This is a genomic window from Williamsia herbipolensis (assembly GCF_000964005.1).
GTDB lineage: Bacteria > Actinomycetota > Actinomycetes > Mycobacteriales > Mycobacteriaceae > Williamsia_A > Williamsia_A herbipolensis.
In genome coordinates this window covers 57,672-114,312 of record NZ_JXYP01000029.1, presented here as the reverse complement: position 1 = coordinate 114,312, position 56,641 = coordinate 57,672, and the positions used below count along the sequence as shown (strand labels likewise).

Sequence of the window (56,641 nt, the reverse complement as noted above, 5' to 3'; positions counted from 1 at the left end):
GGTCGCTGACGTCGATGCGCACCGCGCTGGCGTTGCTGTTCCTGCTGGCGCTCGCCGCCGTCCCCGGTGCACTGCTGCCGCAGCGTTCGTTGAACTCGCAGAAGACCCAGGCCTACATCGACGACCACGGGTTGCCGGCCCGGATCCTCGATCGCCTGCAGTTCTTCGAGGTGTTCTCCAGCGTCTGGTTCACCGCGATCTACGTGCTGCTGTTCATCTCGCTGGTCGGTTGCCTCACCCCGCGCCTCATCGAGCACGGCAAGGCCCTGCGTGCGACACCGGTCGCCGCGCCCCGCAACTTCACCCGCCTGCCCCGCCACGACCGCCACGAGGTCGACGGTGCGCCTTCCGAGATCGCCGACCGCGTGATGGGCAACCTGCGCGGCTGGCGACGCATCCGGACCACCCGCAGTGTCACCGGGCCCGACGGCGAGCAGATCGAGATCATCGAGATCTCCGCCGAGAAGGGCTACCTGCGCGAGTTCGGCAATCTGGTGTTCCACTTCGCGCTGCTCGCGCTGTTGGTGTCGATCGCCGCGGGGAAGATGTGGGGCTACGAGGGCACCCGCATCCTCGTCGCCGACGGCCAGCAGGGCCTGTGCAACACCTCGACCGCGGTCTACGACTCGTTCCGCGGCGGCAACCTCGTCGACGGCACCGACCTCGCGCCGTTCTGTGTGCAGGTCGACGACTTCACCGCCAAGTACCTGCCCAGCGGGCAGGCCGACATGTACTCCGCCCGCGTCGACTACCAGGCCGGCTCCGACCTCGAGAACGACCGCACCAAATCGGCGACCCTGAAGGTCAACGACCCCCTGCGTGTCGCCGGCGACCGCGTCTACCTCCTCGGCCACGGCTACGCGCCCACCTTCACCGTCACCTTCCCGGGCGGGGAGAAGCGCACCCAGACCGTGCCGTTCACCCCGAACGAGGCGGTCACGCTGCTGTCGTCGGGTGCCGCGCGCTTCGACACCCCCGCCGGGCTATACCCGAACGCCGATGTCCGCCGCAAGAACCAGATCGCCGTGGAGGGCCTGTTCGCACCGACCGCGCTGCTCACCGGCGCGACCGGTTCGCTGCTGTCGTCGTCGTTCCCCGAGGCGCGTGACCCGCAGGTCGCGATCCGCATCTACAAGGGCGACACCGGCCTCGACACCGGGCGCCCGCAGAACGTCTACTCCCTCGACCAGAACCTCATCAACCAGGGCCGCCTGCTGCAGAAGGCGCAGGTCAACCTCGCGGTCGGGCAGTCGAGCACCATCGACGACGGCACCACCGTCCGCTTCGACGGCTACCAGCAGTGGGTGTCGCTGCAGGTCAGCCACGACCCCGCGCAGCAGTACGTGTTGATCTCGGCGATCGCGATGCTCGTCGGGCTGCTGGTGTCGCTGCTGATCAAGCGACGTCGGGTGTGGGCGCGGATCACCCCCGCGGATTCCTCGCTCCTGGATTCCGCCGCGACCGACAAACGACTTACAGTAGTAGAGATGGCGGGTCTCGCCCGGACCGATCAGGCCGGGTGGGGCGAGGGCTTCGGTGACCTCGTCCGCAGACTCCTCGAGATCGACCCACCCGGCGCACGCTCCACGCGCACCGGCGAAAGGTGACACCTGTGAACATCGACGAGAACCTGTCCCGGTACTCCGACCTGCTCTTCGGCACCACGCTCACGCTGTACGTGCTGGCGATGATCATGTTCCTGGCCGCCCTCGCGTCGTCGCGCACCACCGCCGCCGCTCCGGCCGCGGCCGAGGCCAACGTGCTGGTCAAGGCGGGTGGCGGCAACGACGTCCGCACCCCCGGTCCGGTGACCGACGTGCGGACGCCGGGCAAGATCGGTCCGCAGGTACGCACCCCGTTCGGTGAGCGCGTCGCGAAGATGGCGTTCCCGGTGGTGATCGTCGGCGCGCTGGCCCACATCGCGTCGATCGTGATCCGTGGTCTGGCGACCGACCGCATGCCCTGGGGCAACATGTACGAGTTCATCAGCCTGTCGTGCGCGGCGGGTGTCGTCGCCGGCATCGTGGTGCTGCGCCGCCCCGAGAACCGGCCGCTGCTGTCGTTCGTGCTGGTCCCGGTCGCCCTGCTCATGTTCATCGCGGGCCGGTGGCTCTACACGCAGGCCGCGCCCGTGGTGCCCGCCCTGAAGTCCTACTGGCTCGCCATCCACGTCTCCATCGTGTCGGTCGGGTCCGGGGTGTTCCTCGTCTCCGGTGTGGCCAGCGCGCTGTACCTGATCAAACTGCGCTACCCCGAGGCGGGGAACGGGATCGGTGGGCGCATCCTCGACCGGCTGCCCAGCGCGCAGGCGCTCGACCGGCTCGCCTACAAGACCGTCGTCTTCGCGTTCCCGTTGTTCGGCCTGGGCGTCATCTGCGGCGCCATCTGGGCCGAGTCGGCCTGGGGACGCTTCTGGGGCTGGGACCCCAAGGAGACGGTCTCGTTCATCGCCTGGATCATCTACGCGGCCTACCTGCACGCCCGCGCGACCGCGGGCTGGCGCAACACGTCGGCGGCGTGGATCAACATCGCCGGTTTCGTGGCGATGCTGTTCAACCTCTTCATCATCAACCTGGTGGTGTCGGGACTGCATTCCTACGCGGGGCTGTAAAGCATTTCGCGCTGCTAGCGAAACAGGTGTGGCCCGGTCCATCGGACCGGGCCACACCTGTCTGTGATCGTGCGTGCGAGCGAACGAATTACTCTCCGTCGCGCAGATTCTGCTGACGAACCACCTTGAGCAATTCGATGATGGTGTCGATGGTCGACACCGACAGTTCGCCGTGCCGGAACGCGGCGAGATGGGCGCCGGTCTCGGCGGCCATCGCGACGTATTCGCGCTGCTGCTCGACCCGCTTGAGATCCTCGTCCGGATCGGACAGGAAGTAGGTCACGCTGATCTCGAACGCGCGCGAAATCGCTTCCACCGTGCGGAAAGACGGTGTCTTGGCCTTACCGGTGCGCAGTTGTGAGATGTAGGCGTCGCTCAGGGTGTAACCGAGTCGATTCGCCTTCAGCGCGATCTTTTTCCCCGTGTAGGGAATTCCGTTCTCATCGCGAACGGTATCGAACAGTTCATTGAGACTCTCGGCAAAAGACCGGGCTGTGTGAACGTCGCTCGTCGTGGTCATTCGTGCTCCCCGATCTAGAGAAGATGACCGACCAGATCACCTTCGCAGCAGATTGAACTCACCGTGCGGACAAGAATGTGTCCACCTTGCTTTTATTTCTTCGGTGAACTCTACCTTTAGTGGTCGTTCATCAGGTACTACGAGCCGAACATCGATCAGGAGCCCGTTCCGGGGCGCGGATCGTCGGCGTCGGGGGCCGGGGGAGTGACCGTGTCGTCGCCGGTCGGATCGGTGCCGTTCGTGTCGCGTCGCGGGCTGCGCGGGGTGCGACGATCGTGACCGAGGTCGAGCAGGAAATCGGGGTCGTCGTCCGGGCCGATGGGGCCGCGCCGGGACGACGTCGGTGCGCTAGGCGTCGTCGTGTCCGGCCCGAACGCCTTCCACACCAGATAGGCGACACCTATCGCGACGACCAGGGCAACGACGACGACCACGAGAACCTCCACGAACGTATGGGTAGGTCCACGTTACGGGAGTCCGACGAATCGGGCCGTCGATGCTGGTCGCAGGCCGACCGCGGCCCGGTGTGACGACGAACGCGGGCCGCACCCGGGGGTGAGTCCGGATGCGGCCCGCGGGCTCGACGAGTGGTGCGAGAGAGGTCAGTCGGTCTTGCGGTTGAGCAGGGCCACGACATCGGCCTCGCGGAACCGGCGATGACCACCGGGGGTACGGATGGCGCCCAGCAGGCCGGAGCTGGCCCAGCGGGCCACGGTCTTGGGGTTGACGTTGAACATCGCCGCCACCTGTCCGGGGGTCAGCGTGTGCTGACTGGCCACCCGCGGGGTGATCGGCATCGACGTCGGGAGTGCGCCCCCGGGCATGGCGTTGAATGCTGCAGTCATGTGTCGTTCTCCTCGTGCTGGGCCCCCGACCGTCGACCGAGATCGGCGGTGGTGGGCATCTGATCTGGCTGTGACCGATGAAACTGTTGTTTCGCTGCCCGACAACATGATTACACCGAGAATCCAAGGTGTTCGAACGGTCAGCTGTTGGTAAATCAATGGTAAAAATCGGGCATCGCGGGCGCAGGGCCCTCTCGACGTAGGCTGACAGGGTGAACGAACGTGACTCATCCGCTCCCCAGCCGGCTCCCACGGGTGCCCCCACGGACGCCGCTGCGGTCGGTGCCGGACGCGGTCTCGCGACGGCGTTGATCCTGTACACCGTTGCGCGCCTTGGCCTTGTCATCGTGTTGGCCGCGATCATCTACGGCGTGGGGCACCTCGCGGGGGTCGACGTGCCGATCCTCGTCGCCGCGATCTTCGCCGTCGTGATCGCGCTGCCGCTGGGCATGCTGTTGTTCAAGCGGCTGCGCACCGACGTCAACTCCGCCATCTCCGCGGTCGACGCCGACCGCCGCGCCAAGCGCGACGCGTTGCAGGCGCGGTTGCAGGGATCGCCGCGTCCCGACGGTTCCGGCGACCCCCGATCGTGACGTCGGGGGGCCCGCTGGTCGACCATCGGGCGTCGCGCGAGTGGGTCGACACCGCGATCCGGCTGATCGAGGCCGACGCCACCCGCAGCGCCGACACCCACCTCGTGCGGTTCCCGCTGCCGGAGTGGTCGAGGTTCGTCGGTGCCGACGGCGAGCCCACCGCCATCGACCTGTATCTGAAGGACGAGAGCACCCACATCACGGGTTCGCTCAAGCACCGCCTGGCGCGCTCGCTGTTCCTCTACGCGCTGTGCAACGGCTGGATCACGCAATCGACGCCGGTCATCGAGGCGTCGTCGGGGTCCACCGCGGTCTCCGAGGCCTACTTCGCGGCGCTCATCGGGGTGCCGTTCGTGGCGGTGATGCCGCGCAGCACCTCCACGTCGAAGGTCGCGCTCATCGAGCGTCAGGGCGGTCGGTGCCACTTCGTCGACTCGCCGTCGGAGGTGTACACCGCCGCGGCCGCCCTCGCCGAGGAGCTCGGCGGGCATTTCATCGACCAGTTCACGATGGCCGAACGCGCCACCGACTGGCGCGGCAACAACAACATCGCCGAGTCGATCTACCAGCAGCTGAGCCTCGAGCGTCACCCCATCCCGACATGGGTGGTCGTCGGCGCGGGCACCGGCGGCACCTCGGCGACCATCGGCCGCTACATCCGCTACCGCCGCCACCCCACGTGGCTGTGCGTGGTCGACCCCGAGAACTCGGTGTTCCACCCGGCCTACGCCACCGGCGACGGAGCGGTGACCTCGGCAATCGGGTCGAAGATCGAGGGCATCGGGCGACCGCGGGTGGAGCCGTCGTTCGTGTCGCAGGTGATCGACGCGATGCTGCGGGTCCCCGACGCGGCGTCGGTGGCCACCGCGCGGCTGGTGTCCGATCACCTCGGCCGTCGCGTCGGCGGGTCGACGGGCACCAACGTGTGGGGCGCGTTCGCCGTCATCGCCGACATGCTCGCCGCAGGCACCGGCGGCAGCGTGGTCACACTCCTCTGCGACGGCGGCGACCGGTACGGCGACACCTACTTCGACGACGACTGGGTCGCCGGGTGCGGCTGGTCGCTCGACGAGCCGCGCGCCGTGCTCGACGAGTTCTGGACTCACGGTCGATGGCCGGAATGACCGCGCCCGCGATCGAGGCGACCGACCTCGTGCGGGAGTACCGCATGGGTGAGGAGACCGTCCGCGCCCTCGACGGCCTCACCCTGCGCCTCGACGGCGGTCAGTTCGTGTCGGTGGTGGGGCCCTCGGGTGCGGGCAAGTCGACGCTGCTGCACGTCATCGGGGCCCTCGACGCCCCCGATTCGGGTCGCATCGTGGTCTCGGGCTCCGACATCGGCTCGCTGTCCGACGACGAGCAGTCCGAGTTCCGCAGGCGCACCATCGGTTTCATCTTCCAGTTCTTCAACCTGGTGCCGACGATGTCGGCGTGGGAGAACGTCGCGCTGCCCCGGTTGCTCGACGGGACGTCGCTGCGGAGGTCGAAGGCCGACGCGGTGGCGCTGCTCGACCGCGTGGGGCTCGGCAACCGCGCCGGCCACCGGCCGTCGGAGCTGTCGGGCGGGCAGATGCAGCGCGTCGCGATCGCGCGGTCGCTGATCATGGATCCGCGGATCGTGCTGGCCGACGAACCGACCGGCAACCTCGACTCGCACACCGGTGCGGCGATCCTCGGACTGCTGGCCGAACTCGCCCACGACGACTCGGGGCGACTGGTGTTGATGGTCACCCACGACACGAAAGCCGCCGAGTTCGCCGACACCACCGTCACCGTCCGCGACGGGCGGATAGACGCGTAGATGTCGGGAGGCGGGGGAGCGCGACGTCGGTTCGATCCGGTCGCGACGTGGACACGGGTGCGGGTGCTCAACCTGCGCGAGCTGCGCAGCCACCGTCTGCGGGTGATCACCTCGCTGATGGTGATCACGGTGTCGTCGACGCTGCTCGTCGCCGTGCTCGGTACCTACGGGTCGATCACCGCCTCGGTGCGTGAGCTGTCGGCGACGGTCGCCGGGACCGCCGATCTCGACGTCACCTCCGTCGGCGACCGCGGCCTCGACGAATCGCTCGTCGGTGAGATCCGTGCGCAGGTGCCGCAGGCGTCGACCGTGGCGCCGCTGATCCAGGACACCATCTACCTCGACGCGAAACCCGTCACCGTGCTCGGCGCCGACGTGTCGATCCTCGGTCTCGGCGGTGCCCTGCGTCAGGTGCTCGCCGGGGGATCGGGCGCGGGACAGGCGTTGTCGCCGAACCGCCCCGATGCCTCGACGTCGATCGCGGTCGGCCCGGGCCTCGGGTTCAGTGCGGGGCAGAAGGTGACGATCGACGGCGTCGCGCTGACGGTGGTCGAGGTCATCGACAGCGCGGCGGCGAAACCCATCAACGGTGGCCGGTTCATCGCGGCGTATCTGCCACTCGCGCAACGGCTCACCGACAAGCAGGGCCGCCTCGACTCGATCCTCATCGGCGCCGCGCCCGGCGTCGACAAGGCCGCTCTGCGGGCCTCGATCGAGCGGGTGGTCGCCGGGCGTGCCGCGGTGAACCGTCCCGACTACCGGGCGGGTCAGGTCGAGACGGCGAGCTCGGTGACCCGCGATTCGACGCTGCTCGTCGCCCTCATCTCCCTCGTGATCGCCGCGTTCCTCGTGTTCAACACCATGAACATGGCCGTCGCCTCGCGGCGACAGATGTTGGCGATGGTCCGCGCGATCGGTGGGCGCCGCGGGCAACTCGTGCGCGACCTCATCGGCGAGGCCGCCCTGTTCGGACTGGTCGGAGGCCTGATCGGCATCCCGGTCGGGGTGCTCGCCGGCCGGTGGATCATCGGCCGACTGCCCGAGGTGTCGTCGGAGGCCGTCGGCGCGACGGTCGGCTACCACCTGCCCTGGTATGTCGGGCCGATCGCGGTCATCGCGTGTGTGGCGTCGTGCGTGGCGGCCAGTGTGCTCGCCGCGCGGTCGGTGTTCGCGCTGTCGCCGATCGAGGCGATGGTGCCCGGCGAGGTGCTCGCCCGCGACCGCGGTCCGGGTCCGCTGGTGTGGCTCGCCGGTATCGGCGGTCTGGGGCTCGTCGGGGCGGGGTGGCTCATCGCGCACACCGTCGAGGGGCGACTCGTGTTCGGCGGCGCCGTGCTCACCAGCATCGGGACGCTCCTGTTCTTCTTCGCGGTCACCGGACCGCTGATCCGTGCGGTCACGGCGTTGGCCGCGCGGCTCGGTGGCCCGGGGACGCTCGCCGCGGTCAACACCGAACGCTCCCCGCGCCGTGCCTGGGCGACGCTGATGACGGTCACCGTCGCGGTGTCGGTCGGCGTCGGCACATCGGGGGCGATGAACGATCTCGTCGGATCGGTGTCGGGTGCGCTCGACGGTCTCGCCGATCCCGATCTCTACGTCTCCTCGCAGCCGGTCGAGAAGATCCCCAGCGGACCGATCCTCGACTCGGGCGTCGCCGGACGTGTCGCCGCGGTACCCGGTGTCGCGGCGGTCGTCGGTGGTCAGTGGGCGACGGTGAACGTCGGCGAGGCGCGCATCCTCGTCCAGGGTCTCGCGCCGGGTATCCAGGCCCCGTACGTGAAGAAGACCTCGCCGGAGGTGCTGCGCCGGGTGCTCGCCGGCGAGGGTGTCGTCGTGTCGAAGGTGTTGGCGCGGACGCTGAAACTGGGTGTCGGTGACCGATTCCGACTCGCGACCCCCACCGGGTTCCACGAGCTGCCGATTCTGCAGACCGTCGACTACGTGACCCTCGACTCGGGCACCGCCGCCCTCTCCGATCAGCTTCTGTCGCAATGGTTCCAGCGGCCCGGCAACACCTTCCTGCAGGTGCGGTACGCCCCCGGGGTCGACGGCGCACAGGTGCGTCGCGCGGTGAACGCGGCCGCGCAGGCCGACGCCGACCCGTCGCACCCGGTGTTCGTCTACAGCGGCGCCGAGACCCTCGACGCCACGCGGGCCTCGGTCAAACAGTCGGGCGCGTTCACCGTCGCCATCCAGTGGATCGTGGCGTTGGTCGCCGCGATCGCCCTGCTCAACACGCTGCTGCTGTCGGTGATCGAACGGCGCCGCGAACTCGGGGTGCTGCGTGCGATGGGTGCGTCGCGGCAGTTCGTGTCGCGGATGGTGTTGGCCGAGGCGGCCTCGATCGCCGCGGTCGGGGCAGTGCTGGGCGTCGCGAGCGGCGAGTTGCTCCACATCGTGAGCGATCGGGTGCTCGGCACCACCACCTCGGTCGACATCGGGTACCACCCGCAGGCCTCGACGATCCTCTACGTCGTCGTCGCGTTCGTTCTCTGCACCGCGGGCGCCTTCCTGCCCGCCGCGCGTGCCGCGCGGATGAACATCAGCGAAGCCGTCCTCGACGAGTAGCGGACCGGCCGCCGAAATATTGCCTGTCAATAAATGTTGACAACACCGTGAGTGTCAACTTAACCTGACACCATGCAGAGCGACGACGTGGACACCGAACAGAACGACACCATCACCACGGCCGCGGCGAGCACAGATCCCGCACAGGGACTGGCCGCGGTGCGCGCCCTGCGAACTCTGGCCGACCGCCTCGAAGAGGTGCAGGTGGCCAGTGCCCGCGAGCAGGGATGGAGCTGGCAGGCGATCGCAGAGGTCCTGCAGATCAGCCGCCAGGCCGTGCATCAGAAGCACTCGGCTCGCGAGAGGGACTGAATCAACACCCACCACACGACTGAGAAGAGACACATCATGTTCGAACACTTCACCCGCGAGAACAGGCACATCCTGTCCTTCGCCATGGAGGAGGCCGCCGACCTCGGGCACACCCAACTCGGCAACGATCACCTGATCCTCGGGATGCTGTGCAACGCACGCGCCCCGATCTTCACCCGGCTCACCGCCGAGGGCTTCACGCTCGACGCGGCCCGCGACACCGTCCGCGAGGTGCGCGGCGACGCCGACGACAGCGACGACGCCGACGCGTCACAGGTCGACGAGGACCGCGAGGCCCTCAAGTCCGTCGGCATCGACCTCGACAAGGTCGCCACGGCGATCAAGAACGCCTTCGGCACCGACATCACCGACGGCTGGTCGCAGCGAGGTGCCGACCGCCGCGGACGGGGCGGTCGTGGCGGACCGCGGCGCGGTGGCGAGGACTCCGGTCCCCGTGGGCACCGCGGTCACCGACACGGCCACGGCCATGGCCACCCGCACGACGCATTCGGTCGCCCCGGCTTCCCCGGTGGCGAGTTCCCCGGTCGCGGCGATGTCCCGGGTCGTGGTTTCGGCGGCCCGCTGGGTGATCCCGACAGCGCGGATGGCCCGTGGGAGCGCGGCCGGGGCCGGCGCGGTCCCCGCGGACGGGGCGGCCCGTTCGGTCGGCCGCGGTTCTCGGTCGACGCGCGGGCCGCGATCGCCAACGCCGTGCAGATCGCCCGCGAGTCGGACAGCGACCGGATCACCGCCGAGCACGTGCTGCTCGGCATCCTCAAGACCGACGACAAGCGTTCCCGCGCATTGATCGAGTCGGTCACCACCCCCGAGAAGCTGCGCGACGCGTTGAGCGCCACCGTCTGATCCGTGACCGACCATGCTGCGCCCGCGAGCTTCTCGCGGGCGCAGTGTTGTGTCGTCTGCTCAGGCGAGGAACAACGCGACTGCGGTCGCCAGGGCCCACGCCACCATCGCCATGCCGGCCTGCGCGATCGCAGGGATCAGGGCCGGCCCGAGTGCGCCGCCGCGGACCGGTGCGTTGGCCCGCCACGCCAGCGGTGCGGCGACCAGACCGAGCAGCGCCCACGGCGTCGCGATGACGAGCACGAGGCTGAGCACCGACGGCAGGGCCACCAACGCCAGGTGCGTGGTGCGGGTGCGCGTGTCGCCGAGGCGGACCGCGAGGGTGTTCTTGCCCGACACGGTGTCCGACGGGATGTCGCGCAGATTGTTCGCGACGAGCACGGCGCTCGAGTAGGAACCGACGGCGACCGCGCAGATCACGCCGACCCAGTCGATCCGCTCGGCCTGCACGAACTGTGTGCCCAGCACCGCGACGAGCCCGAAGAACACGAACACCGCGACCTCGCCGAGGCCGGCGTAGCCGTACGGCCTCGTGCCGCCGGTGTAGAACCAGGCGCCCGCGATGCACACGACGCCCACGATGACGAGCCACCACGCACTGCTCAGCGCCAGGACCAGACCGCAGACCGCGGCCAGACCGAACGCGGCGAACGCGGCGTTGCGCACCGCCACCGCGGGGGCGGCCTTCGACCCGACGAGGCGCATCGGTCCGACGCGGTCGTCGTCGGTGCCGCGGATGCCGTCGGAGAAGTCGTTGGCGTAGTTGACCCCGACGATCAGCGACAACGACACCGCGAGCGCCAGCAGCGCCTTCCACCACACCGCGTCGCCGAGCCAGCCCGCCGCGCCGGTGCCCGCCACCACGGGGGCGATCGCATTCGGGAACGTGCGCGGCCGCGCACCGTCGAACCACTGCTTGGGGGTAGCCATGTCGACAATCTTGACCTACCCCCGTGGCGCCACTCGGCGGTGGTTCGATGTGCGGCCGACGCGTGCGGTCCGTTTTGCCCGAACCGCTGTACGGGTGACGAGTCGTCGCAGGTGGTCGCCACTACTGTGGACATCTGGGCGCTACGAGCGGATTGCGCCGAACAGACGGCCGGAGAGGTGAGGTGTCGGTGGACGCGTCGGCGGTGACGATCGGCCTCCTCGGTCCGGTCGCGGTCGCGACCGACGGTGGGATGGTCGAGGTCCCCGGTGTCCGGGCCCGGCGCCTGCTTGTCGCCCTCGCCCTGGCCCGTGGCGGTGTCCGTTCGGCGTCTGCCCTCATCGACCTCGTGTGGGGCGACGACCGCCCCAAGTCGCCGCAGGCCGCCCTGCACACCCAGATCTCCCGTCTTCGACAGGTGTTGCCGTCGGGCATGCTCGCCGGCGCGGCCAACGGCTACCGCCTCGACCTGAACGGCGACGCCCTCGACGTCGACCGGGCCCGAGCACTCGCGGCCGTCGCGACCCCCGATGCGCTGGCCGAGGCCGACGCCCTGTGGCGCGGTGTCCCCGGAGACGACCTCGGCCCCGACACCCCCGGCGGAGATCCGCTCGCCGGCGAGTTGCGCACTCTCGGCGACGATCTGCGTCGCCGCCTCGACGAGGCGCGGGCCGCCGCGGCGTCGGCGATCGGCGACCACGAGACCGCCCGCCGCATCGCCGGGGACCTCTGTGAACGCGACCCTCTCGATGAACCCGCGCACCTGCTCCTCATGCGCGCGTTGGCGGCGTCGGGCCGCACCGCCGACGCCCTCGCCGTGCACGCCCGACTTCGTCGTGCGCTGTCCGCCGAGCTCGGGGTCGACCCCGGCGCCGAGATCGAGGCACTGCATCGCGAGCTGCTCACCCCGGCACCCGCCCCGGTCCTGACGCCACCGTCGACGGTGATCCCGCGGCCGTCGGTCTCCACCCGTGCCGTCGGGCTGCGGTCGGAACCCAACGAGTTGCTCGGCCGCGCAGACGACATCGCCGCCGTCCTCGCCGCGATCGACCGACATCGGGTGGTCACCATCGCCGGACCCGGCGGCGCCGGCAAGACCCGCATGGTGCACGCCGTCGGCCGCCGGATCGCCGAGGCGGGCCGTACGATCTACCTCGTCGAGTTGGCGTCGGTGCGCAACGACGACGACGTCGTGGCGGCCATCGCCGCGTCCCTCGGTGTCGGGGAGTCCGAGCTCACCCCGTCGGGTGCGCCGCGCATCCCCGTCGGCGACCTGGCCGACCGCCTCGCCGACACCCTCGTCGGACGCAACGCCGTTCTCGCACTCGACAACTGCGAGCAGATCATCGACGGCAGCGCGCAGGTCGTGACCGACCTCATCGGTGCTGTCGCCGACCTCACCGTCCTCACCACGTCGCGCGCACCGCTCATGGTGGCGGGCGAGGTCATCCACCGCTTGGCGCCGCTGTCGAGCGACGTCACCGACTCGCCGGCGGTCGAACTGTTCGTCGCGCGAGCACGGGCAGTTCGCTCCGACGTGGCCATCGACCTCGATGTCGTCGCCGAACTGTGCCGCGACCTCGACGGCCTGCCGTTGGCCATCGAACTCGCCGCCGCACGGGTGCGCACCCTGAGCGTCCCGGAGATCGCCCGCCTGCTGTCGCAGCGCCTCGCCCGTGGTCGACTCAGCTTGCTGCGCACCGCAGATCGCACCGCACCCCGACGGCATCGGACGCTGCACGCGGTCATCGAGTGGAGCTGGGATCTCCTCGACGACGATGCGCGGGCGGCCCTGCGGCGCCTGTGCCGCTTCCCGGCCGGGTTCACCGTCGCCGCAGCCGATGTCGTCGTGGCCGGCGGCGCGGGCCTCACCCTGGTCGACGACGTCCTCGAACAGCTGGTCAACCAGTCGTTGCTCACCGTGACCGAGGTCGACGGCCACATCCGCTACCGAATGCTCGAGATGGTGCGCGAGTTCGGTGAGGAACAACTTCTCGCGTCGGGCGAGGCGGACGACGTCGACGCGGCCATGATCCGTTGGGCCATCGGGTGGGCGAAGGACACCCGCGCCCTCTACGACACGGGCGAGCAGGCGGCCGCGATGACGAACGTCGTCGCCGACAACGACAACATCGTGTGGATCCTGCGACGCTGCACCGAGATCGATGCCGCCGACCGGCCCGCCGACGCGGTGGCGGCCGTGGTCGCGGTGTTCCCGGTGATCACATCCGGGTGGGTGGCACGCGGGCTTCACGTCGAGGTCCGCAACTGGGCGCCCCGCATCGTCAGGCTGCTGGGCCGGCCGCCCCGCGACCTCCCCGACGACCAGCGTGAGCTGTGGCAGGTCGCCCTCCTCATGGTGGCCGGCCATCTGATCATGATCGCGCCCGACATGCGGTTGTTGGCTCGGGCGCGCGTCGCCATCCGCGCCATCTTCCACCCTGACGAGGTGATGGCGCTGCCCGCGGACTTCGTGAGCGCGATCCTGTTGTCGCGCACCACCTACAGCGGTCTCCGCATCCTCACCCGCGGCGCCCGGTCACCGGTTCCGCTGGTTCGGGCGATCGCACTGTCGGTGCGCTCGAACGCCCGGGAAAACGTCGGTGACCTCATTGGCGCACTGCGCGATTCGCAGGATGCCCAGGCGCTGGCCGTCTACCGGGGCGATCTCTGGATCACCGCGACCGGCGCGATGGAGATCGGCAACATCCACGGCCAGAGCGCACGGTACGGCGATGCGATCGCGAGCTACACCCGGGCCGTGGAGTTGCTCACCGAACTCGGCTCGGTCGACGAGGTCGTCCAGGTCCGGATCTATCTCGCGTGCAGCTTCATCGGCGCCGGGGAGATCGACCGTGGACGCGAGATCGTGGCCGAACTCTCCGATGGGTGGACGGTGGATCAGCCGGTGCCGGCGGGCAGTGTCGAGGCGGTCGGGACGCTGATGATGGCCAGCGCCGAGGTGGCCCACGCCGAGGGTGATGCCGCAACGGCGGGGGCGATCGCGGTGCGCGTCCTCGACCAGGTTCTCGGCGGCATGGCGGGCGCGACATCGGACCCGACGATGCTTCTCGTCCTCAGCTCCGCGGTGACGATGGCGGCCGTGACCGGGAACGGTGGCGCCGCCCACGAGCGGCTCCCGTTGCTCGGCGACTTCGTGGCCGCACAGTTCGAACCCTCCGGTTACCAGGACATCCCGCAGATCGGCGCCTGCGCCGTCGCGTTCGCCACCGCCTTGACGAGCCACGACGCCGGGTCGGTGACCGCGGCGCGGTTGCACCTGCTCGGCGTCCGTTCGCGCGCCCGCCTCGATTTCCCGATCCTCGACCACGCCGTCACCACGGCCCGGTCCCTGAGCACGGTGGCGGCCGACGTCTGGGAGGAACTCGACACCGAGATCAGCAGGATGTCCCGACGGCACGCCGCCGAGACCATCCTGCAGACCATGCGTGGTGCTCTCGCCTAGGCGTTGCGCATGTACGCCCGGACGGTGAGCGGCGCGAAGACCGCGACGAGGATGGCCGCGCCGAGCAGCGACCACAGCACGTGGATACCGATGTGACCGTTGTTGGTCAGCTCGCGCACCGACGTCACCAGGTTCGACACCGGGTTCACCTTCACGAACGCCTGCAGCCAGCCCGGCATCGTCTCGGGCTGCACGAAGGCGTTCGAGACGAAGGTCAACGGGAACAGGATCATCAGCGAGAAGCCCTGCACCGCAGAGGCCTTCTTCACCAGCATGCCCATCAGCGCCCAGATCCACGACACCGCGAAGCTGCAGATGATGACCAGGACGGTGGCGCCGATCAGACCCAGCGGGTCGGGCCGCCAGCCCATCGCGATGCCGACCACGAACGTGATGACCGTGGCGATGAGGTATCGCACGACGTCGGCGAGCAGCGCGCCGGCCAGGGGCGCGGTCCGCGCTATCGGTAGCGACTTGAAGCGGTCGAACACGCCCTTGTTCATGTCCTCACGGAGCTGGGTGCCGGTCACCACCGAGGTGGTGATCACGGTCTGGACGAGGATGCCCGGGATGATGATCGGAAGGTATTGCGACACACTGCCGGCGAGCGCGCCACCGAAGATGTAGGTGAACATCAACGTGAACACGACGGGCTGGAACACGACGTCGAACAGCTGCTCGGGGTTGTGGCGGATCTTGAGCATTCCGCGGTAGCCCATGGTGAACGACTGGCGGACAGTGTCGGCGAGTCCGACCGAACGCGGGACCGACCTTGTGTCGCGCGATGCGACGGCGGGGCGATCGAGGGCCTGGGTGGTCATGCTGCGTCCTCCTCGGACTCGGTGGCGGAACCGGTTTCGGTGCCGTCGGCGGACTTGCCGGTGATGGTCATGAACACCTCGTCGAGGCTGGGTTTGGCGACGGACAGTTCGCGGATCGCTATGTCGGCCGCCACCAGGGCGGTCATCACGTCCGACACCGCATCGGGTCGGGCCAGGGGAACCGTGACGCGCCCGGCCTCGGGGCTCAGCGACCCCTTCTCGCCGGTGACCCGCTCGACGATCTCCAGCGCCGCGATGCAATCCGACGGCGACGTGGGACGGACCTGCAGGGTGTTGACGCCCACCGAGTCCTTCAGTTCGTCGGCCGTGCCGTCGGCGATCACTACTCCGCGGTCGATCACCGCGATCCGATCGGCGAGCTGATCGGCCTCGTCGAGGTACTGCGTCGTCAGCAACACCGTCGACCCCTGGGACACGAGGCGACGGATCGTCTCCCACATCTGAGCGCGGGTCCTCGGGTCGAGACCGGTGGTGGGCTCGTCGAGGAACAGCAGCGGGGGAGCGGAGATCAGGCTGGCCGCGAGATCGAGCCGCCGCCGCATACCGCCGGAGAACTCGTTGAGCGGCCGGTTCGCGGCCTCTTCGAGCCCGAACTCCTCGAGGAGGTCGGAGGCGATGGTCCGCGTCTGTGCTCGGGACTTGCCGAGCAGCCGCGCGAAGATGATGAGGTTCTCGCGAGCGGACAGGTCCTCGTCGACCGAGGCGTATTGACCGGTGACCCCGACCAGCGAGCGGACCGCCACGGGTTCGGCGACCACGTCGTGGCCGAAGACCTGTGCCGATCCGGCATCGGGACGCAGAAGGGTCGCGAGCATGCGGACGGTGGTGGTCTTGCCTGCGCCGTTGGGGCCCAGTACGCCGTACACCGATCCAGTGGGTACGACCAGGTCGACACCGTCGACCGCGCGGGTGCTTCCGAAATGTTTCACCAACCCGCGGGCCTCGATGGCCGGCGTGTCGGTGGTGCGAGGTGATGTCATGCCACGACTGTCCGCGACCGCTCTGTCGTGACGCTGTCGCGGACTGTCGTGGCCTGTCGCCCGGCCCCGTTTCACACTGTGGAGTTGTCAATGTTCGTACCGCTCCCGCGGGTGAGCGGGGCGTTGGTTCTAGGACGGCGCTACGCCGCGGCCGGTTCCATCGCTGTCAACGTTCTTCTGTTGTAAGCGGGTAACGGGGTTCGCTTCGGGTCGATGGCCGGCGGTGGGATGAGCCATGGGTGTCGGTCGTAACCCATGACGATGTCCCATCCGGCGGTGTGGACGGCGACGTGGCAGCGGCGGCACAGGAGGCATCCGTTGTCGACGACGGTCTTGCCGCCGTCGGCGTAGTGGGTGATGTGGTGGACGTCGGTCCACGACGTCGGCGCTCCGCACTTGATGCAGCACTGGTCTCTGGTGAGGATCACCGTGCGTGCCGCGCCGGTGAAGAGCCGCTTCTCGGCGGCGACGGAGACGGGTGCGCCGTTGAGGTCGACCCCGATCCCCAGGACTTTCGCGTCGCAGGCCAGAAGTCGTGCCGACAGGTCGGAGACCGGTCCGAGCCAGTTCAGGCGCGCGGCCCCCGCGGGGGCCGATCCCTCGAGCGGGATCGTGAGGACCAACTCGGTGGACGCCGGACCTGACAGGGCCTCGGGTGCGAGTCCGCGGGTGCCGGCCTCGAGGAGTTGGGCGAACGCATCGGCACGTCGCCGGCCCGCCGCGCGCGGGTCGGGTGATCCGTCGGGTTCGGGGCGGGGGCGTGACGCCGAGTCGAGGGCGGTGATGAGTCGTTCGCCGGTGACCGCGTCGAGGTCGAACTCGCCGCGTAGCCGGCCGTCGCCGGTCTGCGACCAGCCCAGTTCGTTGAGGGCCGGGTCTTCGGCGGCCGGTACCTCGGGAGGCTCGACGGGTGAGTGTGCGATCGCCGCGGCGCGGGCGTCGTGGACGATCTCCGCGGGATTCTTGCCGGCGATCGCGGCCCCGATCAGCCGCTGCTCCAGGCCCGACACCACATCGGAATCGAGTGCTTCACCGGTGCGGCGGGCGACGTGTTCGATTCCGCGCGCGACCGCATCGAGGTGTTCGGCCGACAGGTCACCGTCGCGGGAGTGGCGAGCGAGCAGAGGTAGGACCTCCGCGGCCCGTCCGAGGCGGATCAATCGTGACGCCACGGCCGGCGCGACACCGTTGGCGACCAACAGTTCTCGCAACGACATCCCGCAGTGTGTCGCGACCCCGACACGCTCGGCCTGCGACGTCAACCGCGCCAACACCCCGTCGACCACCGCCCGGAGAGCGACGGCGCCACGGATGGCGGCGACGATCTCGGCGTCGATATCGGCGACAACTGTTCCCTGTGAACCGACCTCGTCGACCACCAGGTCGGCGAGTTCGATGAATGATCCCCCGGTCATGGGTCAAACGTACATACGTTCGAGCGGGAGCGCAAGGGCGAATTTGACGAATACTGTTGACACGCAATCAGATTGCGCGTGGGCGACGCCCCCGATCATCACGCTACCGCACGGCACCGACACGAATTGGGAGCGAGCGCCGCGTCATCCACATGCTGTGCAGACACCTGCCCGATCGACGGCGACAGGTGCCCGATCGATGCGAATAGCTGCCCGATCGACGCGTGGGTCGGGCACGACGAGCGACCGCCACAGAATCGCCCGAAGCGTCTGTTTCGCAACGTATCCGGTGTTTGCGCGAGTCGCCGAGGTTCCTTCCCTCCGATACATTCGGTGGTTCGCACGCGACCGACCCACTGGATCGGGCCACCTGATCGACAGTGGGACACCAGCCATGCCACCCGAGCGTTCACGCAGATACTCCGGCGCCTCCGCGCGCCGTCGTCACATCGGTGACGCGCCGACCGAGGTCATCGCCCGGGTACCTCCGCGACACCACCGACGCACGGCCCGACGTCCCGCGCCGCAGCGGCGCTTCCGTCGTGGTCTCGGACGTCCTCTCGTCGCTCTGGCCTCGGCCGCGGTGCTGGTCGGATCGGGACTCGCCTGGGGCGAGGCACAACACATCGTCGGCGGGTTCCACACGTCCGATGTGCTCGCCGGGGCGCCGAAGTCGACGGGCAGCGCCGAGAACATCCTGTTGATCGGGCTGGACTCGCGCAAGGACCGCGACGGCAACGACCTGCCGGCGTCGGTGCTGTCCGCGCTGCACGCCGGCGACGGGGAGGAGGGCGGCTACAACACCAACACCCTGATCCTGGTGCACGTGCCCGCCGACGGTCAGCACATCGTGGCGTTCTCGATCCCGCGCGACGACTACGTCGCGGTGCACGGCATCGACGGGTACGACCACGCGAAGATCAAAGAGGCCTACGGCCTGATGAAGGCGCAGGCCGAACAGAAGCTCGCCGACGAGGGCGTCACCGATCAGGCGACCCTGGAGACCGACGGCCGCGACGCGGGTCGGGCCGAGACGCTGCAGACGGTGCGTGAACTGACCGGGGTGCCGATCGACCGGTTCGCCGAGGTCAGCCTCGTCGGCTTCTACGACATCGCCAAGGCACTCGGTGGCGTGAAGGTGTGTCTCAATCACGCGGTGTCCGACAGCTATTCGGGCGCCCACTTCAGCGCCGGGGTGCACACGCTGAACGCGTCGCAGGCGTTGGCCTTCGTCCGGCAGCGACACGGACTCGACAACGGCGACCTCGACCGCACCCACCGCCAGCAGGCGTTCCTGATCTCGGTGGCGCACTCACTGCAGTCGTCGGGCATCTTCGGCGACCTGGACAAACTCAACGCGCTGGTGACGGTGGCGCAGCGCGACATCGTGCTGTCGTCGGGCTGGGACATCGTCGACTACGCGCACCGCATCGGCGACATCTCCGGCCAGAACCTCGCGTTCCGGACGCTGCCGGTCCTCCGGTACGACACCGTCGACAACCAGGACGTCAACATCGTCGACCCGGCCGCGATCCGCAGCCAGGTCCAGACCGCGTTCGGGATCATCCCGCCGCAACCGGCCGCGTCGGCCACCAGGCAGCTCGCATCGACCACCGACTCCTCGGGCAGCGACACCTCGGGCACCGACACCCCGAGCACCGACCCGGCAGACCCGACGTCGCAGGATCCCGCTCCCGATCAGGGCGCGCCCGTCGTCAGCACCGCGTCGGGAGTGCCCTGCGTCAACTGACGCTCAGAGCTCTGTGATGTCGACGATGCCGTCCTGCAGAGCGCGCGCCAGCAGCGACGCCTTCGACGGCGCCGGGCGCCCCACGGCGGCGTACTTCGCGCGGATACGGGTGATGTGGGTGTTGACCGTCGATTCGGAGATGTAGAGCCGCCGGCCGACGCCGACCTTGCTGTCGGCGAGAACCCAGGCACGCAGCACCTCCTTCTCGCGGTCACTCAGCGCCGGAGGGGTCAGGGTTCGCAGAGGCGAAGGATCGAGAACTGCGGTCATGGTGGTGTGTCCGATCAGGGGGGCGTCGACGGTTCCGACGCGATGAGTTGACGGTAATAAGCCGTACCGACATCGAACAGACACAACATCTGGTGTCCCCCGAACGGGGGTCACCATGAGATGGGACACGCAATCAGGCGTCGACGTCGATCGGTGAGCGCACGATCTCGGTGCCGTCGGAACCGAAATCACGTCGGTCGATGTCGCCGCCGTCGCGCCTCACGATCGACGCCATGGCCGAGCGGTGGGGCGGCAGAAGCCGCACGCGGACGTGACCTGATGTCGCCGACTCGAGGACGTCGACGATCACCGCACGCACTCGCACCAGGGCGTCGACCGAGGCCGACCGGAGAGGATCGTCATCGAGGAGGATCACCTCGACCCCTCGGCTGCGGGCCGCACGCGCGGCGTCGGCGACCTCCGGCGTCGCGAGTCCGGGTGCACGCAGACGGTCGCGCAGGTGCGCCTCCAGCAGCTCGCAGGTCTCCCGCTCGGCGGAGGTCAGCTCGTCGCCGGCCGCGATCCGGTCGAGCATCGGTCGCGCCAGCTTGTCGAGTTCGGCGATCTGCGCGTCGCGCTCGGCCGCGGCGGCGGTCTGGGCGGCGAGTTCTGCACTCCGCCGTGCGCCCGACCTCCGGAGATCGAAGATCAGTGTCGCGCTGGGGCGCAACGTCAAACTGAACACCGTCGCCATCGACAACGGCGCGACATCGATCAGGGTGACCTGCGGCCCCACCCCGACACGCATCGGTCCCACGATCGCCGCCACGAGGTAGGCGGCCAGCATGAGCGCCATCCCGGCCCAGGCGAGCGCCGTCCGGCCACGGACACAGAGGAAACAGAGCACCGCGGTGCCCATTGCATGCATCCAGTTGAGGCCGGCCGCCCTCGCCGACGCGTCGAGGGTGGCCAGCGCGACACCGCATCCCACGGCACCTGCACAGGCCATGGGGATGGCGGCGCGTAACGGCAGCGGGTCCTGGCGGGCCACGACGATGCCGGCCGTCGCCGCGCCGAACACCACGAGCGACACGGCGGTGCCGATGAGCGACGAGGCGTCGTCGGGTGTCACCAGAAGGATCGCGGCCGACACGAGCGCCACATAGATCGCCGTGAGGAGTTTCGCTCCCGTGGTGTGCAGGCCGATGAGGGACCCCGCGTCGCGGAGATCGTCGGCAGCCAATCGGGTGGTCGAGGCGACGGTCATGACGGCTGCGTCCACGTGAGGGTGACCCGGGTGCCGCGTCCGAGAGCGGAGTCGATGGTGGCCTCGCCTCCGGCGAGCTGTTCCATGCGGCCCCGGACGCTGACCGCCAGCCCGAGGCGGTGCGGTGGCACCCGGCCGAGATCGAATCCGACTCCGTCGTCGGTGATCTCGACGTTCAGCTGATTCGCCGCGACCGAGACCTGGACGGCGATGACCGCATCGGGACCGGCGTGACGGAGCGCGTTGCGGACGGCCTCGGCCATCGCCGCCGACATCGTGCGCACCACATCCTGGGGGTACGCGGTGAGACCGAGCGGCGGCCGTCGCGTGTCGGTGAACGCGACGGTGTCGTCGATGTCGGTGACAGCGCTCTGCAATTGGGCGATCGCCGCGGAGGCGGGCAGGGCGTACGAGGCGCTCTGTTCCACACCGAGTTCGGCGATCGTGTTCGAGGCGAGTGACCGTAGGGAATCGGTGGTGCCCATCCGGGCGGCGCCGAGCAGTGCCGTCATGACGCCGTCATGGGTGAGTGCGTCGAAGCGGGCGCGTTCGGACTCGCGGGCGCGCGCAGCGGCGGCGCGTGCGGCCAGGTGAAAGGCGTCCGCGCGGGTCTCATCGAGCAGTCGGGCCGTTCGTGCACCGATGATGACCGCGGCGGTGAACGTCATCGAGTAGGCGAAGGCGAAAGCGAGGTCGGGGCCCAGCGGCACGACGAGGTCGGACGGACGCACGACCCGCGACATGAACGTGGCCACGGTGGTGAGGACGAGGAGATACAGCAGGGCCCGTCCCCGCGGCCAGCCGACACCGATCGCGACACCCACCAGGCCCGGGAACTGCGAGAACCACAGGCCCCGCTCGTCGCTGTACATCCCGTTCTTCCACGCCACCGGAACCAGGAGGGCCGCGACGAGATAGGCGATCACGGCCACGATGATGGCGGGGCGCACCAGGTGTCGCGCGTTGACGGCCGCGACGACGCCGACGGCGATGCCGCTGCCGAACACCACGATCGGCGCACCGAACGCCCACCAGCCGGCCATGTAGTCGAACGATTTCGCGATGTTTCCCAGACACAATGCGCCGTATGCGAGGTAACCGGCGCCGACGAAGATCGCGAACTGTCGCGTGATGCGCAGTTCGGCGTCGCCGGGCGTTCGTTCACCGGCGCGCGGCGAGCGCTCGGTCAGTCGCGGGGCCGGCGAGGCATCGGTAGCCATCCGTCCTCCACTGCGCGTTTGTAGAGGTCGGTCTTCGTCGGTGCGGGCCGTCCGGCCGCGGCGTACTTGCTGCGGATGCGGCCGAGGTACTGGCTGACGGTGTCGACCGAGAGTCCGGTCAGCTTCGCCACGCGGGCGTTGGCTTCCCCGGATGCGTACAGCTCCAACACTTCTCGCTGACGAGGGCTCAGGTTGACCTCCACGAACTCCTCGTCGGCGTCGATGGCGGCGGCCCAGTCCATGGTCGCGATGGTCTCGCCGCGCACGGCGGCACGGATGGCCTCGAGGATCTCCACGGCGCGCGGTGATTTGCGCACGACACCCAAAACGCCTGCGGCAGCGGCAGACCGGACGAGGTAGGCCTCTTCGGCCGAGGTGTACACGAGGCACTCGATGCCGTGGGCGCGGAGTTCCTCGACGTTTTTGCGGGGGGAGCTTCCGTCGTCGAGCCGCAGATCGAGCACCACCAGATCGAGGTCGGTGGTGATGGCGAGCAGGTCCTTCACGGTCGCACCGCCGCCGACGAAGGCGAGGTCGGAGGTGGTCTCCATCATCGCCTTGAGCCCGAGGATGGCGATCTCGTGATCATCGATGACTCCGATCCGGGCGGGCCGACCGGCGGTGGCCGATGGGCTCTCGGTCATCGGGTGCCTGTCCCGGACGCTCCTGCCGCCGTGCCTCGAGAGTGACAGCGGGGGTGGTCTATGACAATCGCAAGTTCATAGGGCAGGCGCGTGCGCAGCCGTCTGCGAATGCGCCGCATCATCGAGATCACTGAAGAATTATCGCCCGCTGACCTGCGCGGAGCCGGCTGTACCCGACGACGCAGCCCCAATGTAGTGAGAACGAACTACACGGGCGCCGGGCCTTCTCACGGGAAGTGGCTTCCGGGCTCGGGTCTGATCCAGCATGCGTCTGCGCAGTGCCGGACGGGCTCGGCGATCGGCCTGGCACTGTGGGCGTATGACGATTCTGGATCTGAACCCCGACGAGCTGCTCACCACCACGCGCACCGTGCGCAAGCGACTCGACCTCGATCGCGACGTGCCGATGGAACTGATCCGCGAATGCCTCGAGGTGGCGTTGCAGGCGCCGAGTGGTTCGAACCGGCAGGGCTGGCAGTGGGTGGTGGTCACCGACGCCGAGCAGCGAGCGAAGGTCGGGGAGATCTATCGGCAGGAGACCGAGAAGTACCTGGCGTCGCATGCGTCGGCGGCAAAGCTGTTCGCCGATGACCCGGATCGCTCGCAGGTGCAGCGTCGCGTGGGCACCAGTGTGGAGGTGTTGGGGGAGAACATGGGCCGGGTGCCGGTGCTCCTGATCCCGTGCATCAAGGCGGGCAAGGACCTGCCCGCCGGCAATCAGGCCGGACTGTGGGGATCACTGCTGCCGGCGGTATGGAGCTACGCCCTCGCCGCCCGCGCCCGCGGACTCGGAACGGCCTGGACGACACTGCATCTCAACCGTGAGGCCGAGGTGGCCGAGATCCTCGACATCCCCTCAGGCTTCCACCAGGGAGCCCTTCTGCCCACCGCGTACTACACCGGCGACACCTTCAAGCCCGCCCCGCGCGCCGACCTCGACGAGGTGCTGCACATCGATCGCTGGTGACGGCGGTCAGGAACTACCGAACGCGGGGGTCTGCGTCGCCGACGGCAGTGTGAACTCGTCGGCGTAGTACTTGCTGAGGCCTGGCGTGGTCTCGCCGTCGGGTCCGATGATGCTGCAGAAGGTGAACACCGTGTACTGCCCCGGGGGCAGAGTCGCGACGACGGTATGTGGTGAGAGCTGCTCGGGCGGGATCGTGGGGTAGTACTTCGAGCCGATCACGCTCGGTGAGTAGAACTGGAAGAGATCGGGTCCCGGGATGTCGGCCAGATAGGTGAGCGACTCGGGTGTCGGGGGGAGATTGAGAAGGTCCTCGTAGGTCCCTTTCACCACCCCGCCGCCGCAGTCGCCGCGGTCAGGTGCGGTGAACACGATGGTGGCCGTGTTGCCGACCGACGTCACGTGCGCAACGGTGCCGGAGTTCCGGATGAACGAGGGCGTGGTGTCGGCGTTCGGGCTGATTCCCGTGAGCGACTGCAGTTGCGACACAAGGGGCTGCGGCAGCTCGGGTTTCGCAGTCGCCACGGCACCCGACAGCGTCGCGATGGCGACGGCGATGCAGGTCGTCGTGAGGGTCGATCGCAGGGTTCTGTTCACGGCAGCGCTCCCGAAGACGAGGGTATTTGCTCGTTACGCTAACTGACGACTCTACGACGCGACAGACCTTGTCGTACGTGTGACCGACGTGATCAGATCCGCGAACGTCGTACGCGCCACACGCCGACTCCAGCGATCGCAACGGCGATCACGGACAGCAGATCCGATTCGGTGACGCCGTGGTGGAGGGTGAAGCTGAGGATCACGTGGCCCTCGATGGGGCCGTTCGCGAGCACCCACACGACCGCGACGGTCGTCAGGATCGCCGAGGAGGCCACGCCGGGCCGGGCCAGCGACCACGCGGCGGTCACGAACAGCAGGTTCATGATCACCAGTGCGTAAAAGAAGTCCGGCGCGATGGGCATGTGACCAGTGTGCTGGATGAGAACTCCCGGGGTGGAATGTCGGGTTCTGGCGATCGCCATCGCGGCGTTCGATCGCTATCATCGCGGCCGGGGAGAGGGGTTCTATGAGTCATGGGCAATGGACAGAATTGGTCGAACGGGTCGTCTCCGAGATCGACGAGCGCATCAAGCACGGCGATCTTCCAGGCCACATCCTGACGTTTGAGGATGCAGCGGCGCACAGTACCCAACCGTTCGGGTGTGTCGACCAGCTGCGCAACGTCGATCGCGGCAATGTGATCGCAGGTGTCGACGAGGTACTGCGCATCCGCGCAGGGGGCGTGTACTAGCGACTATTCGAGCGTCAGCTCAGCGACAGCCGCAGCGCTGCCCGGTCGACCTTGCCCGGTCCGCGGAGCGGGAGCGCATCGACGATGTGGACGTCGCGCGGTGCCGCAGACCGGTCGAGCCGTTCGATGACGACGGCGCGTACGCGTTCGGGGTCGATGGTGGCGCCGATCGACGGGACCACTGCCGCGATAACTTTCTCGCCGAGACGCTCATCGGGTAGACCGAACACGGCACATTCGGCAACCGCGGGATCGCTGAGGATGGCCGCCTCGACGACCTGGGGGACCACGGTGAGGCCGCCGGTGGTGATGACTTCGTCGGCCCGACCGATGATCGACAGGACGCCGTCGTTGAAACGGCCGAGGTCGTCGGTGCGGTACTCGCCCGGGGCGGCGAACGCGCTGTGGTCCGCCACGTTCCGGTATCCGCGAGCGACCATCGGTCCACGCAGGATCACCCGTCCGACGCCATCGGCGTTCGCCGAGTCCAGGACGATCTCGATACCCTCGAGCGGAACGCCGTCGTAGACGCAGCCCCCGCAGGTCTCACTCATCCCGTAGGTGCGCACGATCGGTAGCTGCGCGTCGATCGCTCGCTGCTGCAACAACTGTGGCGTCGCGGCGCCGCCGATCAGCACGGCGTCGACCTCGCGCAGCGCAGCAGTCGCATTCGGGTCGTCGAGCACCTTGATGAGCTGCGTCGGCACCAGGGAGGTGTATCGACGCGGGCCCTCGATCGCGTCGATACCGCGGATCAGATCTGCCGGGTCGAAACCGCGGGCGACGTCGATGACCACTGGTGTGAATCCGCCCCGCAGACACCGCAACAGCACCTGCAACCCGGCGATGTGGTGGGCCGGCAGCGCGAGCAGCCAACCGCCCGGCCCGCCGAGGCGCGCATCGGTCGCGGCCGCCGACGCGGCCAGGGTGGCGACGGTGTGGAGCGCACCCTTGGGGACGCCGGTGGTGCCCGAGGTGGCGATCACGAGCGCGATGTCGTCGTCGATCTGCTCGCCGGCGCCCAGGGCGGACGTGAGCCGTTCGATCTCGCGGGGATCACCGGCCGGCACGGGCAGCGCAGCAATCGACCCGTCGATGATGGCGTGCAGGTCGTCGACGGCATCGAGAACCGCCGGGCCCGACGCCAAGGGGAGTGCGGTGAGGGTTCTCACGACGGGCCCGGGGTCTCGCCGGACTGGTCGGTGTCGAACTGCCACCCCGCTTTTTCGAGCAGTGTTCGCACCCGCTCGACATCGGCGTCCGACGGCATCTCGTCGGTCACCTTCGTGATCAGGACACCCACGTCGATTCGGCTGATCGGTTCATGGGTGGGGTCGGCGTCGAACTCGGCGACGAGCAAGTCGGCGATCTCGTGCACTTCGTCGTCGGTGAGCTGTCGGCGTAGCAGGGCCATGAGCGGAACATAGTCCTGCTGCGGGACGCCGTGGGGGTATCCGGCGCGCAACCAGTTCATGATCGAGCGCATCAGTTGCGGTCGGTCCATGGGTCCCTCCCGGCATGCATGGACAAGGTGTCAGACGGCGCTGTTCCCTGCACGCCGTTCGCACGATCTTCCCACAAGAAGGCTGGTGGGCCCAGGGTGCGCTCAGCGCGCGGGCGCCGCCAGTGGCCAACCCACCGACGCCAGGCGCGACGCCACCTGGTTGATCTCCTCGGGGTTCGGCTCGATCTCGATCACCTTGTGGATCGCGTCGCGGATCTGGTCCTCGGTGACCGGGTCATCGGTGCCATGCTCCTTGAACACCGTCAGGATCGCGCGCGTGACCTGCTCCTCGTCGAGCGAGCGCTTGAGCAGCGCCAGCAGCGGGAAGTAGTCCTTGGGCGGCACGCCCTCGGGGTACCCCTCGCGCAGCCAGCCGAGGATCGATTCGAACGTGTTGCTCTCGGTCATCGGGTCCTCACTTCACCGGGGCGAACGGGAAGAGGTTCACCCCGAAGTGGTAGTTGATGGTGGTGCGGGTGATCCAGAGGATCCCGACCACGATCACCGCGGCGATCAGCACGAACAGCGCGATACCCACAGCCCGCAGAGCAGGATTCGAGGCCGACGTGCTGCCGTCGGCGTTCACGTCGCCGGAGCCGGCGGCATAGAGGCGCAGGCCGATGGCGAACACCGCGGGCAGTCCGGCGCCGAGGACGAGGCCGATCACGAGGACTTTGAAGATCGCTTCGAAGGTTTCCATCTCAGGTTTCCTGGTTCTGTGTGTGTCCGGCGATCAGCGCGAGCCGACGGTGGACGGCGACTCGGCGGCGATCTCGGCCGGGATGACCGTGTTCGACGACTCGTCCCATTCGGCGTTGACGTTGTTGTGGTCGACCTTCTGCTGCTGTGCGCGCCAGTACATGTAGCCGGCGAGCACCACGAGGATGGCGAAGATGACGATGGCGCCGGGGGCACCACCGATCAGGTTCGCGATGTAGAAGGTGGCGGCACCGACCAGTCCGGCGAGCGGAAGGGTGGTGACCCAGGCGACGACCATGCGGCCGGCGACGCTCCAGCGCACCGAGGCGCCGGGCTTGCCGACGCCGGAGCCGAGGATGGAGCCGGTCGCGACGTGGGTGGTCGACAGGGCCATGCCGGCGGCGCTCGACGTCAGGATGATTGCGGCCGAGGAGGCTTCGGCGGCCAGACCCTGGGGCGCCTTGATCTCGACGAGGCCCTTGCCCAGGGTGCGGATGATGCGCCAGCCGCCGAGGTAGGTGCCCGCAGCGATGGCGATGGCGCACGAGAACACGATCCAGACCGGCAGGCCTTCGCTGACCGAGCCGGCCGAGAGGTGACCGGTGGCGATGAGGGCGAGGGCGATGACGCCCATGGTCTTCTGTGCGTCACCGGTGCCGTGCGCCAGCGAGACCAGCGAGGCGGTCGCGATCTGACCGGTGCGGAAACCGCCCTCCTTCTTGGAGTCGACGATCTTCGCGGTGATGGCGTAGATCAGCCAGGTGCCGATCGCCGCGACGATGAGCGCGATCACCGGCGCCAGCAGCGCCGGAATGATGATCTTCTGGGTGATGCCCTCCCAGTTGACGCCCGAGGTGCCGATGGCGGCGAGGCCCGAGCCGATCAGACCGCCGAACAGCGCGTGCGAGGAGCTCGACGGGAGGCCGAACAGCCAGGTGAAGAGGTTCCAGAGGATGCCGCCGATGAGGCCGGCGAAAATGATGACCAGCGCCTTCTGGCCGTCGAGCCCGCTGACCAGGTCGCCCGCGCCCGGGCCCTTGGTCTGCTGGATCTTGAGGACGTCCTTGGTGATGGTGGCCGCGACCTGAACCGACAGGAAAGCGCCGACGAGGTTCAGAACCGCCGCGATGGTCACCGCGACCTTCGGCTTCAATGCACCGGTTGCGATCGAGGTCGCCATCGCGTTTCCGGTGTCGTGGAAGCCGTTCGTGAAGTCGAATCCCAGTGCCGTGACGACCAGCAGCACCAGGATCAGCATCTCTGCGCTCATGGCGCTCATTGTGGTGCTAACGAAGCGTTAATGTCCATGCGATCGTGACTGTTACTCACGGTCTGACCAGGCGCTTTGTGCTTACTACAGCCGGCGTTTACCGATTGTTCATCTGGCCGAATCGCTGGTGCGTGAATGGCGGCCAGCCGGGTGGGTCTTAAGAGTTACTGAGAGACCGATTTGTTACTCGCAATTGTCGGTTGAACGGAGGATTGTGGAGGGATGTTCGTGCATCGGCTCGTCGCTCTGGTGGCCGCGTTGATCGCGCCGCGGATCGGCGACGGTGACCGAGTCCCGCGGCGGCGTCGCCAGGCCCCGGAACCCGAGTGCACCTGCGCGGCCTGCACGTGGACCCGGGACTGATCAACGCGTGATCAAGCGTTTCGTGTCGCCGAGTTGAGGCGTGGGTTGGCCGAGCGGTCGTGCGGCATCATCGGCGGTGTGCGGTGGAGGATTCGCTCGTGGACGGCGGCTGTGGTCGGGCTCTCGGCAATCGGTTTCCTCGCCGTTCCCGCTGCTCCCGCTCTCGCGACACCAGCGTCGTGCGCGCCGGCGGTGGTCATCCCGATCCGGGGGAGCGGCGACGGCAGTATCGGCCCCCAGGGCTACGGCGACATGGTGACCGACGGCTGGGAGGGCGCGACGCTGAGCCGCTTGCTCACCGCCACGTACCGCGATCAGGTGGCGCTTCGCGCGGTCCCGGTCCTGTCGGTCGGCAGCGGGTATCAGGCCGTCGGCACCGCGGACGGGATCCGGCACCGCAGCTTCGGTCGGTCGGTGGCATCCGGGATTGCGACGGCAGTCGCCGCCTACGACACCGCACGATCCGAGGGCAGCCCCGGGTGCGCACCGATGGCCGTGCTCGTCGGGTTCTCACAGGGGGCTGCGGTCGCCCATGGGGTGGCGGTCGAATTGGCAAAACGCTCAGCGGTGGCGGCGGTGCTGTTGATGGGCGACCCCATGCAGAAGCCCGGCGCCGACGGGGTCAGGGGAACCGGCGACGGCGGAGAAGGCGTGTGGCGGAACCCGGTCGGCGCCTTCGTCAGCGGTGTCGACGAGCGGAGCGCTGACGCGTTCTATGCCCTCCCCGGCGTTCGGCGGATGTCGGTCTGTCACTCCAGGGATCCCGTGTGCGACTTCCGCGTCGGCACCGACATCACCGGCCACCCGCACACGACCTACCTCGCCGAGACCACGAAGTTCCAAACGTCGGCCACCACACCGCCGCTGGCGCGGACCGAGCTCGAGGTCCTCGCCTCGACCCTTCGCAGCGACATCCGCTGGGCCACCGAGAAGTACAACCGGGCGTTCGGTCTCACCGCCATCTGATGCCGAGATTCGGTAGGAGGTGGCTCGTGCCAACGGTCAGGCGGCGGACTCCTCGTCAAGCGTGATGTCGGCGGCAGCGGGTAGTCCGATGCTGGGCTCGTGGCCGCGGAAGTTCTCCAGCCACCACCGCCAGTCATCGGGCACCAGCTCGAACGGGTTGTCGTAGCCGAGTTCTCGAGCGGCCCACACCGGCCAATGCGGGTTCGACAGGGCCGGTCGGCCGAGGAAGGCGAGGTCGATGATCCCGCTCTGGATGACCTCATCGGCCTTCTCCGGCACTCCGAGATTCCAGCTCGTAGCGATCGGGATGTCGACCTCGGACTTCAGGCGCTCTGCCCGCGAGAGCATGAACGCCTGCTCGCCCATCGGGTTGTTGCGCATGTCGTCGGTGTTGAAGCCGAGTGAGATGTCGGCGAGATCGAGGCCGTGCTCTTTCATCCACCCGATCGCGGTGATCGCGTCCTCGAACTGGGTGCCGTCGGGGTTCAGATCATCGGCCCCGAGGCGCATCGTCAACGGATACTCGGCGGGCCACACCTCACGCACTGCGTCGAGCGCCTCGAGGTGGAACCGCGTGCGGTTCTCGAGGCTGCCGCCGTACTCGTCGGTGCGCTGGTTCGCGAGCGGCGAGAAGAAGCTCGCGCCGAGATAGCCGTGCGCATAGTGCATCTCGAGCCATTCGTAGCCGGCATCCACCGCGCGCAGCGCCGCATCCGCGTAGCTCTTGTACAGATCCTTGATCTCGTCCCTCGTCAGCTCGTGGACGGGGAACGAGTGGTCGCCGCCGTAGGGGATGGCCGACGGCGCACTGCAGGTCCAGCCCTGCGGATGATCCGGCGGCAGCTGCGATCCGCCGGGGTACCCGTCGATGGTCTTGTACTTCGGCACCTCGCTGCCCTTGCGGCCGGTGTGGCCGAGCTGAATGGCCGCGACGCCGCCGAACATCTTGATGGTGTCGGTGACGCGCTTGTGACCCTCGATCTGGTCGTCCTTCCAGATCCCTGAGCAGGTGGTCGACGTACGACCGTCCGGCGTGATGGCGACCTGCTCGGGGAAAACCAGCCCGAACCCGCCGGCGGCGCGGGCGCCGAGGTAGCTGACGTGGAAGTCGTCCATCTTCCCGTCGGTGGAGCGGTACATCGTCATGGGCGACATGACGATTCGATTGCGAAGAGTGACGCCCTTGAGTGTGTAGGGCGAGAAGAGATTGGGCATGGGATCCCCCTGGATCGGCACGACGATGAAACCGCGGCTCACGACTTCGGGAGGCTGCGATGTCCACAAGTTCACCAGCTGTGTTGTGCGCGCTCGTTACGTGTTTCGGTCGCGTGCTGTAACTCTTTCCTCACCGCCACCGTCCCTGATGAGTGAGGCGCCTCTGCCTGCTGCGCTCCTTTGTTATCTGTGCGAAACAGGTTGTGCGCGTTGATCGCTGCGCAGAGGATGGTCGGCTGGGATCTCGACGACGATGATCTGACGACCGTCCGGATCGGCGATGTGCATCTCCCGGAGGCCCCACGGTTCGGTGCGGGCTTCGCGGTCGATCGTGACGCCCTGGTTGATGAGGTTCTTCTGGGCCGCCTCGATGTCGCGGACCTGCAGCCACAACGCGGTCGTCGTGTCGTCGGAGCTGTCGTCGCTCAGGTGCGAGGCGACTTCGATGAGAGTTGATCCCGCGAAGAACACCACGCCGCCCGGATAGGTGCGAGCGATCGCGAGCCCGAGAGAGTCTCGGTAGAACCGCAACGTCGTCTCGGGATCTCGGGGCCGGAGCAGAACGCGTGCGCTGAGGATCTCCATGCGACCTGTCTACCCATCGGCGCAGCTGTCCATGAAGGAAACCGTGGCCAACCTCCGTAACCTCACTTATGGTAGGTGTGCTCCCGGCGGCGGATCGGCGGTCGGGCATCATCGACCTCAACGTCGAGGAAGGGCAGTCGCATGAGAATCGGTATGGGCATCAACTACGCCGGAGATTTCAGCGAGACCATCAACAACCTGCTCGAGTTCGAGGCCGCCGGCCTCGACCGCGTGGCGGTCCCGGAGGCCTACAGCTACGACGCGGTGAGCCAGCTCGGTTACATCGCGGCGAAGACAGAAACCCTCGAGTTGGCCACCGGCATCCTGCCGCTGTTCACCCGCACGCCCACCAACATCGCGATGACCGCCGCGGGCCTCGACTACATCTCCGGTGGCCGCGCCGTGCTCGGCATCGGTGCCTCCGGCCCGCAGGTCATCGAGGGTTTCCATGGCGTGAAGTACGACGCCCCGCTGGGTCGTGCCCGCGAGTACGCCGACATCTGCCGCAAGGTGTGGAAGCGCGAGCGCGTCGAGTACGACGGCAAGTACTACAAGCTGCCGCTCACCAAGGAGGACGGCGGCACCGGCCTCGGTAAGCCGCTCAAGCTCATCAACCACCCGATCCGCGATCGCATCCCGATGGCCCTGGCCGCGATCGGACCGAAGAATGTCGCGCTTGCCGCGGAGAAGTTCGAGGAGTGGCAGCCGATCTTCTTCCACCCCGATCACGTCGACGCCGCCTTCGGTGAACCGCTCAAGGCCGGCAAGGCCAAGCGCGACGCCGAGCTGGGGGAGTTGCAGATCTCGGTGACCACCGCACTGCTCATCAGTGACGACGACACCGCCAAGGACAACGCCCGCGCGCTGGTCTCGCACCAGGTGGCGCTCTACGTCGGTGGCATGGGTGCCCGCGGCAAGAACTTCTACAACGATCTCGCCGTGCGCTACGGCTACGTCGACGAGGCCAAGACCATCCAGGACCTCTACCTCGACGGCAAGAAGCAGGAGGCCGCCGACGCCGTGCCCGACGACCTGGTGCGCCAGATCTCGCTGATCGGATCGGCATCAGAGGTCAAAGACCGCGTCCAGGCGTTCGAAGCGGGTGGTGTCACGATGGCCCTGGCCACGCCGATGGATGTCGATCACGCCGCGAACGTTCAGCAGATTCGACTCCTGAAGGAGATGATCAGCTAGTACCGCCAACTGCCCGACCCCGCGAAGGAACTCGATGCCGTCACCGTTCGATCCCGAACTGCGTACCTACGACGAGGACCGCGCGATCCACGGCGACTATCCGCTGAAGCTGCAGATGCTGATGCGTGCGAAGACCATCGTCAAGAAGGCCATCGCGACCGGCACGCCGGTCGAACCGTTCGACGAGCCGTACACGGTGATCGCCATCCTCGGGCAGTCGAACGCGGCCGGTGCCGGTATTGAGGTCGGGGGCACCACGCCCACTCCGCCGAATCCCCGGGTGCACCAGTGGCCCGGGTGCGGGCGGTACCGCGGCCGCAAGCCGCTCGCCGCGATCGATCCGCTCATCCACGAGGTGCCCACCAACGGCGTGGGTTTCGCGACCGAGTTCGGTTCACTGCTCGCCGACGCCTCCGGCAAGCCCGTCTTGCTGGTGCCGACGGCGCGCGGCGATACGTCGTTCTGGCCGAAGAACGGCTACTCGTGGAACCCGGCGAACACCGACGTGCGCGTCAACCTGTTCAAGTACGCCTGCAAGCAGATCGACTCGGCGTTGAAGTTCAGCGGACAGCCGTTGAGCGGAATCCTTTGGCACCAGGGCGAATCCGACGGTCCGCTCACCCCGGCAGAGCTCTACCAGGAGCAGTTCGACCTTCTGATCGCCACGCTACGGGTCCGGTACGGACCGGTGCCGTTCATCCTCGGAGGCCTCAGCCCGGAGTACATGCGATTCGGTCCGCCGAAACTCGCCGGCATCGACGCCGTCCACAAGGACACCCCCAACCGACATCCCAACGCACGATTCGTCGAGCCGCCCGACGGCATGCTCAACGGGTCGCCCGGTGTTCCCGGCGTCGTAGAAGATCCCCACTTCACCGCCGAAGCAGGCCGCATCATCGGTCGGCGGATGTTCGCGACCTACCAGGAGATGACGGCCGCGCAGCCCTGAGCCGCGACGTTCATTTCTGGGTGGGCACGCGTCCGACGCCCAAGGGAGCGAGCCGCTCGGACAGCATCGACGCCAGCTTCCGATGCCCTTCGAGGGTCGGGTGGAGTCGGTCCGGTCCGATGATCGTCGGTCCGGTTGCGGGCGTGATGAATTGGCGCATGTCGACGAAGGTCCATCGCGTGGCGAGCGCTGCGGCACGGATTGCGACGTTGATCGCGGCGCGGGGGCCGGTCAGGCGACCCGCACGGTCGGGTGGGACACCTAGGACGACGTGTTTCGCAAGAGGGTAGCGATCCCGCAGGCTGGCCATCACCCAAGCCGCGTTGGTTCGTATCAGAGCGGCAGGCACGTTGCTCAGAGCATCGTTGACCCCACCTTCGAGCAACACCACCGAGATCGGCGGCACTGGCAACTCGCCGAGCGCGGAGTCGCTCACCTGACTGACGAAGTCGGGCCATCCGTCGACGCGTGACTCGACAACGTATCCAGTTCCCCCATGGCCGGACTGGGTGACGGTGTAGCCGAGTCCGTTGAGCGCGATCCGGCCGAACGTCTGCGACCGGGTCACCCCGTCAGAACCGGTGAAGTACGAATCGCCGAAAGCCAGCGCGTGTACCTGCCCGGCCCAGGGGTCTGTGAGCTCGTCGATCTGTGCTGCGGAGAGCGAAGGATCGGTCGGACTCAACTCCCGACCCTCCGTGACCACGACTCCCGTGAGCAGGGCCAGAGCGCAGGCGACCACTGCGAGCTGGAACGCCCATCTCGTCGCGGGGAAGCCGGATCGCATGGATGAATCGTCACCTATGCAGCACGGTTCGACATCTCGAAAACTGTCCATCGGACAGACCACACGGATGAGGTGCGCCCGATGGGCGCCGCACTGGAGACCCGGCGCGTAGCCTCAGAACACCCGAAGCGCTGGCGGATCACTCGGCGTCTGCATGGGCGAACGGAGGACGACACAGATGACGCGGTGCGCAGTGCTGGGCGGGTCGGGATTCATCGGAACTCATCTCGTGAACGAACTTCTCGCGCGTGGCCACCACGTGACCACCTTCGGACGACGACGTGCCCCACACCCGGATTCCGACGTATTCAGGCACGTTGTTGGCGACTTCTTGGACCGCAGCACGATCAACGAGGCGATCACCGGAGCGGACTACGTCTTCCATCTGATCTCCCTGACCACGCCCGCCAGCTCGGATGAGAACCCGTTCATCGACGTGGAGACGAACGTTCGCATGTCGGTCCTGTTGTTGGAGGCATGCGTCGAACAAGGGGTCAGACGGGTCATCTATGCGTCCACCGGCGGAGCGATCTATGGAGATGTCCAGCGAGAACGACATTCCGAGACGGATCGGATAGAGCCGCTGTCGCCCTACGCGATCGGTAAGAGTGCCATCGAGAGCTACCTCCGCTACTTCAGGGCTCGCCACGGACTCGACTCGCTGAGCCTCCGGATCTCCAACGTCTACGGTGAGGGCCAGGCCTCCAAGAACGGCCAGTTCGGCATCGTGCCCACCTTTCTCGATCTGCTGGTGTCGGGTCGGCCGCTCACCGTCATGGGCGAAGGCGACATGGTGCGCGACTACATATATGTTCGTGACCTCGTGACGTGCATGGCGTCGATCTTCGATACACCTGATCTGCCGCACGATCTGTACAACTGCGGGTCAGGCGTGGGAATGACTGTGCTGGAGGTGATCTCGGCTATCGAGGCGGTGACGGGGTATTCGGCGGAACTGACCCGGAGGCCGGTCCCCAGCTCGTTCGTTCAACACGTGGTTCTCGACTGCTCGCGGCTGGCCACAGACTTCGGAATGGTTGCCGATACGCCTTTCTCGACGGGTGTGGCGAACGTGTGGAATTGGATGCAATCCGACACGGCGCAGGTTCGGACACACTGATGCGAATACTGTTGATTCACAACTTCTATCAGCTCTACGCCGGAGAGGACAACGCCTTCGAGGAGACTGTTGCCGCACTCGACGACCTCGGGCACGAGACGTTGGTGTTGACGAAACACAACGACGAGATCCCGTCGTCACGTCTGCGGCGCATGGTGTTCGCTCCCTATCTGCTCGTGTCCATCTACTTCAACCCGGCAAGCTTCGTGCGAGTGTTCCGGGCCGCTCGAAGATTCGGCCCCGATGTCGCGATCGTGCAGAACGTCTTCCCGCTCCTGTCACCCTCGGTGTACGTCGCACTCCGACTCGCGCGTGTTCCCGTCATGCAACGGCTCCTCAACTACCGAGTGATGTGCGCCAACGGCATCCTCTTCACCGAGGGCTCGATCTGCGAGCGCTGTCTCGGTGGGAGTTTCACGAACGCGGTCCGCTATCGGTGCTACCGCGGGAGCCGGATCCAATCAGCGCTGCTCGCCTCGAGTCTCCGCTTGTGGAAGGTGCTCGGGCTGTGGCGGTGGGGGGCCCAGACCTACCTACCCTCGACAGACTTCCTCATCGAGAAGCTTCGTCCGTGGCTGGCGGCGCATCCACGCATCACAGTTCGGGTGCGGGCGCCGAAACCGCCCGAGGACGTCCCGGCCCCGAACGGGCGTGGCCGAACAGTTCTGTTCGTCGGGCGCATCGTTCGAGAGAAGGGCATCTTCACGCTGCTCGACGCCGCCGGCCGGCTTCAGGTGAGCGATCCAGACGTGACCTTCCGAATCGTCGGGGTCGGTGACCATCTCGACGAGGCGCAGGCGTACGCCCAGCGTCTACGTCTGGCCAACGTCGTCTGGCTGGGTAGCCGGTACGGCGAGCAGGTATGGGATGAACTGAGGTCTGCCGGGATCTTCGTCGTTCCCTCTGAGTGGTACGACAATCTGCCAACGGTGGTGTCGCAGGCGATGTTTTCACGTGCGCCGATTGTGGCCAGTCGTATCAACGGGATCCCGGAGGTGGTGTCGGACCGGGAAAACGGTCTGCTCTTCGTGCCCGGTGACGCCGATGATCTCGCAGAGAAGCTGCGTGAGGTGCTCACCGATCCAGAGGGTGCGCAAGCGCGAGCAGACAACGCGTTCGCGACGGCACAGCGGGAGTTCGGCGCACAGAGCTTTCGTGATCGCCTCGCCGCGGTGATCGATGCGCAGCCGTGGGCATCGTGAGCCGGCCTCAGCGGAGAGTGTCGAGGACTTCACGGTCCGCCGAGGACACGGCTACGACGTCCCAATAGGGCGGCTGTCCAGGTTTGCCGAGAGTCGAGCTCATCTCGAGCAGACTGGGGTCGCCGGAGGCGAATCTGCCCACCATCGCTCCGAGGTTGTCGTAGACGGCGACCTCCGGATAGCCGAGCTCCTCGAGTTCGTGGAAGATCGCCGCGGCGTCGTGTCCGCTCACCTCCTCGGTGAGCCGGGGGTCGAACTCGAAGAACACGACAGGATGCGCCGCGTTAAGCCAGGGCGACATCGATCGTATGATGCCGACGTCGTGTCCGTCGGTGTCGATCTTCACGAGATCGGCATCGGCGAACTGCACGTGATCCTGCAGGATCTGGGTGATGGTGCGCACGGGGATCGACTCTGCAGCAGTCGACTCGGTGACCAGTCGTGCGGTCCCGGCGCCTCGATTGACAGAGGTGGTCGCGAGTTCGACATCTGCAGAGGCTATGTAGCAGTTCTCGATCGCCACCGATCGAAACGCCGAGGCGTTCCAGGCCAGGTAGGGGAGGTACACCGGGTCGCCTTCGACGCAGAGAGCCTCTGTTGCGGTGTGGCTTTCGATGATGGCGACAGAATCGCCGACGTTCGCCCCGATATCGATGACGCGCAGTGGGCGGTCCAAATTGCGGACCCGGCTGATGCCGGCGGCGGCCACCCCCAAGTTGGCCGAATACTTCGGGAAGAAGGCCCGGTTGATCGGCAGGTCGTGGCTCAGAGGTATGAGGATGTCGACCCTGTCGAGGCGGTACGAGATCGGCGGATCATGGAGTTTGACAACCGTTCTCCGGAGAAGGCTCAGCAGTTTTCGCACGACGGCGCGATCGGATGCGGAAATCTCAGCGGCCAGGAGATTCATCAGGAGGCCGGCAGCTCGTGAGTGGTTCACCTCTGAGCGGTCGCTTCTCGGTCAACCGGGGCGGCCTGCGCGGCTGTTCTCCGAGCCAGCCAGTTCCGTAGCCACTTTCGGGCGGGCTCCTCGACAAGGTGGTACAGAAGAGCGCCGCAGACCACAGATGCGCCGAAGAACAAAATGATGACGCCCAGACGTACGACCAGCGACGAATCAACGAAATCGTTCGGGTCGATGAGCTGTCGTAGAACGCTACGACAGGTCACATGCAGAAGGTACAGCGAGAAGGAGATGCGCCCGAGCCACTCGAGCGGGCGGGAGCTGAGGAAGCCACGCAGGGGACCGGATGAGCCTGCCACCGCCATCACGCTGAAGATGGCCAGTGGAACCACCGCGAGCTGCAAGGTGATCGAATCCCCGCGTTCCCACAGAACCACCGCAAGCGCGACGGCTCCGATCACGCCCGCGACGTCCCACCGGATCGACACACCAAATCCTGCCTTCTGCCAGCCGACGTACATGAGTGCGCCGCAGGCGAACTCGGTGGCGACGTGAATCCAGAACATCGGCCCGCCGATGTTCTGGTTGCCGGTATAGCTGTAGGCGCCGATGAGCGCTCCGGTGCCGGCGAGTGCGACGATCGTGGCGCCTGTGTAGGCCTGGGAGACCGACCGGATCCTCACCAGTAGTGCTGCGAGCAGTGGGAAAGCTATGTAGGCGGCCATCTCATAGGTGAGTGTCCACGCCGGCGCGTTCCATGGGTTCGCCGGGAAGGCCCCCTGAAGCAGTGCCAGATTCACGGCGAAAGAACTCGCGCGGTAGTACTCGGGGTTGGGGAGTGTGACACCCACACGACCTGCAACGAGCCAGAGCACGAGAATCCCGAGCAGCACAGTGAGGTGGATCGGGTACATACGGGCGAACCGCGCCCACATGAACCTGCCGTATTCGGGCCAGGAGAACGGATGGAGTCGATCGAGATAGGTATAGGCGATGATGAAACCGCTGAGGGTGAAGAACACCATCACACCCAGCCCTCCGCCGTTGATCAGCTTTGTCGCGTGCCGAGTAATGGGTGCGAGGGCGTAGAGGATCTCTTGATAATGAACCGTGATGACGGCGAAAGCGGCAATGGCACGTAGCCCGGTCAGATGCCGGATGTGTGGTCTGTCCGAACCGACGATCGCTGCCATCGCGTGATTCTAGCTACTGAATAGGTAGTTTGGCCTGGCGAATCATCGCATCGGCGAGGGCCGGACGGTGGCGGGATTCCCGATTGCTGTGGCCCCGTCAGGAATGCTCTTGACCACGACGGCACCTGCTGCGATGGTCGCTCCCCCTCCGATGGTGATTCCTCCGAGGGCTATAGCGCCGGCGCCGAACGACACACCGTCGCCGATGGTCGGCACCGGTCCGCCCTCATGTGCGTGTCCGATGGTCACGCCGTTCCGTAGCTTCACGTCGGAGCCGATGACGCACTGATCGTTAACTACCAATCCGTAGCCGTGATAGATGCTCACGCCCGGCCCCACACGGGTCTTGGGTCGCAATTCGATACCGAACACCATCTCGGTCAGCGCGCGATACGCGGCGCTGAGCACCTTCCCCGGCAGTGTCGGATTCCGGCGATCGCGCATCACCACCTGGCAGGCGCGTAGGAGAACGAGTACCAGTTGCGCCTTCGGGTCTCGCGGATTGGCGGCGCGGTCGCGTCTGATGAACTCGCGCACGGTCGAGGTGGTGGGCCAGAGTTGGTCGGCCGCGAGCGCCGGGGGGTTCGTCATGTGGCGCTCCAGGAGTTTCGTTGCGGAATACCATCGGGTCGGCGTAGGACATTGCGGCCCATCACAACGAAGGGGAACCCGGCGATGCAGAGATGCGCGAGGAGCATCGCCAATGTGGAGCCCTCCAGTCCCAAGTGCCGGGTCATATAGACAGACAGTGGAATTGTCGCGATAAGCAGTACGGCAGAGAGGATCGCCTGCGGACGCAACACGTCAGCGGCGTTGAGCAGGAAGCTGATCTGCGTCATCACGAAGCTGTAGCAGGTCCACGCCGCCAAGGCGACCAGAAGCGCGAGCGGTGGAATCGAGTCCCCGCCCGCCCACAGCTCGATCACCGGACGACCGATGACGACGAGGACCGCGGAGATCACGAGGACGGGGATACCGGTGACGCGAAAGACGCGCCAGAAGTTCACGCGTACCCACGTGATGTTTCCCTGTGCCATCGCCCTCGCCGAACTCGCCCAACTCTGCTGAAGGCCCCCGACGAACAGCGTCGATACGAGTGAGTACGCGCGAGTTGCGATCCCCAGAATGCCTGCGGCTCGGGAATCCAGTACGTAGGCCACCACAAGGGTGTTGGTCTGGAACGACACGGCTGAACAGGCCCCGAGAACCATGAAGTAGAAACTCGAATGACCGACGGCCCGAACCGCTTTCCACGACACCGCATCCCAGAGCGGCGAGATCGCACCGGCGGCAACCGACAGGTAGACGCCGGTTTGAACCGCCAACGCGATGGTGGGCACGAGTACGGTCGCGACCACGAAGAGCCACAGCGACGCGTTGAGAAGAGCGCAGATTCCGGTCGCTGCGACGCCGGCGGCCGCCCCCGCGACCAGATACCAGTTGTTGACCGCGCCGCGTTCACGGGCAAGACAGATCCGCGAGCCCAGGGTTCCCGGGATGGCGATGCCGAGCGCGAGTGCGAACACCACGATCGACAGCCGTAGATCGAGATCGGTGATGCCGGGAGTCTCGAAGAGGAGCGCGCGGGGTACGGCTAGTGCCACCAGCGTTCCGGCGACAGCGACCACTGCCCCTATCGCCGCGGTGGTCACCACTGCGATGCCGATATCGCGTCTCGCGCGGGACAGGTCTCCAGCGGAGAGACTCGAAGAGATCGTCGAGATGGTGCTGTTCCCGATCCCCAGATCGAGAAAGCCGAGCGTGGTGACCAGGCCGGTGAGGATGGCGACGACACCGAATCCGGCCGTACCGAGCGATCGCGCGGCGATCGCGACGACGAGGAGGTTGAGGACGGTCATGGCGATTTTGCCGCCGAATCCGGCGACGATCGCGCGGTTGACCGCGCCCGAGCTGGTCGCCCCGGGTAGTAGTTCCACAGGGTCGGGCGCGTCGCGGGTCATAGGTCGCCCGCGGGTGACGGGGGGTACCCGGCTTCACAGAACACGTCGATACACCTCTGCTGTCGCCAGGGCCGTGGCTTCCCAGGTGAACGCGCGCGCGCGGGAGCGGCCCTTCTCCCGAAGCGCCGTCGACCACGGGCCGTCGTCGGCCGCGACTCGCAACAATTCGGCGAGCGCTTCGGAATCGTCGGCGTCGAATCGTGCCGCGGCATCGGCGACGACCTCGGCGAGGCAATCGTTGTCGGCAACGATCACCGGGCACCCCGCTGCCATGGCTTCGAGCGCCGGAAGCCCGAAACCCTCGTAGCGAGAGGGAAAGACGAAGCAGCGGGCGTCGCGGTAAATGTTGGGGAGGGCGGCGTCGGGCACGTGCGTCTGCCGAACTCGGCCGCTCACGAGAAGTTCGCCGAGACCGGCGGCCTCATCTGCGGTGAAGGGGCCTCCTCCCACACACAGCAGGTCCAGCCGCGGGAACTCGTGCGCGATGTCGCGGAAGGCTCGCGCCAGCACGGTGAAGTTCTTGTACGTTCCGCGTTGGCCTACGAACAGCACGTACGGCCTTGCCTGCGGACGCGGAGGCGGTGGCCGACTTGCGAGGTGAAAGTCGGCCCCGACGGCGAGGGGTGTGACGATCACCGGTTTGCCGATGGGGCCGTAGATGCGGACGAGATCACGCCGCGTTGTGTCCGAGATACAGATGACGGCGTCGCAGGCTTCCACCACCGCGCGCTTGGCCTGATGGGGGTTTCCCTGCGGAAAGTTCTCGGGGAAGAGCTCGGGGATCATGTCGTAGACGGTGCACACCCTGCGAGGGGCGCTTCGGGACAATGCGTCGCGCATGTAATAGGTGTGGTGAAGGATTTCCGCTGGACGCCGGCGCGACGTGTACCGGTTCACTTGGCGCAGCAGGCGCGCCTTGTCGAGGCGTGCGGGCAGCGGGCTTGATCGGACCCCGGTGCCGGGCACTCCGAGGAGGTGCTCGTTGGCGGTGAAGCGGAAATCCAACAGCGGCTCGACTCCGAAATCCTCACTTGTGCTGAACTGGTCGATCAGCTCGCTGAAGTATCTCGAGATCCCGCCGCGACGCTGACTGACGAAAATCTGGTCGTCATAGGTGACTCGCACGTTGCCCGCCCTTCGCCGACCCGCTCCGATGGGCCCTGATCGCCGCGATCAGCACAACCATCCCGACCGCGAACTCGACCGCGAGCAGCGCGTCGAGCGGCTGGCGGAATCGAACACGGGTGAAAAAGACAGCCATCACCGGCGCGTTGGCCACGAACAGCCACAGCCATAGCTTCTCGGGAAACGTGACGGGTAACGACTTGCGGAGAGCGATCCGGCAGGCGACGCCTGCCAACAGCAAGGCAAAAGCAGCGTAGGCGATCAGCTCTTGAAGAGAGCTTCCCTGAGCTGCGGTCACCGGCGCGTTGTAGGGGACGAAGTAGTTGGCTGTTTTACCCAGGAACAGGACGGCCGCGTCTCCTGGGTGGCCGGTGATCCACTCGATCGCAGCGTGCTGATACCGGCCGTCTGCGGAGATGTCGTCGAACCGCTCAGGAAAGATCGAAGACAGGCGTTCGCGATAGCTGGTGATGTCGACATCGACCCCGGAAGTGGGTGTGGCCGCCGGATTGTTGCCAATGAGAAGATTCAAGCCACTGGAAGAACTGACAGGTATGAACTTATGGAATTGAATCCAGTTGCGGGTCGTCCACGCTGCGATCGGTAGCGCGAACGCGAGAACGGACAGGGTGGCGAAACGTGCTCGCCGGCTTCTGCGCCTCCACGCCATCGCGGCGATCATGGCGACGGCCGTGAAACCGAGCACGGGCACGGCGAGCGTCAGCGCGGCACCCGCCAGGCCGATCATGACCGCAGCGCCGCCGCCGTGATCGTTGCGCCTGCTGTCGAGAGTCAGGCCGAAGAGAGCCAATGCGAGGACGAGGGCGGTGGCCAGAGCCTGTGGGTACAGCGTTGCCGATGCGTAGGCGTTGAGCGGATAGACCAGCACCGCTATCCCCGCAACCGAACCCCAACGATTCCCGGTGACGTGCAGCCCGATGGCGGCACCGAAGACACCCGCCGCGATGAGCAGCGCCGGCGATATGAGGACCAGAGCCTGCATGGGGAGTCCGAGGACGATGAAGGGGGCAAGGACAAGCGGCCACGTGGGAGGCCGATATGCACTCGCGTGCCCCTCGAAAGCGAACCCCCTACCGGTTGCGATCGCGTGCGCGACAGCGCGGTAATCCAACTCGTCTTGAAAACGGAGTGGGGAACCAGCAGTCGCCGCGTAGGCGAACAGTGCCAGTGACAGCAGTGCAAAGGCGACGATGACTCCGCGTGGTGATTCGCGGAGGCGTGGCATTCGCCCAGTGTCTGGCATCGGCCGATGTTGGTCAATCGGGGAACACTCTGCGGCTTTCGATGCCCCAGGGAGGCGTTCAGGTGAGTAATGTTCGGGTGGTCTGCTTTCCGTAAATCGTGAAAGGCGCACTGTCCGCAAAAACCTTCGAAACCACGGGACCTGATGGAGAAAACCTTTCATCCGCAGAGTGGAAAGCCCTCTTACGGAGGGCAGAAATTGGCGTGGGTCGGGGATGTCCCGGTGGTGGTCACCGACATCGCAGATGCGGCGCAATTCCTCACGAGCCGTGAATGTCGCGGAGGCGGTGTTCGTACTGGTTGGGCCGTACGGCTCGTAGGCGCCAAGGAAGTCGCCCTTGCCTCACGAGACGCCGCCTACCGTGACTTGCTCGCAAGCCCGGGTATCAACTTCCCGGACGGATTACCGGTTGTCTGGGTGATGAAACTGCGTTCTCGTTCCCTCCGGCACCGAGCACATCGCGTTCGCGGCGCCACCCTCTTTCGAACCGCCCTCGATTCGGGCCGAGCCATGGATGTCCGGCACTTCTTTCTCGGTACTACTCCGGAGACCCTGACGAAGCTGATCACTGCTACGGAAACCGCGTACCCGGGCCTGCAGGTTGTCGGGTCGTGGGCTCCGCCGTTCGCGCCGCTCGATGAGGAGTTCTTCCGCTACGGAGCCGAGGTGGTGACGCAGTCGCGCGCCGACGTCGTGTGGGTGGGACTCGGTGCACCCAAGCAGGACGAAGCGGTGGTGGGCTTGGCCGATCGCGTGGACGCGACCTTCGTCGCCGTCGGCGCCGCGTTCGACTTTCTCGCTGGAACCATGCCCGAGGCTCCATTGTGGCTGCAGAACTCCGGATTGGAATGGGCGTTTCGCCTGGGGAGCGACCCGCGGCGTCTCTGGCGGCGTTACCTGATCGGTAACGCAGTGTTCCTGTCGATTGTGGTGAGACGCGGTTTCGGGCGGAAGATGGTCCGCCACGGCGACCCCTTCGGAACTGTGCGATGACTTCGACGCCGATCTTCGAGTTCGGGAAGGGGGACGTGGCGGACCGGTCGCAGCCCCCTCGGGGTCGGCATGCACGCGAGGCCGTGAGCCGGAAGAACTATCGCTTCGATCCGCGGTCCCTCCGATCGGAGATTCGGCTCGTTCTTCAGCCTGATCCGCATCGCAACCGCACAAAAATCGTTGCGGCGATCGTCGTCTTCTTTGCCTCGGGCCTCGGCTTCGGCGCGGTGGTCGCGTCGTCGCCGGCTCTGGCTGCGCTGGCGGTGGCAGGCGCTGTCTTCGCCGGGGCCACATGGCTGTACTGCGCTGACGCGGTTGCGAATCATTGTGTGTTCGCACTCGTCCTCGTTGTCATTGCATGCACGTTTGCGAACTTCAATGGCGCGGTGTTCCTCTTCCCCGGCGGCAAGTATCTGGCGTTGTTCGCGGTGGCGGCGACGGTGCTCGCGCTTCGCCCAGCACTGTCCAGCGCTTTTGTACTCCCCAGTGGCCTTGCTCTCGTGCTGTGCGTGGTCGGCATCGGCGGGAGTCTGTGGGGACGGCTGGCCTCGGGAATTCCGAACACCGCACTGCCCGTGCTTCTTCCGATGTTGCTTGTCGCGGTGCCGTTCACGGTCGCCGATTCCTCGACCCCAGACCAGTTCCGCCGGTGGATGAAATACGCGGGTGCGGGGTGTGGGGTCTTGATCATCCTGGTGGGTTTGGCGTATACGCCTGGTTCGCCTGTGTCGGACCTGGTGTTCAACCACGAGAAGTCGATCGTGTTCGTCGGGGCGATCGGGTTCGGGTTGGCTGCGCGATCGCCCTCGCTCACTGCTTTCGGGGTGTTGGCGACATTGTTTGCGTTCATCCAGAACCCGGCCGGCACATACGTGTTGGTTGTCATCTCGGTGGTAGTGACAGCCGTCATTGTGCTGCCTCGTTACCGGGGTCCTCTGATGCCTGCGCTTCTGTCGGGCGGCTTCGTCGTCGGTCTTCTTCTCGTGGCCTTCAACGTCGATTACCTGCTAAAAGCGAGCTCGTCCTACTTCGTGACCGTGGGTAAAGTCGACAACTCCGTGACTCGGGAGAATCTCTACAATCAAGTTTTCACCGAAGTGCACAACCCGATCGTGTCGAGGCTGTTCACCAACAATCTGTCCATCGTCGCAGTGTTGTCCGGTGAGCGTCGCGTGGTGCCGGCCCACAGCGATGTGCTGACGATGTACCTGGGTGGTGGGGTAGTGGCCGCGGCATTGTTCGTGGGCGTTTTCGGAGCGACCACGTACGCCGTCTCGAGGTCACGGGCGATGGTGTCGGCCCCGCGGTTTCACGCCGCGGTCGTGATGGTGATGGTGGCGAACGCGGGTCTGTTCGGAGGATTGGTCAATCCCATCGTGGTTAATCCGACGTCGAGTGCGATCATCTTCACTTTCCTCGCCGGAGCCCTGGTGGTGATCCGGCGGCCTTGCTCGCTCCGAGTTTCAGGCGGCGGGACGACGGGGTCCCGCTTGCCCAGATCGATCGGGACCGGGAGAACACGACGACGGTCAACGGTGGTCACTTCGTGACATTCACGCCGCTGTTGTCCGTTTTGACCCCGACCTTCAACGGCATGCCATTCCTCCCCCGGTGCGTCGACTCGGTGTTACCGAGCGCCCTTGACGGGCGAGTCGAGCACATCGTGGCCGATGGTGGCTCGTCGGACGGTTCGCTCGCGTACCTCGAGAGGACCGACACTCGGTGGGTCTCGCAGCGCGACCGAGGGCAATCCGATGCACTCAACACCGCGCTGAACATGGCCGCAGGCGAATGGATCGGTTGGCTGAACTGTGACGAGTTCTACTTCGATGGTGTGCTGGAACAGATCCTGACGATCATCCAAAGCGATTCATGCGACCTGATCTACGGGGACTTCGTCGAGGTGACCCCGGAAAATCGAGTGATTCGCCTCGTGACCCAGCACGCAATGCGCCCGATCGTGCTGGAGCACTTCGGTTCGAGCCTGCCATCGTGCACCGCTTTCGTTCGCCGGTCTTTCATCGAAGGTGCCGGCGGGTGGAACGTTGAGAACAAGACAATGATGGACTGGGAACTCTGGCTCGAGATCCTTCGGGCGGGCGGTCGGTTTCATTACACGGGGCGAGCTCACGCGGGTTTCACACGGCACGATCAGCAGGCGTCCGCGCGGCTGGCCGATCTCGTTCAGCGCGAGCACGCGGCACTCGACGAGAAGTTCGGGATCACTCCCGGGCCTTGGCGGGCGCGATACGCGCGCGGTGTGAGGGTTGCGAGCAAAGTGGTCAACGGCGGGTATGCCCGTGAACTCGGCTTCCGCGCCACGGTGATCGCCGGTGGCGCAGGATCGTCGCGGACGATCGGCGACGATCCCGAACGACCGTCACTGATGCGCTCGCGCTATCGGCGGTATGCGTTGTCATGACGTTCGCCTACAGCCGGCGCGGTCCGGTCCTCCAAGGCCGACGCGATCCTGCGAACGATCCAGTCCTGAACCTCTTGGTACGCAACATGCGCCGGCGTTGGCCCCTGCTCCTCATATTCACCCTGCTGAGTGGGGTGGGGGCCTATCTCCTCACGGGTCAGCAGCAAAAGGTCTACGAGGCCCGCGCAAGTGTGTATGTGACTGTCGATACGCAACAGTCGACGCAAACGGCCGCGGACGTGTACGCGGGTTCGCTGTCGTCGGTGGAACGCGCCCGCTCGTATGCGGGTCTGGCGTCGTCGGAGCAGGTGTTGAATCGTGCCGTGCGCGGGGTGCGTCCTGCGATGTCGATCGATGAGGCCAGAGGCGCGTTGTCGGCCGCCGTGGATCCCGGAACCACCGTGATCGAATTCAGCGTGCGGAGAGCTGATAGACGCCAAGCGGTCGAACTCGCCAATGCAGTGGCGTCGGCTGTGACGGCGTACGTGGCTGTTCTGGAACAGAATTCGACTGACGGTCCGACGGTCAAGATCGTGCCGGTGGATGGTGCCGCGGCGCCTGATTCTGCATTGTTTCCCGATCGCGCCGTGCAGATTCCCCTGGCCATGGCGGCCGCTCTACTGATCTCTTGCGCTGTGTCGGTCGCGTTGGATCGCCTGAGCTCCCGGATTCGGCGGCCGCAGGATCTGGCGTCGTTGCCCGACATCGCCCTGTTGGGCGAGGTCCCATTCGACCCAGCGCTGGCCGGCCACGTCGAGTTGGACTTCACCCAGCGATCGACTGCGGTGATCGAGGCTGTCCGTCGAATTCGTACTGCACTCAGTTTCGCTGCGGTGGACGAACCACCTCGTCTACTTGTCGTCTCGAGTGCGGTAGCAGGGGAGGGCAAATCCCTGATCGCCGTCAACCTCGCGCTGGCCTTCGCTGCCCTCGGCGAGCACCGAGTTGCGCTGGTCGACGCGAATTTGCGGCGGCCGTCCCTCCATGCGGTGATGGGCATCGATCGCGTGGGCGGGTTGACTGACGCGCTTCGAACGCACGATCCGCTCGCTGCGGTGCAGTCGACCCCTGTCACCAATCTGTCGGTGGTGACAGCAGGAACCGACGTGGTCGACAAAGCGCGCATCCTGACGTCGGATACCGCAGCGATGTTCTTCCACACGCTGCGCGACCACTTCGAATTCATCATCGTGGACACATCCGCCGTGAATTCTGACGCGGACGTAGCGATCATGGCCGGGGTTGCCGACGGCGTGGTGTTGGTAGCACGATCGGGGGTATCCCGACTCGGCGATCTCGGCGAGACGATCGCCGAACTCTCCGAAGGGCCTGGGCGAGTGCTCGGCCTCGTCCTGAACGGCACCGTTCGCGATCCCGAAGCAAGAATAAGCGGATTTCGGGAAAGACGGTCCGGCGACATCTGAAGAGGGCTACTCGCGGATTGCGTGTTCGTTCTGCCGGAACCAATCGACTGTGGAGGTAAGACCCTCGCGTAGATCAATGGTCGGCTCCCAACCGCTCCCGAGGAGGGTGCTGACGTCGATCAACTTTCGTGGGGTGCCGTCGGGCTTGCTGGTGTCCCATTCGGTGGCACCCACATAGCCGACGGCCTCGGCGACCATGGTGGCGATGTCCTTGATCGGGAGGTCCTTCCCGCTCCCGACGTTCACCTGTTGCGGTCCGTCGTATGTGTCGAGCAGGTGAAGACACGCTGCTGCCATGTCGTCGACGTGGAGGAACTCTCGCATCGGCGTACCGGTGCCCCAGTTGACGACACTCTTGGTGTTGGACAGGCGTGCTTCCTCGTAGCGGCGGATCAGGGCCGGGAGCACGTGCGAGGTGGTGGGGGAGAAGTTGTCGCCCGGACCATAGAGGTTGGTGGGCATGGCCGAGATCCATGGCAGCCCGTACTGCCGGCGCACTGCCTGCACCTGAAGTATGCCCGCGATCTTGGCGATTGCGTAAGCATCGTTGGTCGGCTCGAGTAGGCCTGTGAGGAGTGCGTCTTCGCGAATCGGCTGCTCGGCGAACTTGGGGTAGATGCACGTGGAGCCGAGAAACAGCAGGCGCTCGACTCCATGCTCGAGAGCGGCGTCGAGCACATTGACCTGGACCTGAAGGTTCTGGCTGATGAAGTCGACAGGAAACGTGCTGTTGGCCATGATCCCACCGACTTTCGCGGCGGCGAGCACCACGACGTCTGGCTTCTCGTTGGCGAAGAAGTCGAAAACCGCGTGGCGATCGGTGAGCTCGAGTTCGGAGTGCGACCGACCGATCAGATTGGCGAAACCGCGGCCCTGGAACGCCCGCCACACCGCAGAGCCCACCAGTCCTTGGTGGCCGGCGACATACACGCGCGCATCAGAGGAGACCGCTCGATCGGCGAAGAGTGCTGAGTCCATGCGCTTGACCTTCGAGGCACCTGGTCCGTGCGGATCACGGAGAACTGTACGGAACTCTATTACGAATTCACTCTCGTGTTCAGGAATGCTGATATCAACACCAGTATTAGTCATTCGCAATGCGTCCGAACGAAGACGAAACCGTAACGCTCAGGCCCGACCCATGGACTTGCTTCCACGGTGCCACTGAAGCTGTCGTAGGACGCGAACTATGTTAGTGATTAACAGAAAAGGGGTGACCTCGTCCGAAAGCGTGCGGGTTTGTACTGGTGACGACCGATCCAGCCAGTACGGTGTGATCCGACTCGTAGCGAGTGTGCTCATTCCGGATGGGCGCGGGAACTCATCAAACCGGTCTAACGGCTCACAAAATGCACACGAGGCTCTTGCCCTCCGAGAGCCCACAAAGCACTGCCACCGTGGTCGATTCGACTCGCACGACCAGTGGCACCATTACCAGGAGCACTTCGCACCAGCAATATCTGTCCGCAGCCGGTAGGCGGATCGAACTACACACCGCGACAGTGGAACGGATATGCCATACAGTATTTCCTCGGGGCTTGGTCGCTGGCAGAAGAGGCCAAGGTTTGCAGCGGGACGCTGCGCTTCTTAGAGCACGGCATCTAAGAGTCCATCAGGCGTAATCGCCTGTCGTAAATGATGTTTGGCGGTTCGATGTACGTTGTCCGCGCCGCCGCACGTCACCCGTGCCTGCGAAGCCAATTGACCTCAGGCCAGTGAAGGGAATGTAACGTGTCGGAATCAGCAGTTCCCTGCGCGACGCAGACAGAGAGAACACTCAGTTCGCGAAACTGCCGCAGAGCATGCGCGACTCGCTGAGCGGGATGCGAGTGATGCTGTGCCACCCCAGCACGGATCTATACGGCAGCGATCGCATGGCAGTCTTGACGGCCGCTGGCCTCCAGGAATTGGGATGTATTGTTGATCTCGTCGTACCGTCCACGACGGGAAAGATCGAACGTTTCGCCGCCGAGCAGAACGTCACTATTGTGCGGTGCGACATCCTTACTTTGCGCAAAACGCTCGTTTCGGCCAGAGGGCTAATCAAGGTAGTGCTGGACTTGCCTAGGTCAATTATGCGAGCGACTCGGTTAATTCTCGACACGAAACCCGATGTCATTTACGTAAACACGATAATCCAGCCAGTATGGCTTATCGCTAGCATCATCGCGCGACGGCCTAGTGTAGTACACGTTAGAGAGGCTGAGACAAGTGCCAGCAAGATCGCGCGCCTAGCTATAACCGCCCCGCTGCTGCTCGCAGGATCAATCATTTGCAATTCGGCTGCAACGCAGCGTTTTGTAGCCGGGAACTTGCTGTGGCAGAAAGAATCAAATGTCGTCTACAACGGAAAGCGGTGGGAAGACTACAGGCTGAGCCCAGATGTACAGCCGAAGGGAACCGAAGCATCAGTAAGACTGATTGCGGTTGGGCGTCTGAGCCCACGAAAAGGTCAAGACGTCTTACTTGAATCCTTCAGCCATCTTCTAGCCGACGGCTACGATTGCACACTTGACCTCGTTGGTAACGAATTTCCAGGCTACGAATGGTTTGTAGATGATCTTCACGAAATCGCAAGACGCCTCAAAATTGAGAACCGCGTAAATTTTCGGGGCTACCTTGAGGACGTCCCGGCCGCACTTGCGGGAGCTGACATAGCCGTTGTTCCATCCCGAATTGAGCCGTTTGGCTCCGTTGCTGCGGAGGCTATGGCAGCGGGTCTACCTGTTGTGGTGACGGACGCAGATGGCCTCAGCGAAATTGTTTCTCATCTTATCACCGGAATCGTCGTGAAGCGCGACAATGCCCAGGCCCTGAGCGAAGGTCTCAAAGTTCTCCTCGATGATACTAATTTGTCGGCCCGGATAGCAAAGAACGGCTCAGACTTCGTGTCAACCACATTTTCTATGAGCAGTTATCTAAACGATGTGCACGAGATATTGAAGCGTGCCGGCAAACTCAATCTGATTCGGGAAAGGTGACTAGGTGCCGTCGCTGATCGGAAAAGCCCTCGTGATATCTCTCGATGACCCCTATGCGTCTCGGCATGGAGGCACACTGCGAACCCGCGGGATCGTGTCTGCAATCGAGAGTGTTGCTGAACTAACACACTGCGTTTATCCGGACGGTATGTCTCAGTCAGGCCATAAGCAGAACGAGTATCGTAAAGCAGTAGTCTCAGCACTTAGACGTTTGAAAAAAATCTACTTGCCAATGCCCACACAGGCTGCAGGTCGCGATATGAAGCTCAGACAACGATGCAGGTCTGAAGCGCCGGATCTCACTGCAGTTTGTGTTCTCTCTCAGATGGGTCTGGCGCACGCGAGCGACCCAAGATACTTGTGGGTCGACTTTATGGATCTATGGAGTGACTTTGCAAAAAGAGAAGCAAGCGACAGACACGGTATAGCTCGCGCGACATCGAAACTCCAATCGCGCTGGCTGGAGAAGCTGGAAGGTGACGCATGCGAGCACGCACTCCTCGTTACGTGTGCTGGATGGTCCGACTGCGCAGTATTGCGTAAACGTGGAATTGATGCAATCTGGCTACCTAATCCGTTGCCGGATCAGGAGTTTCGTTCCGTTGCGCGGCAAGGTGACGGCACTCGAGTTGCAGGCTTTCTCGCCAACTTTCGTTACTGGCCGAATCGAGATGCCTATCGGCACCTAGTTGAAAACTGGCTCAGCCCGCTTCTCGACGCTGGATGGACCGTGGTCGTCGCCGGCCACGAATCTGAAAACCTGGATATCCCTGTCGGAGTCGAGTGTCTGGGGCCGGTCGGGGACGTCGACGAGTTCTACGCGAAAGTCGACGTAACGCTGGCTCCTGTACATCTCGGTGGCGGCGCAAAAGTGAAGGTTATCGAATCCTTTTCCCGAGGAGTGCCGGTCATTGGGACGCCATTCGCATTCGCGGGTTTCCCGCCGGAGCTCCGGAGTCTCGGGCATATAGTTCCACTGGCGAAGTCCGATTTCTCAACTATGCCGAACTTGGAACGGGTCGATATCCAGGCTGTGGAACTATCTCCGTTCAGGCAATCGAACTTCGAGAAACAGTTGCTTGGTCTCCTTAAGAAACGGATTACCTCATGACGAATAACCAAACAAAGAGCTCGGATTTCATGAGAACCTTCGTGAATAGTCTTCTTCGGAAAGTGGGGCGGCAAACAGTTGTTGATCCTTCTTTGACTAGCAGGGACGTGGCGTCTGAGGCAATCACAAGGGCGGCACAACTCGTTCGCGGAATGATAAGGACAAAGTCTGCATCGTTCATAGGTAGTCGAGTGAAAATCAAAAGTAAGCGATCATTACGCATGCATGAATTTAGCGTTATCGATGACGACTGCTACATCGATGCCCGGAGCACAAAGGGCGTCCATCTCATGGAGGCATCAAGACTTGGAAAGCGTGGAATTCTCACAACTACTAGTAAATTGTCTCTGGTAGGTGTCGGGTTTCGTCTGGGCGCTAGATCCGGAGTGGGCGACTATTTCCATATCGGCTGCTCAGGGGGGGTCGATATAGGGAGCGATGTAATTATTGGACCGTATCTGACTATTCATTCGCAAGAACACTTGTACGCCGACCGCGACATCCCGATTCGTCAGCAAGGTACTCGACAGCAGGAGGTCACGATTGCCAACGACTGTTGGCTCGGCGCGCGAGTAACCCTGCTTGCCGGAACGAGTCTGGGGCCCAGAACAATCGTTGCTGCAGGCGCCGTAGTCAGTGGGACCCACGCCGGCAACGAAATTTTGGGTGGAATTCCTGCCAAAAAAATTCGCTCGATTTGACTAGAAAGCGCCAGAGTTGCGTTGAGAGGAGGGCTTAAAATATCGTGAGCAGCTGCGCAGTGGTCGTAACGTACAATCGGCTTGATCTTTTGAAGGAACTAATCCAAGCCCTGCGTGTTCAGTCACAACCGCTCGATCAGGTGATCGTAGTGGATAACGGATCCTCGGACGGAACTCGTGCCTGGCTAACCGAGCTTGAGCCAGCCACTTTTCTAATTCATCTGAGTGAAACAAATGCTGGCGGAGCTGGGGGTTTTAGCAAAGGCCTGGAGCTGGCCTTCGATGCTGGCCATAGTTACGCATGGCTAATGGACGATGATGCCTGTCCCGAACCTGAGGCGCACCGAGCATTGCACGACGCTCTAGAGTATCTATCTGAGACCAAGCAAAGAGTCGCCTTTTTGTCGAGCCGTGTAATCGATGAAGGCGGGCGCACAATCGCAACGCATAACGCGGCCGGGGCAACACCCCCGCTTGACGGTTCCGACACACTTGGGAAAATTTACCCCACCTGCAGAGGATCTTTTGTGGGCGCGTTTATTGTACTTGAAGTTGCGCGCGACACGTTTCTCCCGATAGCTGACTTTTTTATCTATCATGATGACGCTGAGTACACAGCGCGGCTGACGAAGTTCGGCGGCGGATTTCTGGTCGACGCATCCAGAATTCGTCACCCAGATAAGGTTTCGAACGGCGATATGGGCGCACGTCTACTATACGATCTACGAAACCGAATCTGGATCCGAAGAAACGTTTTCCTTGGAAGTGAAGCCCTCCGAGCTGAATTGACGGATTCGCTTGTCCGTTACATTGCGGTCCGGGGCAAATCTAGTGATAGTAAGCGTCTCTTCGTTGCTTCGGTCCTCAAGGCTGTATGGCAGGGAGTGGCTAAGCGACCGTCACGGGTCTGGCCGAGTTGATATGCGCCGTCGTGGATTATCTATGGCGCGCAGGCGCTTTGAGCAGATCGTGCGAAAGTCTCCCTATCTGTGGACATTCGCACTAACCGTTCTTGCCGGTCTGGCATCCCTACCAATCGTAATTTCATCCTATGGATCCGAAACCTGGGCGGCCATCGCATTGGGCCAAGCAGTAGGAACATTTGGTGCGGTATGTGTGTCGTTTGGGTACGGCGCCTTTGGGCCTTCGTACGTCGCGTCGGCAGACCCCGCACTGCGCCCAGCACTCTATGTTGACTCGCTAATCATCCGCGCACCGATCCTGGTTCTTTCCACCGCCTTGTGCTCGGCCGCCGCGTGGATTCTTGCGCCGAGCGCGCCAGCTGTCGGCGTCTGCGCCTCGGTAGCAGGATTGCTATTTGGTATGAACGGAAACTGGTTCTTTATCGGTTCAGCGCGGCCAGTGGCCATGTTTATGACCGATGCGGTACCCCGGCTAAGTGGAGTCGTAGTCGGCCTTTCCATCGCGATGGCGGGCGGGCAGGTCGCGTTCTTCGTTGGTGCTCAGCTTTTAGGATCATTCCTGTCCATTCCGGCTTCTGCCGCAGTGGCGATTGGCAGGAATAAAGTCAGCCAACGAAAAATAAGGACACTGTCCGACTATTGGGATGCGTTACGAAATCAGAGCAGTGGATTCTTGCTTGCGGGAACGGCTAGCCTGTATGTATCGCTCCCTGTCGCGTTAGTAGCGCTCGTAGCGCCGAATTCTCTTCCTGCTTACGCGCTCGGCGACAAGTTGGTCCGATTTGCAACGGCCGGACTAACTATCGTTACTCAGGTGCTTCAGGGCTGGGTGCCGGCCAGTCGCAGCATGGACGAGCTTGTCGCGCGATCCGCGCGCTCGGCGAGAGCCATAGCGGTTTGGGCGGTCCTAGTCGGCGTGTTGTTCTGCGCGCTCGCGAAGTTCGTTGGCGTTTCGCTCTCACATGGACAGATTGCCCTCCCGTGGGCACTCGTGGTGCCGATGGCGGTGTCGTTGTCATGCATCGTAGTTAGCCAGTTCTTTGGACTCGTTGTTCTACCGGCGTTCAACAAGCAGAGTGTCGCGGTAGCTAGTACCGTCATCGGAGCGGTCGTGGCGACGGCGACTGCCGTCGTCGCTGTGTCCGTCTTTCGGCAAGGTTATACTGTGGCAATTTCTGTTGCGGCCGCCGAAGTGTGTGTGCTCCTGTACCAGTATCTGAAGGTGCGGCCTTTGCTGAACGTGCCAGTGTGTTCGAAATGGAGTACGGAGGTACGCAGTGGCGAATGACCCAGCTTTGATCGTGTCTCTACATGCGAGCAATCGCGGGCGTCAACTTCCTCCTTGCAGGTTCTACTTCAGACTCGCAGTCGGGTGATGCAATGTCGCTAGATTCCATGAATAGGCCACCGCTCGCCGCCGGTCGCACAAGGCATGTCAGGGGAGGCCGTCAGAAGTACGATGTAGTTTTCCAGAAGAGCTACCTTGACCTAGCCGCGGTGTTTCTCATTGCGCTTTCTTACCCGCTAGGATTCGGTACAAGCTCGGTGCTCGTTATCTCGTCTATCGTAGTGGTTACTAACCTGTCGGTATTACTTGCGTGCCGATCAGTGGCAATCTTAGTTCTACTCGGCGCCCTTACCGCTCTCAGCGCCGGATTCCTCACATATTGGTCTGACGCCCCTTTTTCTTTCCATCAAGCACTTTATCGGACAATTTTAGTGGCAAGCGGTCTCCTTTCAATACTGGCGATTTATTCAATTCGTAGCCGGTTAGCTGACAAGCAGCTGTTGGTTTCATACGGAGTCGGGCTATTTTTTTCCTTCTTGCTCGCTAATAATATGGGTCTTGCGAGCTTCAAATTCATCCTTGCATTGCCTTTGGCTCTAGTTTTTGGCGGCCTGCTTTGGCAGCGTCGTAGTGTTCTGGTTGTCTATCTCCTACTGGGCGCTACCGGTATGGCATTTGGCGCTAGAAGCTTCTCGGCGTTCTGCCTTGCCGCTGCCCTTCTCCACCTTGTGTCGGCAATTTGGGGACGACGCCCAGTAAGGTCGGTCGAGATACGGTTCATGGGCGTTTGCGCGTTCTTTGCTGCGTTGGGAGTCGCATTCTATCTTGCGGGTGTGCAACTTCTACTTTCCGGCCTGTTGGGTGCGCAAAATCGCGAAAAGACTGCGCAGCAGCTTACTGCTACTGGCAATCTAATTTCGAGTGCGCGACCTGAGTGGTTCGCTTCGATAAATTTGGGACTGCAGTCGCCCTTTGGTAAGGGGCCGGGCGCGATTCCGCTCTCGTCAGACGTTTCGACAGCCCGGACTGGGCTACTTCGGGGCGGTTACACCAGCGACGGTGACTATGTTCGTGGATACATGTTAGGCGGTCACTTTAATCTCCACTCGGTGCTCGCCGACCTTTGGATTGGTTTCGGAGTAGCGGGCTTCGCATTTGGTTTGTACATGCTATTTTTGCTGTTGCGGCACCTATTGCGGGGTGTGGCGTTTGGCGGACTTACGGCGGTCACTGCATTTTGTTCGTTAAATGCTATCTGGTATCTCTTCTTTGGCCCAATTACTTCAAATCTGTATTTCGTTTGCTTCGCTGTTGCTCTGGTGCTTCCGATGCGAACCACCGGAAAGACCGATTCCGCCAGTCGAATGATTGTAAATGGTCAAAGTGTGACTCAAGCGGGACTTGTG

General features: G+C 65.1%; 56 protein-coding genes (2 of these 56 only partly in view). 28 read left to right on the top strand and 28 right to left on the bottom strand.

Features of this window, described 5'->3' with window-relative positions; all coding sequences use genetic code 11:
* Both resB and ccsB read left to right on the top strand, forming a co-directional pair.
* Positions 1–1,607 carry the 3' portion of a cytochrome c biogenesis protein ResB gene (gene resB / locus TU34_RS16160; protein ID WP_045823915.1) on the top strand. It extends 97 nt beyond the left edge of the window, so 1,607 of the gene's 1,704 nt are visible here — the last part of the coding sequence; its start codon lies off the left edge, out of view; it ends in the stop codon at positions 1,605–1,607.
* Positions 1,608–1,612: 5 nt separating this feature from the next.
* Entirely contained in the window at positions 1,613–2,611 is a 999-nt protein-coding gene (ccsB, locus tag TU34_RS16155) for a c-type cytochrome biogenesis protein CcsB (protein ID WP_238981347.1), read from the top strand.
* An 88-nt stretch (positions 2,612–2,699) separates the two neighbouring features.
* On the opposite strand, the gene TU34_RS16150 is transcribed toward ccsB, so the two are convergent.
* The 3 genes from TU34_RS16150 to TU34_RS16140 form a co-directional block, all read right to left on the bottom strand.
* On the bottom strand, positions 2,700–3,131 hold the full coding sequence (locus tag TU34_RS16150; protein ID WP_045823913.1) for a helix-turn-helix domain-containing protein: 432 nt from the start codon (positions 3,129–3,131) through the stop codon (positions 2,700–2,702).
* Between the two features lie 155 nt (positions 3,132–3,286).
* Complete coding sequence (locus TU34_RS16145) at positions 3,287–3,577, bottom strand: hypothetical protein (RefSeq protein WP_052688981.1); 291 nt, start codon at positions 3,575–3,577, stop codon at positions 3,287–3,289.
* 156 nt (positions 3,578–3,733) lie between these two features.
* On the bottom strand, positions 3,734–3,976 hold the full coding sequence (locus TU34_RS16140; protein WP_045823912.1) for a BldC family transcriptional regulator: 243 nt from the start codon (positions 3,974–3,976) through the stop codon (positions 3,734–3,736).
* 212 nt (positions 3,977–4,188) lie between these two features.
* Here TU34_RS16140 and TU34_RS16135 point away from each other — a divergent pair, with 212 nt between their 5' ends.
* The 6 genes from TU34_RS16135 to TU34_RS16110 all read left to right on the top strand — a co-directional run bounded on the left by TU34_RS16135 (position 4,189) and on the right by TU34_RS16110 (position 10,114).
* Positions 4,189–4,569: a DUF4229 domain-containing protein gene (locus TU34_RS16135; protein ID WP_045823911.1), complete on the top strand. Its 381-nt coding sequence runs from the start codon at positions 4,189–4,191 to the stop codon at positions 4,567–4,569.
* Complete coding sequence (gene cds1 / locus TU34_RS16130) at positions 4,566–5,693, top strand: L-cysteine desulfhydrase Cds1 (protein WP_203225479.1); 1,128 nt, start codon at positions 4,566–4,568, stop codon at positions 5,691–5,693. Before TU34_RS16135 ends, cds1 begins: the two co-directional genes overlap by 4 nt.
* Entirely contained in the window at positions 5,681–6,370 is a 690-nt protein-coding gene (locus TU34_RS16125) for an ABC transporter ATP-binding protein (protein ID WP_045823909.1), read from the top strand. The genes cds1 and TU34_RS16125 overlap by 13 nt, the downstream gene beginning before the upstream one ends.
* Positions 6,371–8,938, top strand: a complete 2,568-nt coding sequence (locus TU34_RS16120; protein WP_045823908.1) for an FtsX-like permease family protein — start codon at positions 6,371–6,373, stop codon at positions 8,936–8,938.
* Between the two features lie 72 nt (positions 8,939–9,010).
* Positions 9,011–9,250, top strand: a complete 240-nt coding sequence (locus TU34_RS16115; RefSeq protein WP_045823907.1) for a hypothetical protein — start codon at positions 9,011–9,013, stop codon at positions 9,248–9,250.
* Between the two features lie 36 nt (positions 9,251–9,286).
* Positions 9,287–10,114, top strand: a complete 828-nt coding sequence (locus TU34_RS16110) for a Clp protease N-terminal domain-containing protein (protein ID WP_045823906.1) — start codon at positions 9,287–9,289, stop codon at positions 10,112–10,114.
* A gap of 60 nt (positions 10,115–10,174) precedes the next feature.
* Here the strand turns inward: TU34_RS16110 and TU34_RS16105 are convergent, their stop codons facing one another.
* Positions 10,175–11,044: a 1,4-dihydroxy-2-naphthoate polyprenyltransferase gene (locus tag TU34_RS16105; protein WP_045823905.1), complete on the bottom strand. Its 870-nt coding sequence runs from the start codon at positions 11,042–11,044 to the stop codon at positions 10,175–10,177.
* Positions 11,045–11,232: 188 nt separating this feature from the next.
* On the opposite strand from TU34_RS16105, the gene TU34_RS16100 reads away from it, so the two are divergent.
* Positions 11,233–14,508, top strand: a complete 3,276-nt coding sequence (locus tag TU34_RS16100; RefSeq protein WP_045823961.1) for an AfsR/SARP family transcriptional regulator — start codon at positions 11,233–11,235, stop codon at positions 14,506–14,508.
* Here the strand turns inward: TU34_RS16100 and TU34_RS16095 are convergent.
* From TU34_RS16095 to TU34_RS16085, 3 genes are all read right to left on the bottom strand, one after another.
* Positions 14,505–15,329 (bottom strand): ABC transporter permease, encoded by an 825-nt coding sequence (locus TU34_RS16095; RefSeq protein WP_045823904.1) that lies wholly within the window; start codon positions 15,327–15,329, stop codon positions 14,505–14,507. The genes TU34_RS16100 and TU34_RS16095 overlap by 4 nt on opposite strands.
* Positions 15,326–16,330, bottom strand: a complete 1,005-nt coding sequence (locus tag TU34_RS16090) for a daunorubicin resistance protein DrrA family ABC transporter ATP-binding protein (RefSeq protein WP_045823903.1) — start codon at positions 16,328–16,330, stop codon at positions 15,326–15,328. The genes TU34_RS16095 and TU34_RS16090 overlap by 4 nt, the downstream gene beginning before the upstream one ends.
* A gap of 140 nt (positions 16,331–16,470) precedes the next feature.
* Positions 16,471–17,745, bottom strand: coding sequence for an HNH endonuclease signature motif containing protein (locus TU34_RS16085; RefSeq protein WP_052688980.1), 1,275 nt, complete (start codon positions 17,743–17,745; stop codon positions 16,471–16,473).
* Positions 17,746–18,139: 394 nt separating this feature from the next.
* Here TU34_RS16085 and TU34_RS16080 point away from each other — a divergent pair, with 394 nt between their 5' ends.
* Positions 18,140–19,495, top strand: a complete 1,356-nt coding sequence (locus TU34_RS16080; RefSeq protein ID WP_082080354.1) for an LCP family protein — start codon at positions 18,140–18,142, stop codon at positions 19,493–19,495.
* A gap of 3 nt (positions 19,496–19,498) precedes the next feature.
* Here the strand turns inward: TU34_RS16080 and TU34_RS16075 are convergent, their stop codons facing one another.
* The 4 genes from TU34_RS16075 to TU34_RS16060 form a co-directional block, all read right to left on the bottom strand.
* Positions 19,499–19,765 (bottom strand): LuxR C-terminal-related transcriptional regulator, encoded by a 267-nt coding sequence (locus TU34_RS16075; RefSeq protein WP_045823902.1) that lies wholly within the window; start codon positions 19,763–19,765, stop codon positions 19,499–19,501.
* 133 nt (positions 19,766–19,898) lie between these two features.
* Positions 19,899–20,987 carry a hypothetical protein gene (locus TU34_RS16070; protein ID WP_052688979.1) on the bottom strand — a complete coding sequence of 363 codons (1,089 nt, stop codon included), beginning with the start codon at positions 20,985–20,987 and terminating at the stop codon, positions 19,899–19,901.
* A complete protein-coding gene (locus tag TU34_RS16065) occupies positions 20,969–22,192 on the bottom strand; it encodes a sensor histidine kinase (RefSeq protein WP_052688978.1) in 1,224 nt (407 codons plus the stop codon). The genes TU34_RS16070 and TU34_RS16065 overlap by 19 nt, the downstream gene beginning before the upstream one ends.
* On the bottom strand, positions 22,159–22,836 hold the full coding sequence (locus TU34_RS16060) for a response regulator transcription factor (protein WP_045823901.1): 678 nt from the start codon (positions 22,834–22,836) through the stop codon (positions 22,159–22,161). Before TU34_RS16060 ends, TU34_RS16065 begins: the two co-directional genes overlap by 34 nt.
* 319 nt (positions 22,837–23,155) lie before the next feature.
* On the opposite strand from TU34_RS16060, the gene TU34_RS16055 reads away from it, so the two are divergent.
* On the top strand, positions 23,156–23,803 hold the full coding sequence (locus TU34_RS16055; RefSeq protein WP_045823900.1) for a nitroreductase family protein: 648 nt from the start codon (positions 23,156–23,158) through the stop codon (positions 23,801–23,803).
* A gap of 6 nt (positions 23,804–23,809) precedes the next feature.
* On the opposite strand, the gene TU34_RS16050 is transcribed toward TU34_RS16055, so the two are convergent.
* Entirely contained in the window at positions 23,810–24,397 is a 588-nt protein-coding gene (locus tag TU34_RS16050; protein WP_045823899.1) for a hypothetical protein, read from the bottom strand.
* Between the two features lie 92 nt (positions 24,398–24,489).
* Positions 24,490–24,762 carry a hypothetical protein gene (locus tag TU34_RS16045; RefSeq protein ID WP_045823956.1) on the bottom strand — a complete coding sequence of 91 codons (273 nt, stop codon included), beginning with the start codon at positions 24,760–24,762 and terminating at the stop codon, positions 24,490–24,492.
* 104 nt (positions 24,763–24,866) lie between these two features.
* Here TU34_RS16045 and TU34_RS16040 point away from each other — a divergent pair, with 104 nt between their 5' ends.
* On the top strand, positions 24,867–25,091 hold the full coding sequence (locus TU34_RS16040) for a hypothetical protein (RefSeq protein WP_045823898.1): 225 nt from the start codon (positions 24,867–24,869) through the stop codon (positions 25,089–25,091).
* A gap of 14 nt (positions 25,092–25,105) precedes the next feature.
* On the opposite strand, the gene menE is transcribed toward TU34_RS16040, so the two are convergent.
* The 5 genes from menE to TU34_RS16015 all read right to left on the bottom strand — a co-directional run bounded on the left by menE (position 25,106) and on the right by TU34_RS16015 (position 28,564).
* Positions 25,106–26,263, bottom strand: a complete 1,158-nt coding sequence (gene menE, locus TU34_RS16035; RefSeq protein ID WP_082080353.1) for an o-succinylbenzoate--CoA ligase — start codon at positions 26,261–26,263, stop codon at positions 25,106–25,108.
* On the bottom strand, positions 26,260–26,595 hold the full coding sequence (locus TU34_RS16030; RefSeq protein WP_045823897.1) for a DUF3349 domain-containing protein: 336 nt from the start codon (positions 26,593–26,595) through the stop codon (positions 26,260–26,262). Before TU34_RS16030 ends, menE begins: the two co-directional genes overlap by 4 nt.
* A gap of 102 nt (positions 26,596–26,697) precedes the next feature.
* Positions 26,698–27,003, bottom strand: coding sequence for a DUF3349 domain-containing protein (locus tag TU34_RS16025; protein WP_045823896.1), 306 nt, complete (start codon positions 27,001–27,003; stop codon positions 26,698–26,700).
* 7 nt (positions 27,004–27,010) lie between these two features.
* Positions 27,011–27,295 (bottom strand): hypothetical protein, encoded by a 285-nt coding sequence (locus TU34_RS16020; protein WP_045823895.1) that lies wholly within the window; start codon positions 27,293–27,295, stop codon positions 27,011–27,013.
* Positions 27,296–27,328: 33 nt separating this feature from the next.
* A complete protein-coding gene (locus TU34_RS16015; protein WP_045823954.1) occupies positions 27,329–28,564 on the bottom strand; it encodes an inorganic phosphate transporter in 1,236 nt (411 codons plus the stop codon).
* A gap of 441 nt (positions 28,565–29,005) precedes the next feature.
* Between TU34_RS16015 and TU34_RS16010 the strand changes: the two genes are divergently transcribed.
* Positions 29,006–29,893, top strand: coding sequence for a cutinase family protein (locus TU34_RS16010; protein ID WP_150116570.1), 888 nt, complete (start codon positions 29,006–29,008; stop codon positions 29,891–29,893).
* A 36-nt stretch (positions 29,894–29,929) separates the two neighbouring features.
* Here TU34_RS16010 and TU34_RS16005 read toward each other — a convergent pair whose 3' ends face one another.
* Together TU34_RS16005 and TU34_RS16000 are read right to left on the bottom strand one after the other, a co-directional pair.
* Entirely contained in the window at positions 29,930–31,108 is a 1,179-nt protein-coding gene (locus tag TU34_RS16005) for an NADH:flavin oxidoreductase/NADH oxidase (protein WP_045823953.1), read from the bottom strand.
* A 183-nt stretch (positions 31,109–31,291) separates the two neighbouring features.
* On the bottom strand, positions 31,292–31,693 hold the full coding sequence (locus TU34_RS16000) for a VOC family protein (RefSeq protein ID WP_045823893.1): 402 nt from the start codon (positions 31,691–31,693) through the stop codon (positions 31,292–31,294).
* A gap of 141 nt (positions 31,694–31,834) precedes the next feature.
* On the opposite strand from TU34_RS16000, the gene TU34_RS15995 reads away from it, so the two are divergent.
* Positions 31,835–32,887, top strand: coding sequence for an LLM class F420-dependent oxidoreductase (locus TU34_RS15995; RefSeq protein WP_045823892.1), 1,053 nt, complete (start codon positions 31,835–31,837; stop codon positions 32,885–32,887).
* Positions 32,888–32,921: 34 nt separating this feature from the next.
* Positions 32,922–33,836 carry a sialate O-acetylesterase gene (locus tag TU34_RS15990; protein ID WP_052688977.1) on the top strand — a complete coding sequence of 305 codons (915 nt, stop codon included), beginning with the start codon at positions 32,922–32,924 and terminating at the stop codon, positions 33,834–33,836.
* 10 nt (positions 33,837–33,846) lie between these two features.
* Here the strand turns inward: TU34_RS15990 and TU34_RS15985 are convergent, their stop codons facing one another.
* Complete coding sequence (locus TU34_RS15985; protein ID WP_045823891.1) at positions 33,847–34,623, bottom strand: SGNH/GDSL hydrolase family protein; 777 nt, start codon at positions 34,621–34,623, stop codon at positions 33,847–33,849.
* Positions 34,624–34,777: 154 nt separating this feature from the next.
* Between TU34_RS15985 and TU34_RS15980 the strand changes: the two genes are divergently transcribed.
* A complete protein-coding gene (locus TU34_RS15980) occupies positions 34,778–35,743 on the top strand; it encodes an NAD-dependent epimerase/dehydratase family protein (RefSeq protein ID WP_082080351.1) in 966 nt (321 codons plus the stop codon).
* On the top strand, positions 35,743–36,945 hold the full coding sequence (locus TU34_RS22405; protein ID WP_052688975.1) for a glycosyltransferase family 4 protein: 1,203 nt from the start codon (positions 35,743–35,745) through the stop codon (positions 36,943–36,945). The genes TU34_RS15980 and TU34_RS22405 overlap by 1 nt, the downstream gene beginning before the upstream one ends.
* Positions 36,946–36,952: 7 nt before the next feature.
* On the opposite strand, the gene TU34_RS15970 is transcribed toward TU34_RS22405, so the two are convergent.
* Positions 36,953–37,654, bottom strand: coding sequence for an FkbM family methyltransferase (locus tag TU34_RS15970; protein ID WP_238981350.1), 702 nt, complete (start codon positions 37,652–37,654; stop codon positions 36,953–36,955).
* On the opposite strand from TU34_RS15970, the gene TU34_RS24355 reads away from it, so the two are divergent.
* Positions 37,550–37,876 carry a hypothetical protein gene (locus tag TU34_RS24355; protein WP_238981351.1) on the top strand — a complete coding sequence of 109 codons (327 nt, stop codon included), beginning with the start codon at positions 37,550–37,552 and terminating at the stop codon, positions 37,874–37,876. The two genes, TU34_RS15970 and TU34_RS24355, sit on opposite strands and share 105 nt — an antisense overlap.
* 5 nt (positions 37,877–37,881) lie before the next feature.
* On the opposite strand, the gene TU34_RS15965 is transcribed toward TU34_RS24355, so the two are convergent.
* The 5 genes from TU34_RS15965 to TU34_RS15945 are packed head-to-tail and all read right to left on the bottom strand — an operon-like array spanning position 37,882 to position 43,131.
* Positions 37,882–39,042, bottom strand: a complete 1,161-nt coding sequence (locus TU34_RS15965) for an acyltransferase family protein (RefSeq protein ID WP_082080350.1) — start codon at positions 39,040–39,042, stop codon at positions 37,882–37,884.
* Positions 39,043–39,084: 42 nt separating this feature from the next.
* Positions 39,085–39,633: a DapH/DapD/GlmU-related protein gene (locus TU34_RS15960; protein ID WP_052688974.1), complete on the bottom strand. Its 549-nt coding sequence runs from the start codon at positions 39,631–39,633 to the stop codon at positions 39,085–39,087.
* Complete coding sequence (locus TU34_RS15955; protein ID WP_045823887.1) at positions 39,630–41,003, bottom strand: lipopolysaccharide biosynthesis protein; 1,374 nt, start codon at positions 41,001–41,003, stop codon at positions 39,630–39,632. Before TU34_RS15955 ends, TU34_RS15960 begins: the two co-directional genes overlap by 4 nt.
* Positions 41,004–41,036: 33 nt before the next feature.
* Positions 41,037–42,128 (bottom strand): glycosyltransferase family 4 protein, encoded by a 1,092-nt coding sequence (locus TU34_RS15950; protein ID WP_045823886.1) that lies wholly within the window; start codon positions 42,126–42,128, stop codon positions 41,037–41,039.
* Positions 42,112–43,131, bottom strand: a complete 1,020-nt coding sequence (locus TU34_RS15945; RefSeq protein ID WP_045823885.1) for a hypothetical protein — start codon at positions 43,129–43,131, stop codon at positions 42,112–42,114. The genes TU34_RS15950 and TU34_RS15945 overlap by 17 nt, the downstream gene beginning before the upstream one ends.
* Before the next feature lie 483 nt (positions 43,132–43,614).
* On the opposite strand from TU34_RS15945, the gene TU34_RS22695 reads away from it, so the two are divergent.
* From TU34_RS22695 to TU34_RS15925, 4 genes are all read left to right on the top strand, one after another.
* The gene (locus TU34_RS22695) at positions 43,615–44,385 is read left to right on the top strand and encodes a WecB/TagA/CpsF family glycosyltransferase (protein ID WP_160298536.1); all 771 of its coding nucleotides are present in this window, start codon (positions 43,615–43,617) and stop codon (positions 44,383–44,385) included.
* Positions 44,386–44,468: 83 nt separating this feature from the next.
* Positions 44,469–45,935 carry a hypothetical protein gene (locus TU34_RS15935; RefSeq protein WP_150116569.1) on the top strand — a complete coding sequence of 489 codons (1,467 nt, stop codon included), beginning with the start codon at positions 44,469–44,471 and terminating at the stop codon, positions 45,933–45,935.
* A complete protein-coding gene (locus tag TU34_RS22395; RefSeq protein ID WP_052688972.1) occupies positions 45,932–46,807 on the top strand; it encodes a glycosyltransferase in 876 nt (291 codons plus the stop codon). The genes TU34_RS15935 and TU34_RS22395 overlap by 4 nt, the downstream gene beginning before the upstream one ends.
* Positions 46,804–48,231, top strand: a complete 1,428-nt coding sequence (locus tag TU34_RS15925) for a tyrosine-protein kinase domain-containing protein (RefSeq protein WP_082080349.1) — start codon at positions 46,804–46,806, stop codon at positions 48,229–48,231. Before TU34_RS22395 ends, TU34_RS15925 begins: the two co-directional genes overlap by 4 nt.
* A 6-nt stretch (positions 48,232–48,237) precedes the next feature.
* On the opposite strand, the gene TU34_RS15920 is transcribed toward TU34_RS15925, so the two are convergent.
* A complete protein-coding gene (locus TU34_RS15920; RefSeq protein ID WP_045823881.1) occupies positions 48,238–49,209 on the bottom strand; it encodes a GDP-L-fucose synthase family protein in 972 nt (323 codons plus the stop codon).
* Between the two features lie 896 nt (positions 49,210–50,105).
* Here TU34_RS15920 and TU34_RS23100 point away from each other — a divergent pair.
* The 6 genes from TU34_RS23100 to TU34_RS23935 form a co-directional block, all read left to right on the top strand.
* A complete protein-coding gene (locus TU34_RS23100) occupies positions 50,106–51,212 on the top strand; it encodes a glycosyltransferase family 4 protein (RefSeq protein ID WP_160298535.1) in 1,107 nt (368 codons plus the stop codon).
* Positions 51,213–51,216: 4 nt separating this feature from the next.
* Positions 51,217–52,323: a glycosyltransferase family 4 protein gene (locus TU34_RS23095; RefSeq protein WP_150116568.1), complete on the top strand. Its 1,107-nt coding sequence runs from the start codon at positions 51,217–51,219 to the stop codon at positions 52,321–52,323.
* Between the two features lie 191 nt (positions 52,324–52,514).
* The gene (locus TU34_RS23090) at positions 52,515–53,024 is read left to right on the top strand and encodes an acyltransferase (protein WP_160298534.1); all 510 of its coding nucleotides are present in this window, start codon (positions 52,515–52,517) and stop codon (positions 53,022–53,024) included.
* A 59-nt stretch (positions 53,025–53,083) separates the two neighbouring features.
* Positions 53,084–53,944 (top strand): glycosyltransferase family 2 protein, encoded by an 861-nt coding sequence (locus TU34_RS23085; protein WP_160298533.1) that lies wholly within the window; start codon positions 53,084–53,086, stop codon positions 53,942–53,944.
* A 22-nt stretch (positions 53,945–53,966) separates the two neighbouring features.
* Positions 53,967–55,235, top strand: a complete 1,269-nt coding sequence (locus tag TU34_RS23655; RefSeq protein ID WP_150116567.1) for a polysaccharide biosynthesis protein — start codon at positions 53,967–53,969, stop codon at positions 55,233–55,235.
* 23 nt (positions 55,236–55,258) lie between these two features.
* Positions 55,259–56,641 carry the 5' portion of a hypothetical protein gene (locus tag TU34_RS23935; RefSeq protein ID WP_160298532.1) on the top strand. 6 nt of this gene lie beyond the right edge of the window, so the window shows 1,383 of its 1,389 coding nt (coding positions 1–1,383); it begins with the start codon at positions 55,259–55,261; the stop codon falls past the right edge of the window.

What these genes read in the sequence shown, in the direction of transcription:
- TU34_RS15920 (WP_045823881.1), bottom strand. Translation starts at nt 49,209, where the DNA reads ATGGACTCAGCACTCTTCGCCGATCGAGCGGTCTCCTCTGATGCGCGC.
- TU34_RS16095 (WP_045823904.1), bottom strand. Translation starts at nt 15,329, where the DNA reads ATGACCACCCAGGCCCTCGATCGCCCCGCCGTCGCATCGCGCGACACA.
- TU34_RS16030 (WP_045823897.1), bottom strand. Translation starts at nt 26,595, where the DNA reads ATGGACCGACCGCAACTGATGCGCTCGATCATGAACTGGTTGCGCGCC.
- TU34_RS16020 (WP_045823895.1), bottom strand. Translation starts at nt 27,295, where the DNA reads ATGGAAACCTTCGAAGCGATCTTCAAAGTCCTCGTGATCGGCCTCGTC.
- TU34_RS15980 (WP_082080351.1), top strand. Translation starts at nt 34,778, where the DNA reads ATGGGCGAACGGAGGACGACACAGATGACGCGGTGCGCAGTGCTGGGC.
- TU34_RS15945 (WP_045823885.1), bottom strand. Translation starts at nt 43,131, where the DNA reads ATGCAGGCTCTGGTCCTCATATCGCCGGCGCTGCTCATCGCGGCGGGT.
- TU34_RS15960 (WP_052688974.1), bottom strand. Translation starts at nt 39,633, where the DNA reads ATGACGAACCCCCCGGCGCTCGCGGCCGACCAACTCTGGCCCACCACC.
- TU34_RS16065 (WP_052688978.1), bottom strand. Translation starts at nt 22,192, where the DNA reads ATGGCTACCGATGCCTCGCCGGCCCCGCGACTGACCGAGCGCTCGCCG.
- TU34_RS15955 (WP_045823887.1), bottom strand. Translation starts at nt 41,003, where the DNA reads ATGACCCGCGACGCGCCCGACCCTGTGGAACTACTACCCGGGGCGACC.
- TU34_RS16005 (WP_045823953.1), bottom strand. Translation starts at nt 31,108, where the DNA reads ATGCCCAATCTCTTCTCGCCCTACACACTCAAGGGCGTCACTCTTCGC.
- TU34_RS16060 (WP_045823901.1), bottom strand. Translation starts at nt 22,836, where the DNA reads ATGACCGAGAGCCCATCGGCCACCGCCGGTCGGCCCGCCCGGATCGGA.
- TU34_RS15995 (WP_045823892.1), top strand. Translation starts at nt 31,835, where the DNA reads ATGAGAATCGGTATGGGCATCAACTACGCCGGAGATTTCAGCGAGACC.
- TU34_RS16040 (WP_045823898.1), top strand. Translation starts at nt 24,867, where the DNA reads ATGAGTCATGGGCAATGGACAGAATTGGTCGAACGGGTCGTCTCCGAG.
- TU34_RS16110 (WP_045823906.1), top strand. Translation starts at nt 9,287, where the DNA reads ATGTTCGAACACTTCACCCGCGAGAACAGGCACATCCTGTCCTTCGCC.
- TU34_RS23655 (WP_150116567.1), top strand. Translation starts at nt 53,967, where the DNA reads ATGGCGCGCAGGCGCTTTGAGCAGATCGTGCGAAAGTCTCCCTATCTG.
- TU34_RS16120 (WP_045823908.1), top strand. Translation starts at nt 6,371, where the DNA reads ATGTCGGGAGGCGGGGGAGCGCGACGTCGGTTCGATCCGGTCGCGACG.
- TU34_RS16055 (WP_045823900.1), top strand. Translation starts at nt 23,156, where the DNA reads ATGACGATTCTGGATCTGAACCCCGACGAGCTGCTCACCACCACGCGC.
- TU34_RS16090 (WP_045823903.1), bottom strand. Translation starts at nt 16,330, where the DNA reads ATGACATCACCTCGCACCACCGACACGCCGGCCATCGAGGCCCGCGGG.
- TU34_RS16080 (WP_082080354.1), top strand. Translation starts at nt 18,140, where the DNA reads ATGCCACCCGAGCGTTCACGCAGATACTCCGGCGCCTCCGCGCGCCGT.
- TU34_RS16105 (WP_045823905.1), bottom strand. Translation starts at nt 11,044, where the DNA reads ATGGCTACCCCCAAGCAGTGGTTCGACGGTGCGCGGCCGCGCACGTTC.
- TU34_RS15990 (WP_052688977.1), top strand. Translation starts at nt 32,922, where the DNA reads ATGCCGTCACCGTTCGATCCCGAACTGCGTACCTACGACGAGGACCGC.
- TU34_RS16015 (WP_045823954.1), bottom strand. Translation starts at nt 28,564, where the DNA reads ATGAGCGCAGAGATGCTGATCCTGGTGCTGCTGGTCGTCACGGCACTG.
- TU34_RS16085 (WP_052688980.1), bottom strand. Translation starts at nt 17,745, where the DNA reads ATGACCGGGGGATCATTCATCGAACTCGCCGACCTGGTGGTCGACGAG.
- TU34_RS15925 (WP_082080349.1), top strand. Translation starts at nt 46,804, where the DNA reads ATGACGTTCGCCTACAGCCGGCGCGGTCCGGTCCTCCAAGGCCGACGC.
- TU34_RS15985 (WP_045823891.1), bottom strand. Translation starts at nt 34,623, where the DNA reads ATGCGATCCGGCTTCCCCGCGACGAGATGGGCGTTCCAGCTCGCAGTG.
- TU34_RS16075 (WP_045823902.1), bottom strand. Translation starts at nt 19,765, where the DNA reads ATGACCGCAGTTCTCGATCCTTCGCCTCTGCGAACCCTGACCCCTCCG.
- TU34_RS16045 (WP_045823956.1), bottom strand. Translation starts at nt 24,762, where the DNA reads ATGCCCATCGCGCCGGACTTCTTTTACGCACTGGTGATCATGAACCTG.
- TU34_RS16125 (WP_045823909.1), top strand. Translation starts at nt 5,681, where the DNA reads ATGGCCGGAATGACCGCGCCCGCGATCGAGGCGACCGACCTCGTGCGG.
- TU34_RS15965 (WP_082080350.1), bottom strand. Translation starts at nt 39,042, where the DNA reads ATGGCAGCGATCGTCGGTTCGGACAGACCACACATCCGGCATCTGACC.
- TU34_RS16000 (WP_045823893.1), bottom strand. Translation starts at nt 31,693, where the DNA reads ATGGAGATCCTCAGCGCACGCGTTCTGCTCCGGCCCCGAGATCCCGAG.
- TU34_RS16025 (WP_045823896.1), bottom strand. Translation starts at nt 27,003, where the DNA reads ATGACCGAGAGCAACACGTTCGAATCGATCCTCGGCTGGCTGCGCGAG.
- TU34_RS22405 (WP_052688975.1), top strand. Translation starts at nt 35,743, where the DNA reads ATGCGAATACTGTTGATTCACAACTTCTATCAGCTCTACGCCGGAGAG.
- TU34_RS23100 (WP_160298535.1), top strand. Translation starts at nt 50,106, where the DNA reads ATGGCAGTCTTGACGGCCGCTGGCCTCCAGGAATTGGGATGTATTGTT.
- TU34_RS16150 (WP_045823913.1), bottom strand. Translation starts at nt 3,131, where the DNA reads ATGACCACGACGAGCGACGTTCACACAGCCCGGTCTTTTGCCGAGAGT.
- TU34_RS16140 (WP_045823912.1), bottom strand. Translation starts at nt 3,976, where the DNA reads ATGACTGCAGCATTCAACGCCATGCCCGGGGGCGCACTCCCGACGTCG.
- TU34_RS16115 (WP_045823907.1), top strand. Translation starts at nt 9,011, where the DNA reads ATGCAGAGCGACGACGTGGACACCGAACAGAACGACACCATCACCACG.